Here is a 46640-nt window from a genome sequence, read left to right as displayed (position 1 = left end):
GCCTTGCGCGCGCCGTCGAGGCGCTGCCTGCGCACCTTGGCGTGCAGCGCGGCCACCCGCCAGGCGGCCTTACGCCGCCGCTTGCTGCCCCGCTTCGTGCGGGCGAGGCGGCGCTGAGCATCGGCCAGACGGCCGGCGGAGGCGATCAGGTGGCGCGGGTTGGCCAGGTGCTCGCCGTCGCCCGTGGTGACCAGCGACGCCACGCCCATGTCGATCCCGGCAACCGCTCCGGTCGCGGGCAGGGGCACGGCGGGGACGTCGTCGCACGACAACACGACGTACCAGCGGGAGCCTTCCCGCTTGACGCCGATCGTCTTCACCCGGCCCTTCACGGCCCGGTGCTGGTGCACCCGCACATGTCCGATGCCGAGCAGGTAAACCCATCGCACCGGTTCGTGCGGTTGGGAGTCCCACCTCGCGCCGTTCTTGGTCGCGGGCCACTCCACGATGTCGAACCGGCCCCGGCCTTTGAAGCGCGGGTACCCGGCCTTCTGCCCGGCCCTGACTCTGCGGAACGCCGCGAACGCCCTGTCGAGACGGCGCAGGGTCTGCTGCTGGGACCCCGCCGACCAGCGGCCCTGCCCGTCAGGGTCGGCTCTGCGGATCTCTTTCAACTCCGCCGACTGCTCGCCGTAGCGGACCGTGACACCGGCCTTGGCGTAGGCGGCGCGCCGGTGCTCCAGCGCGGCGTTGTACAGCTGCCGGTGATCCTCCAGGCACTGCGTGAGCGCGGCGGCCTGCTTGCTGGTGGGGCGCAGCAGGAACGTGACCGACCTGCGCACTCCCACCCCCCACGTTCGGTAACGAGACGACCACGGTATCGGCCGGCACCGACAAAACCAGGAAGGACAGCTGTGATGCGCGGACCAGGCAGGTCAGGGCACGCTCGGGCCTTGGCGGCCCTCCCGCTCCCGATTCCCCCGACGGCTGAAGCCGCCGGTCCTCTCGGGAGCATCTGATGGCAGCCGCCGGCGACAGATCCGACAGAGCGCTGAACCCCCGTGTCATCGAGGAGAGGCGCCATGCGAGAACGGGCCCGGCGAGCGACACGACGTCATGGTCGCTCGCCGGGCCCGCAGCCGAACGCGCCGGTCAGGCGACCTGGAAGCCCGCTTCCTCGACGGCCTGGCGGATCAGGTCATCGTCCAGCGTCGAGTGGCCCGTTACGTCCATCTTGCCCGTCGGCAGATCGACGAGGACATCCGTGACGCCGGCGATCTCGCCCACCGCCGTGGTGATCGAGTTCACGCAGTGCTCGCAGTTCATGCCCTGGACGACGTACGTGCTGGTGCTCATGTCACTCCTCATAGGTGTTCGGTGCAGTGAGTGGGTTGCGGTTGGGAGGTCCTTGCGGGGGCTCGTGAGGCGACGGCGATGTGCGGGCGTCCGGTGAGGGGGTGCGGTCCGACGTGGGCGCGTACGCCGAAGACGTCCTCGATGAAGGCCGGCGTCAGCACCTCCAGGGGCGGGCCGTGGCCGGCGACGTGGCCTTCGCGCAGGACGACGACCTGGTCGGCGTAGGCGGCGGCCTGGTCGAGGTCGTGCAGGGCGGCCAGCAGCGTGAGGCCCAGGGAGCGGATCAGGTCCAGCAGGAGGAGCTGGGAGCCGACGTCCAGGTGGTTGGTAGGTTCGTCGAGGACCAGCAGCGGCGCCTGTTGGGCCAGGGCGCGGGCGAGCAGGACGCGTTGCCGCTCGCCGCCCGACAGAGTGGTCAGCAGCCGGTCGGCGGCCCACTCCATGCCGACCCGTTCCAGGGCAGTGACGACCACCGCGCGGTCGGCCGCGCTGTCCCGGTCGAGCAGCCGTTTGTGGCTGTGGCGGCCGGTGGCGACGACCTCGGCGACGGACAGCTGGTCGGCGACCTGGTTGTGCTGGGGGAGCACGGCGCGGTGGCGGGCGGCCTGGCGCGGCCCCATCCGCCACAGGTCCTGCCCGTCCAGCCGGACCACGCCGCCGGACGGGCGCAGCGACCGGTAGACGGTACGCAGCAGCGTGGACTTGCCGCTGCCGTTGGGGCCGACGAGCGCGACGAACTCGCCGGGCCCCGCGGTCAGGGTCACGTCGTTGACGATGGGACGGGCGTCGATGTGGGCGCTGACGCCGGCCAGGTCAAGTCGCATGAGTGCCTCCGGTCGATCGGCGGCGCAGCAGCCAGAGGAAGAACGGCACGCCGAGCCCGGTGGTGAAGATGCCGACCGGCAGCTCGTTGGGCCGGTCGGCGATGCGGGCGGCCAGGTCCACCAGCACCAGGAAGAGCGCCCCGGTCAGCAGGGAGACCGGCAGCAGGCGGCGGTGGTCGGCGCCGACGACGAATCGGATCGCGTGCGGGATCATCAGCCCGATGAAGCCGATGCCGCCGACGACGCTGACCACGGTGGCCGTGAGCAGCGACCCGGCCACCAGCAGCCCGATCCTGAGCGTCGCGACCGGCACGCCGATGGCGACGGCGGCTTCCTCGCCGGCCAGCAGCGCGTTCAGCGCGCGGCCCTGCAGGAGCAGCCAGAGCAGGCAGCCGGCGATGAGCAGGGCGGGCACGGTCAGGTCGGTCCAGGAGGCGCCGGCGACGCTGCCCATGAGCCAGAACATCATGCCCTGCAGCTCTGTGGGGTTGAGCTGGAGCTGCACGAACGTGGTGGCCGCGGTGCAGAGGTAGCCGACGGCGACGCCGGTCAGCACCAGCCAGGAGTCCAGCAGCCGTCCCGCGCGCTGGGCCAGGACGTACACCAGCAGGGCCGACAGCATGGCGGCGGCGAAGGCGGCGCCCGTGACGCCGAGCGCCCCGGCCAGCGCGGTGCTGCCGAGCGCGGGGACCAGCACGGCCCCGAGGGAGGCCGCCGAGGAGACGCCCAGCACGTACGGGTCGGCGAGCGGGTTGCGTACCAGGGACTGCAGCGCGACCCCGGCCACCGACAGGCCGGCCCCGGCGAGCGCGGCCAGCAGCGCGCGCGGGGCGCGGATCTCCCAGACGACCTGGCTGAGCAGCGGGTCCGCCTGCGCGCCCCTACCGGACAGATGCGCCCAGACCACACCCCAGACCTGGCCGAGCGGGAGGTTGACCGAACCGATGGAGATGCCCACCACCAGCGCCGCGACCAGGCCGGCGGCCAGGGCGGCCAGCAACAGCCCGGTCGCCGGCCCGGAGACGAGATGCGGGCGCCGGGACGTCAGGGTGTCACTCACCGGGGTGGACCACCTTGGAGATCTTCTCCACGGCCCAGGCGTTGAGCGGGCCGAGGTACACGCCGTCGGAGACCACCGTGTACGTCTTGGACCTGGACGCGGCCCACTGCGGGTAGGCGGCGAACAGCCTGGCCGCCTCCTGGTCGCCGTTCTCGTCCGGGGTGAACAGCCCGACCACGAGCACGTCGACCTGGGCGGTGGCGAGCTGCTCCTTGTTGAGGGTGCGGGTCATGTCCGCGGTCTGCCCGGCGAACGCGTTGACGGCGCCGGCGGCCTTGATGACGTCGTCGTAGATGCCGCCGGTCATCACGGCGGGCAGTCCGTTGGCGTTCATCATGGACATGCCGGGATAGGCGATGAGCACCTTTCTGGGCGGCATGCCGGCGACGCGGGTGCGTACGGCCTCGACGCGGGCGCGGAGCTTGCCGATCAGGTCGAGCGCGCGGTCCTGGACGTCGAAGATCCGGCCCAGCAGGGCGATGAACTCCAGCGAGGAGTTGATCGACTGGTTGCGGTAGGCGCGCCGCTCCTCCTCGGTGGCCTCGGGCTTGCCCATCGCGCAGTTGACCGGGTTGACCAGCGAGGTGATCCCGGCGGCGGCGAGCTGCTCACGGGTGGCGAACCCGTTCTTGGCGTCGAACCCGCCGGACCAGGTGGACACCACCAGGTCGGGCTTGAGCTTGAGCACCTGCTCGGCGGGGACGTCGAAGTTCTTGTTCATCGTCAGCCCGCCGGTCGGCAGCGCCTTGATCTTGCCGATCATGGACGGGTCGTCGGAGACGCCGTAGCTCTGGGCGTTGGCGAGGACGGCCTTGTCGAGGCCGAGCATGATGAAGCTCTCCACCTCGCCCACGCTGGTCCCGTTCAGGATCAGTACGCGCTGCGGCGGCCGTTGGAAGGTGACCCGCGTTCCGCAGTTGTCGAAGCTCAGGGGATAGCCGGTCCGTCCGGCGGCGGACGTGGTGGAGAGCTCTATGGAGCCGCGGTCGGAGCCGCCGGGGGCACCGCAGGCGGCGGCGGTCAGGGCCACGAGCGCGGCCAGGACGATGACAGATTTCATGCGTGTGCGCTTTCTGGGGGTCGGGTCTGGAGAAGCGCACGCCGCGGCAGGCCACGGAGGTGGCCGGCGCGGCGGCGCCCGGCTGGTGGCCGGAAGACCCACAGATGGCGGAACGAGATCGCACGGCCAGGGCAGGCGTCTGCTCAACGGCGCGCTGAAACCCAGGTGCGGCACTCAGCGGCGCGACCTGTTACGGCACGCTGGATTGGCGCAGCCTGACGAGCCGGCTGGGACAGCCGGCACACGATCTCCGGATCACATGACCACTGCGGGTCCGGCCGGCCCTCCGGGCGGCCCCCGCAGCACGAGGACATGCTTCAGGAACAGCCGGATACGCGCGCCCTCGTCCTCGCGCGCCCGCGGGACCGCCCGCGGCCGGGTGGAGCTCCATCCGGCCGCCATGAGGAACAGGACCAGCAGCGGGCGCAGCACCCATCCGGCCAGCTGCCGGACCAGGGCGCACAGGCCCGCCTCCAGCCAGCGCAGCCAGACGGAGGTGAGCACCACGCTGGCCGCGTGCACGAGCAGCATCCCGAAGCTGGGGAAGCCCGTGGCCTCCGTGTGGTGCATCCCGCTCATCCCGGCCATGTCCGCACAGTGGGCCGCCGCGGCCTGCCGGCTGGAGCTCTGGCTGAGCAGGATGTGCAGGACGACCTGCGACGCGGCCGTCGCGGGGAGGATGGAGGCCAGCGTGCGTTCGCGTCCGGTCAGGGCCAGCGCGGGCAGCAGGAGGAGCAGGAAGCCGCTCGCCGCCGCCGCCGGGTCGAAGGACCCTCCGCCGGCCAGGTGTCCGAGCGTGGCGAGAGCGGCGCACGTGACGGCGAAGCTCGCCGCGCGCACCCACCTCACCACAGAGAACGGACCCATCGTGGCCAGATCCTCCCACACTCTCGCCCAGGTCTGGAGATCAGACGACCCTCGCCGCCGCCGGGTCAGGACGGCGGGCCGCGAAGAGGGATACGCGGCCCGCCCTCGCCCGGTTCGGCCGCGGCGGCAGATCAGGAACTTCTCGTGGTGGTGCCACACTGGTGGGGTGAGTGACGACGGTCGCCCTGCCCCGCCAGTGACCAGCGTCTCCATCGTGGTGCTGACGATGGCCAGGCGCATCGAGAACGAGCTCGGCTCCGCTCTCGCGCCGCTGGGCCTGACGGTCAGCCGGCTGGGGCTGCTGGGGCACATCGCCGGTGTGCCCGGCGCGTCGTACAGCGATCTGGCCCGCATGTCGGGCATCACGGTGCAGAGCGTGCACGCCGCGGTGAAGGCGCTGGTGGCGGCGGGGCTGGTGCGCGACCACACCGTACGCGCGGGCTCGGCCTCCGTGATCGAGCTGACGCCGGACGGCTCCCGCCTGCTCCGGGCCGCCACGGACGCGGTGGGCGAGGTCGACGAGCGGCTGTTCGGCCCAGCGGCCGACCCCATCCAGCGCCGGATCGGCCAGGCGGTCCTCGCCGCCTTCAGGGGCGAATCGGCCGGCTGAGGGGCTCTCGAGCAAGCCAACCTTCAGGGCGGCTGAAGCATGCCCTAAGCTTCAGGCAGCCTGAAGGTTGGAGGAAGAAATGTTGCTGGAACATGTCCTGCTCTCCGTGCACGTGCTGGGCAGCATCGTGTTCGTCGGGGGCTCGGCCGTGGCGACGAGCCTGTTCCCCCGCTACGCGCCCGCGGCGGGCGGAGAGGGGCGCAGCAGGGACGTCGCCGTCGCCCTGCACCGCATCACCGGCGGTTATGCCGCGTTCGGCCTCATCGTGCCGCTGGTCGGAATGGTCATGGCAGGCGTCCAGGGGCGGATGGGCGAGATCTGGATCATCGTCTCCATGGCCCTCACCGCTGCCGCGGCCCTGCTGCTCGCCACGCAGATCTACCCGCGCCAGCGTCAGGCGCTCGCCGACCCCGGCGACGGCGACCCCGCACGGCTGCGGCGGCTGAGCATGCTCGCCGGCTTCTACAACCTGACGTGGGCGATCGTCGTGGTCCTGATGATCGCACGGCCCGGCTCCGGCGCGGGCGCGTGAGGCCCATGCGCCTGCTGCGGATCGCCGCCGCCGCCGAGCTGAGCACGCTGCTCGTCCTGCTCGCGAACCTGCTCACCGTGCACGCCAAGGCCATCACCACCCTCTGCGGCCCGCTGCACGGCGTCTCCTACGTGGCCGTCATCGCGGCCACCTCCCTCGCCTCCTCCACGGCGCCGAACGGCGCCCTGTGGCGGGCCTTCATCCCCGGAATCGGCGGCCTGCTCGCCCAGCGCGCCCTGGGCGTACGGCGAGGCTGACATGACGGACCGCTGACGACGGCCTACGTGGCCAGGCGCCGCCTCGTCCTGCCCGAGCGCGGCGCTTCAGGTCCGAAGCACCCGCCGGTGCCGGCCTGGTGAATCCTTTTGCGGGGTGGGGGCCTCTTATGGGGTGATGACCACGCTGACAAGGAGATGGGGTATGGACGTGGCTGACCGCTCGTGGGCGAGCGCGCAGCTCATCGAGGCCGCGCAGGCCGGTGATCGCGAGTCGATCACCGCGGTGATCCACGGTGCCCATGTGCACGTGCGGCGCTTCGCGGAGCATCTCTGTGCGTCCCCGCAGGACGCCGAGGACGCCGCGCAGGAAGCGTTGATCATCCTCTACCGGAAGATCGGCTCTCTGCGCGCCACGGGGGCGCTGGCATCGTGGATGTTCAGAATCGTCCGGAACGAGTGCCTGCGCCGCGCGCGACTGCTGTTCGACCGCGATGCGGAGGCCGGCGCCGATCTGGCCACCTCGGCCGAGGACGAGGCCATCCGGCGGCTGGAAGCCGAACTCGTCGCGCAGGCGATCAGGGAGCTCCCCGATGTGCAGCGCAGAGTGCTGATCATGCGGGACGTACTGGGCTACCCGGGCCGGAGGGTCGCGGAGGTGCTCGGCCTGAGCAACGCCGCCATGAAGTCCCAGCTGCACCGGGCTCGCACCCGGCTGCGGCTCAGCCTGGGCGACCTGACCGGCCCCGCCGGGGGACCGCATGACCCCGAAGCCGCCGGCGCCTGACCTGAGCCGAGCCGCATTTCCACAGTCCCGAGCTTGAAGAGGGAGTTCCGCCATGCTTGAAACCGGATCGCCTGCGCCCGACGTGGTGCTGGAGGACACCGACGGCCAGGCCGTGCGCCTGTCCGGCCATCGGGGCGGTCATGCCTCGCTGATCTATTTCATGCGCTCGACGTCGTGCCCGGTCTGCAACAGGCACGTCCAAGACCTCATCCGGCGCCGCGACGAGCTCGCGGCCCACGACGTCCAGGTGTTCGTCGCGGTTCCTGAGGACCGTAAGGAAGCGGCCGCGTGGAAGGCCGAGCGCCAGGTGCCGTTCCCCGTCCTCGTAGGGCGCCGGGGGACCCCGCACGAGATGATCGGCCTGAGCAGGAAGGTCTTCGGCTCACTGCAGCAGTCAGGCAGCGTCCTCATCGACTCCCAGGGCGTCATCCGCCACGCCCACGGCGCCACCCTGCCCACCGGCGGCTACGACAAGAAAGGGATCCTTGCCGCGGTGGAGGGTCTTCGCGCCGGCGGAGGCCGCTGACGGCGAACCGGGCGGGAGCCCGCCGCCGGCGGCCTGTTCCCGCTGTATCAGCCTGGCGCGTAAGGTGCCCGAATGATCGAGATACCCGAGGCGTTCGCCCAGAGCACCGTCGAGCGTGAAGGAGAGCCCGGAGCGGCGTGGCTCGCCGAGTTGCCGGCGATCGTGGAGGAGCTGCTGGAGCGCTGGGGAGGCGTGCCGGACGGTGCGGTCATGCACGGGGGCGTCGGGGTCATCGTCCCGGTGCGCCGGCGGGGCGGCGCGGGAGCCGCCGTGCTGAAGGTGTCGTTTCCGCATCCCGGCAACGTCCATGAGCCGGACGCCTTCGCGGCGTGGGAGGGGCGCGGGGCCGTGCTGCTGCACGAGCGCGACGACGAGCGGTTCGCCATGCTGCTCGAGCGGGCACGGACGTCGACGCTGGCGGAGGTCGAAGACGGCGACGAGGTGGTGACGGTCGCAGGGCGGATCAACCGCCGGCTGGCCGTCCCCGCGCCGCCCGGCCTGCTTCGGCTGCGGGAGCAGGCGGACACCTGGGAGCAGGGGCTACGCCGGGATGCCGAGGAACTGGCGCACACGCTGCCGCCGTACGCGGTGGACGCCGCCGTGGCGACCGTCCGCGAGCTGGGCCACGTCCAGCCGGACACCCTCGTCCACGGCGACCTCCATCCCAGGAACATCCTGCGCGCCGACCGTGAGCCATGGCTGGCCGTCGACCCCAAGGGGTACGTCGGAGACCCCGCTTACGACGGCGGCACCCTGCTCAAGTCGCGCGCGTTGACGCTCCTCGAGGCGGATGACCCGCACAAGGCCCTCCGTCGCACGCTGGACGTCTTCGCCGAGGCGGCGGAGCTCGATCGGGAACGCGTCCAGCGCTGGGCCCAGTTCCATGCCGTGCAGGCCGCGTTCTGGGGCCGCCGGCACGGATTCCGCATAGCCCGGGGCGGGCCCCGCTTGGACTGGCTCACCGAACTCGCGGACCGCCTGGCGGAGTCGCTCACGGACGGCTCGGCCGGCCGCAAGGTCTAGAAAGGACAAAGAGCAAGTAGTCAATCTTCTATATTGCGGGTGTTTCGCGCGAATATTCGCCGGTGCTGCTTGCAGCTATATATGCCATTCGAATACTTTCGTGCTACTTAGGCGTATCTGCGGCAGGACCAGACGCCGCACGGCGCCTTCCCGCATTGCCCAGACCGCGCTTCACCTGCGCGAACGACTTCGCGTAGCGGTCGCGCGGCCGCCGAATCCGCGAGCTCGCGGAACCGGGGACCCACCGTTTCTCTGGGGTGAATCGGCGCGCCTCCGCACGAGGCGCCCATAGGGCACTTCCACGCCCGAACCCGTCAGCTAACCCGGTAGGCGGCATGGAAGCAAGGAGCAATACGCCCTATGGTGAAGAACATCTTCACGGGTGCCCTGCAGACCGGAAACCTTTCCCGCCTCGCCCTGTGCATGAGCGTCGCTGTGGGCGCGGTCCTCGCCGGTACGCCGGCCTTCGCGGTCCATCGCCGGCCCGAGACGCGATCGTCGCAATGGGGCACCGTCCAGAAGGCTCCCGGCCAGGTGAGCGCGGAGGAAGTGATCAGAATCGCCGAGTCCCAGATCGGCGTGACGGAGAACGCCGCAGGCGGCGGAACCCCGTTCCAGAGCTGGTACATGTCCTCGCCCCGGGCGGCGGAGACGGCGGCCCGCGACGGCAGCACGCTGCAGTCCTACGCCAACGCCCCATGGTGTGCCATGTTCGTTGCCTGGGTCGGTGAGAAGGCCGGCGCCCGGCCGACCATTGGCTGGGACTCCTACACCGTCACCTGGGCCAGATGGTTCGTGGCCAACAGGCGCTGGGGCACCGTACCCAGGCCCGGTGCCGTGGTCTTCTTCGCCTGGCACACGAGGAGCATCAGCGGCATCGACCACATGGGCCTGGTCAAGCAGGACAACCGGAACGGCACGATCACCACGATCGAGGGCAACACGGACGACGGCCGGGTGGAGGAGCGGATCCGGCCCACGTCCCAGGTGGTCGGCTACGGCTATCCGCAGTACAAGCCCTGACGAGCCCGCCTGCGGTTGACTTCATGTCGACCTTAAGTCGCATGCTGTCCGGCATGTCGCACAACATTGCCGCAGAAGCGGACGTCGCCGCCATGATCGCGTTGCTGGACGCCACCGAAACCCTTCCCGGCGCCGCGGAGCTGCGTACGCGCTCCTACGAGCTGCTGGCTCTCCCGCCGGGCGCCGGCGTCGTCGACGTCGGATGCGGAGCCGGTCGGGCGGTGGCCGAACTGGCCGAACGCGGGGCGCGGGCGGTCGGCGTGGACGTCGTCGACCGGACGGTGGCGCTGGCCGCGCAGCGGTGGCCCGGGCGCGATTTCCGTACGGGGGACGCCTACAGCCTGCCCTTCGAGGACGGTGAGCTCGCGGGCTACCGCGCGGACAAGGTCTATCACGAGATCGACGACCCGGCCCGCGCGCTGCGGGAGGCCAGGCGGGTGCTGGCCGACGGCGGGCACATCGTCCTGCTGGGCCAGGACTGGGACACGGTCGTCATCGACTCCGGCCATCCGGCTCTCACCAGGAGGATCGTGCACGCTCGCGCCGACCTCACCCCGGCGCCGCGAGCCGCCCGCGGCTATCGCAACCTCCTGCTGGACGCCGGCTTCGAGGACGTCACCGTGGAGGTGCACACCGCCGTGTTCACCCACGCGCTGACGCTGTCCATGCTGTCGGGGTTCGCCGAGGCGGTGCGGGGGGCGGGCGCCATCACCGAAGAGGAGGCGGCGGTCTGGCTCGCCGATCAGGAGGAGCGGTCGCGCTCCGGGCGCGGCTTCGTCGCCCTGCCCGTCTTCGTCTCTTCCGGGCGGCGGGTGTGACCCCGCCGTCGGCCTGCTACGGGCGGACCGCGCCGAGGAGGCGGGTACGCCAGTAGTCGTCGAGGTCGACGACCTTGATGACGTCTCCGGTCTGGGGCGCGTGGACCATCTTGCCGTTGCCGGCGTACATGCCCATGTGCCCCAGCCCTTTGCTGAAGAGCAGGTCTCCGGGCTGCAGCCGGTCGAGCGGGACGCGGCGGTCGCTTCCCCAGCCCCACTGCGTCCAGGTGGTGCGGGGCAGCTCGACGCCCGCGCGTCGCCAGGCGGCCTGGGTCAGGCCGGAGCAGTCGTACGAGCCCGGCCCGGTGCCGCCGTACCGGTACGGCTTGCCCACCTGGGCGAAGGCGAACTGCAGGGCTAAGCGGGCGTTGCCGGAGGCCGGGCCGGTGTACTCGATGCCGGGGCTGTTGGGGTCGCCGGTCTTGAAGGCGCCCAGCCTGCGCAGGAGCTTGGTCTGCTCCTTGACCAGCTTGTCGACCTTCGCCTTCTCGTCGCCCACCTTGTCGCGGGCGGTGTCGGCCTCCGCCAGGAGGCGCTTGGCCTCGTTGCGGCGATCGCGCAGCTCCTTGGTGGCCGCGTCGTAGGCCTGGATCTTCGCCGCCCTGGCCTCGGCGATCTGCTGGAGGGAGGCCATGTTGCCCAGCAGCGCCTCCGGGTCGCCCTGGCCGACGAGCCGGCTCCAGAGCGGGTACGGGCCCGACTGGTAGTCGTTGACCGCCGCCGTGACGAGGTCCCGCCGGAGGGCGTCGGCCCGGGCGTCCTTGAGGCCCAGCTCGGCGTTGAGGGCGCCGTACTTCTTCTTGGCGCTCGTGTACGTCTCCGTGGCCTGGTTGTACTTCTCGACCAGCTGGTCGGCCTGCTCGTTCAGCTTCACCAGCTTGGCCCTGGCCCTGGCGGGCGACGGCTCGGCGAGGGCGGCGCCCGGGGCGGCGATCGATGCGGCCAGTGTCAAGGCTGCGGCTGGTGCTGTCCGCCAGAGCCATATCGGCACGGCCACTACGATGCCTCCTCGTAAATCATCGAACCTGAGGCGCCATAGTACAGAAGGTTGACCGGCTCATCGGCCTGTTCGCGGCAGACGGGCGGCACGGTGGCCATGGGCGATGGCACCGGCATGAAGTGGCCGCAAGCCCCATTAAGCTACTACGGGATTACGTAGAACCCGGTGACGATCGGCGCCGTCACGATCTGCGCCCGTTCGGCGGGTACACCTGGAGCGCCGCCTCCAGAGCGCTCGCCTCCTCGGGGGTGAGCCGCTCGAGGAAGTGCACCAGCGTGGCCGCCCGGTTGCCGCTCCTGGCGAGGGAGTCGCGCATCACGTCGGCGGTGTAGGCCTCCTTGGACGACACCGCTTCGTAGATGTACGCCCGCCCGACCGGCTTCCGCTTGAGCAGGCCCTTGGTGTGGAGCTTGTCCATCACGGTCATCACCGTGGTGTAGGCCAGGGGGCGCTCCTTCCGGAGATGCTCCAGGACGTCCCTGACGGAGGCGGGCTCCTTGATGGCCCACATGCGATCCATGATCGTGGACTCGAGCTCTCCCAGGCCACGCACCATCCGACGCCCCCTCCACCTGCGGTCGACGCAATGCTACCGCCGATCGTAGATGCGGCCGGGGTAGAAATCAGTCATGACGTCCGACGAGCGCACCGACCGCCTACGCCGCTACTGGGACAAGCACGCGCACTCGTACGACCAGCAGATGAGCTTCTTCGACCGGCACTTCTTCGGCGACACCCGCGCCTGGATCTGCTCCCAGGCAACCGGCGACGCCCTCGAAGTGGCCGTCGGCACCGGGCTCAACCTCCCGCACTACCCGCAGGGCGTACGGCTGACCGGGATCGAGTGGAGCCCGGCCATGCTCGACCGCGCCCGGCAGCGGGCCGCCGGCCTCGGGCTGAAGGCCGACCTGCGCGAGGGCGACGCTCAGACGCTCGACTTCGCCGACGGCGCCTTCGACACCGTCGTGTGCACCTTCTCCCTGTGCTCCATCCCGGACCACCGCCGGGCGGTCACCGAGATGGTCCGCGTGCTGCGGCCCGGCGGGCTCCTCCTGCTCGCCGACCACGTCGCCGCCTCGTCCTGGCCCGCCCGCGCCGTGCAGCGCCTGCTCGAGCTCATCACCGTTCCCCTGGGCGGCGAGCACTTCCTGCGCCGCCAGTTCGACCAGGTGCGCGAGCACGGCCTCACCGTCGAGCGCCATGACCGATTCAAGATCGACATGGTGGAGCGCTTCGCGGCCCGCAAGCCCGTCAGGGACGCCCCGACCCCGTCATAGACCGCGGCCCGGGGATGGCGGGGCGGCTTATCGTACGGGGACGCCGAGCTCGCGGCCCCGGTAGAAGCCCTCGCGTTCCTCGAGGACGTAAGGGGCCATGGCCTCACGCCGGCGCGTCTCGGCCTCGGAGCCCCGCCAGGAGTCGCAGGACTCCCTGGAGTCCCAGAACGACACCCCGGTGATCTCGCCCCCGTCCTCGGACCAGTAGGCGTACGCATGGCGCAGCCCCTCCGGGTACGGGTCCGGGCGCCATGCCCTCTCGAATTCCTCCAACGCGCCCGGCTTGATGCGGCGCGTCGTCACCCAGACGAAGTGCTCCCTCATCGCAGCCTCCTCTGCACCGCCGATTCGGCTTGATGGCGCTCTCTCCCTCCACCATAGGCTCCGCGACGGGGGAGCCTGGTGCCGGGTCACGCGCGCTCCCCAAGCCGTGGGCGACCGTCGGCTAGAAGAGGGTCAACGGGTCCATCGGCTCGGGCTCGGGCAGGGGAGCCAGCTCCGGCAGGCGGGTGCGTACCGCCTCGTGGAAGGCGCGGGCCAGCTGCGGCGCGTCGGCGTTGTCGGGCGTGTGCAGGAAGAACGTGGGGGAGCGGCCCTCCCGCAGCCACTCCGTGACCGTCTCCAGCCACGCCTGCCAGCCCTCGACCGTACGGGACTCCGCGTCCCGCCCCAGGTAGCGGACGATCGGGTGGGCCGTGAGGGCGCGCGTGCGGCGGGGGACGCGGGGTTTCTTGGTCCAGGCGTCGCGTTCGGCGTCGCTGGTCGGCGGGCTCTGGAAGAGGGTCGTGGTGTCGAAGGGGACCCACTCGGCGTCCACGGCCGCAAGGACGCGTTCGAGGAGCCGTTCCGACCGCTCGTCCTCGAAGAACGCGCGGTGGCGCACCTCGACGGCGTACCGGTGGGAGCGGGGGAGGCGGCGGAGGAAGGCGGCCAGGACGCCGAGGTCGGCCGGCGCGAACGAGCCGGGAAGCTGCACCCAGAGGGCGTGGGCTCTGGGCCCCAGCGGCTCGATCGCGTCCAGGAAGAAGTGCAGGTCCTCCTCGATGCCGGTGAGGCGGCGCTCGTGCGTGATGGTCTTGGGCAGCTTGACGACGAAGCGGAAGTCCGGCGCGGTCTGGCGGGCCCAGGACTCGACCGTGCTCCTCGTCGGGGTCGCGTAGAAGGTCGTGTTGCCCTCCACGGCGTCGCACCAGGTCGCGTAGGAGCGCAGGCGCTCACCGGCAGGGAGCTGCTCGGGGAGGAAACGACCTGGCCAGCGCGCGTGCGTCCACATCGCGCATCCCACATGAAGCCGCATGGCTCGACGGTATCGGAGATCCACCCGGGCAAGTTGTCATACGAGTGACAGCTTCGTATGATGACTGACGACATCCCGCCCGCCGACCCGCTTGGACCCGCCATGGCCGCCGATCGCATCCGTCACGTCTCGCTCTCCACCGTCACGCTTCCGCTGGACGTCCCCATCAGCGACGCCAAGGTGCTCACCGGCCGGCAGAAGCCGATGACCGAGATCGCCTTCCTCTTCGCCGAGATCACGACAGAGGAGGGGCGTCAGGGCACCGGCTTCAGCTACTCCAAGAGGGCAGGCGGTCCGGCGCAGTACGCCCACGCCAAGGAGGTCGGGGCGAATCTCCTCGGCCAGGACCCCTCCGACATCGGCAAGGTCTACGACGTGCTGCTCTGGGCGGGCGCGTCGGTGGGCCGTTCCGGGGTGGCCACGCAGGCGCTGGCCGCGATCGACATCGCGCTCTGGGACCTGAAGGCCAAGCGTGCCGGGCTGCCGCTGGCGAAGCTGCTGGGGGCCTATCGCGACTCGGTCAGGACGTACAACACCTCGGGTGGCTTCCTGCACGCGCCGATCGAGGAGGTCAAGGCGCGTGCGAGCCAGTCGCTCGCGGACGGCATCGGCGGGATCAAGATCAAGGTGGGGCAGCCGGACACGAAGGAGGACCTGCGGCGGCTGGCGGCGGTCAGGGAGCACATCGGGGACGATGTGCCGCTGATGGTCGATGCCAATCAGCAGTGGGATCGGGCGACGGCGTTGCGGTTCGGGCGGGCGGTGGAGGAGTTCGGGCTCGTGTGGATCGAGGAGCCGCTGGACGCCTATGACGCCGAGGGGCACGCGCAGCTGGCCGCCGCCCTGGACACGCCGATCGCCACCGGTGAGATGCTCTCCAGCGTCGCCGAGCACGTCCGCCTCATCGAGGCGCGCGCGGCCGACATCATCCAGCCGGACGCCCCGCGCGTCGGCGGCATCACGCCCTTCCTCCGTCTGGCCGCCCTCGCCGACCACGCGGGGCTGCAGCTGGCGCCCCACTTCGCCATGGAGATCCATCTCCACCTGGCCGCCGCCTACCCGCGCGAGCCCTGGGTCGAGCACTTCGAATGGCTCAACCCGCTCTTCAACGAGCGGCTCGAGACCCGTGACGGCCGGATGATCGTTCCGGACCGGCCCGGGCTCGGCTTCACGCTCAGCGAGCAGTGCCGGAAGTGGACCGTTGACAGCGTCGAGTTCAGAGCCGGCGCCCGGTAGGTTGTGAGCCGTGCCGCCAGATCAGAGGCTCGATCGCGACAGCGGGCGCGGGCTCGCGCATGAGCTCGTCGAACGACTCAAGGCGCGCATCCTCGCCGGCGAGATCCCGCCCGGCCAGAAGCTGCCGACCGAGTCCTCGCTCGTCGAGGAGTTCGGCGTGAGCCGTACGGTGGTCCGCGAGGCCATCTCGCGGCTCCAGGCGGCGGGCCTCGTCGAGACCTTCCAGGGGCGTGGCTCGTTCGTGCTGGCCGTGCCCGCCTCCACGGCCTTCTCCGTGGCGGCCTCGGAGATCCGCACGCACCGCGACGTGCTCGACATGATCGATTTCCGGATCGGCGTCGAGTCGGAGTCGGCGGGCCTGGCCGCGGAGCGCCGTACCGACCTGCAGCTCAAGGCCATCGAACGGGCCCTGGTCGACCTAGGGCGCTCCGGCGAGCAGCCCAGCAGCGCCGTCGAGGCCGACTTCCAGTTCCACCTGAAGATCGCGCTCGCCTCGGGCAACCGGTTCTACTCCGACCTGCTGGCGTCGTTCGGGCCGATGGTGATCATGCTGCCGCGCACGCGGCTGGAGCCCCCGTACACGGTGTCGAACGCCACCCACCTCACCCGGGTGACGCTGGAGCACGAGAACATCTACCGGGCCATCGCCGACCAGGACGCGGCGGCGGCCCGCGCCGCGATGCGGCTCCACCTGTCCAACTCCCGGGCCCGCCTCCAAGCCCCCTAGTCAGCCGGCGGTCACCAGCGGGAGGTGTTGGGGGTGAAGTCCGGGACCACCGTGCGCATGTAGGCCGTGTCCTCGCGCCCGCGCTGCCCGCACCGTACGTACTGCTCGTGCAGCACCTCCAGCGCGTCCTCGTCCAGCTCCACCCCCAGGCCGGGACCGGTCGGCACGGCCACGCTCCCGCCGCGGAACTCCAGCGCCCCCGGCTTGACGACCTCCTCCGTCTTCCACGGATAGTGCGTGTCGCAGGCGTAGGTGAGATTGGGGGTGGCGGCCGCCAGGTGGGTCATGGCGGCGAGGCTCACGCCGAGGTGGGAGTTGGAGTGCATCGACAGCCCCATGCCGAACGTCTCGCAGATGCCGCCCAGCAGCGCCGAGCGGCGCAGCCCGCCCCACAGGTGGTGGTCCGACAGCACGACCTGTACGGCGTCGGCGGCGACGGCGGGCTTGAGGTGCTCGAAGGCGATGACGCACATGTTGGTGGCCAGCGGGATGTCGGTGTGCCGGGCAACCGCCGCCATGCCGTCGATGCCGGGCGTCGGGTCCTCGAGGTACTCCAGGACGCCGGCCAGCCGCTTGGCCACCTTGATGGAGGTGTCCACGGTCCAGGCGCCGTTGGGGTCGATGCGCAGGGCGTGGCCGGGGAAGGCCGCGGCCAGCGCCTCGACGGTCTCGACCTCGTGCTCGGGCTCGAAGACGCCGCCCTTGAGCTTGATGGCGGTGAACCCGTACTCGTCGACCATCCGCCGGGCCTGGGCCACCATCTGCTCGGGTGTGACGCCCCGCCCCCACGAGTCCTCGTCCTGGCCGGGGTGCCCCTCCCACTTGTAGAACAGGTACGCCGAGAACGGCACCCGATCGCGTACGGCGCCGCCGAGCAGGTCGCTCACCGGGCGGCCGAGCACCTTGCCCTGCAGGTCCAGCAGCGCCACCTCGAACGGCGCGGCCACGGTGTCGACGGCGCTGGAGACCTCCAGCATGCCGCCGAAGCTCGCGCCCGCGCCCCCGGTGGACGCGCCGAGCGTCTCCACGACGACGCGCCGGAGCCCGTGCGCGTCGAACGCGTCCAGGCCGGGCAGAGCGGCGGCGACGGCGTCGAGACGCTCGAGGTGGGCCTGGTCGGCGTACGTCTCGCCGAGTCCCACCAGCCCGGAGTCGGTGTGCGCCTGGACGATCGCGCGCAGCACGAACGGCTGGTGGACGCCGACGACGTTCAGCAGGGGAGGGTCGTGGAAGGCGACGGGGGTGACGGTCACCCTGCTGATGCGTCCGGCGTCGCGCGCGCTCACTGGGGCGCCTTCACCGTCAGGACGGGGACGCTGGCCTCCATGAGGATGCGCTGCGCCTCACTCCCCAGGATGAACTTGCCCACCAGTGACCGGTGCCGCAGCCCGATCACGATGAGCGTGCCGCCGGTCTCCTTGACGAGCGCCTCGAACGTCTCGGGCAGGTCGTCGTCGTGGAGCGGCTGGCGTACCTCCGCGTCCACGCCGGCGGCCCGCGCGCGGTCGAGCAGCGCGCTCGAGGCGCTGTCGTCGATCTTGTGCTCGTCGACGGGCGCGCCGCGGCGCGGGGAGTTCACGATGATCACGCGCTCGGAGCGCAGGGCGCCCTCGCGCAGGCCCGCGTCGACCGCGGCCTCGCCCTCGGGCGTGGGCAGGTAACCGACGAGGATCGTCATGACGTCTTCTCCTCAACTGGAGGGTCAACTGGGGGGTCGACTGGGTCGGAGGTCTTGCGGCGCACGGCTTTCCGGATCAGCGGCAGGAACGCGACGACCAGGACCAGGGCGAGCACCGTTCCGGAGATGGGGCGGGTGAAGAAGCCGGTCGGGTCGCCGCCGAAGATCAGCAGCGCCTGCCGCGAGGAGTTCTCGATCATCGAGCCCAGCACGAACGCCAGCACCAGCGGTCCCGGCTCGAAGCCGAACTTCTTCATCAGATAGCCGAGCAGGCCGAAGGCGATGACCAGGAAGACGTCGTAGACCTGGTTGTTCACGGTGTACGCGCCGAGCAGCGTGATGAGTACCGTGATCGGGGCCAGGATCGCGGGGCGCACCCGCAGGATCTTCACGAAGACGCCGACCATCGGGATGCTCATGATGAGCAGCAGGATGTTGCCGATGTACATCGAGTTGATGACGCCCCAGAAGACGTCGGGGTGCTCGGTGACGAGCTGCGGCCCCGGCTGGATGCCCTGGATGAGCAGCGCCCCGAACATCAGGGCCATGGTCGCGTTCGCCGGGATGCCGAGGGTCAGCAGCGGGATGAACGACGAGGTGGCGGCGGCGTTGTTGGCCGTCTCCGGCGCGGCCACGCCCTCGACGGCGCCCTTCCCGAAGCGCTCCGGCTGCTTGGCGCGCCGCTTCTCGAACGCGTACGCCGCCAGGGACGACAGCACGGCGCCGCCGCCGGGCAGGACGCCCAGGATGAAGCCGATGAGCGAGCCGCGCCCGATCGCGCCCCCGGACTGGCGGAGGTCCTGGCGTGACGGCCACACGTTGCCGACCTTGGCCGGCGCGTGCACCTTGTTGTGCCGCTCCTCGAGGTTGTAGAGGATCTCGCTCAGGCCGAACAGGCCCATGGCGATCGGGATGAAGTCGATGCCCTCGGCCAGGTTCAGGCTGTCGAAGGTGAAGCGCTCGGCGCCCGTGAAGGTGTCGCGGCCCACGGTCGCGATGAGCAGGCCGACGCAGGCCGCGATGATCGCCTTGAGCTTGTTGCCGTTGCCCACCGAGGAGATCAGCAGCACGCCGAGCACGCCCAGGGCCGCGTACTCGGGCGGCCCGAAGTCGAGCGCGAAACCGGCCACGACCGGGGCCAGCACCGTCAGGCCGACGATCGAGACGGTCCCGCCGATGAAGGAGCCGATGGCGGCGATGCCCAGCGCGGTGCCCGCCTTGCCCTGTCTGGCCAGCGCGAACCCGTCGAAGACGGTCACGACGGAGGACGCCTCGCCGGGGAGGCGGAGCAGGACCGAGGTGATGGTGCCGCCGTACTGGGCGCCGTAGAAGATGCCCGCCAGCATGATGATCGCCGAGACCGGCCCGATGCCGTACGTGATCGGCAGCAGGATGGCGATCGTCGCGCCGGGCCCGAGGCCGGGCAGCACGCCGATGAGCATGCCGATGATGACGCCGATGAGGCAGTAGAGCAGATTGCTCGGCTCCAGGACGACGCCGAAGCCGTTGAGGATGGGGGAGATGTCCATGTGGCTTTCTCAGATGAGGCGTGGGAGCGGGACCTGGAGCAGCACGACGAAGAGCAGGTAGAACGCGGCCACGGTCAGGACGCTGACGACGATGGAGGAGCGCCACGACTCCTTGCCCAGCCAGCGCAGCCAGACGAACACCAGCAGCAGCGACGGGATCTCGAAGCCGATCAGCGGCAGCAGCACCGCGAGCAGCACGAGCGTCACCAGGCCCACCGCGGTGAGCAGGCTCGCCTTCGAGAACCGCTCGGTGTCCTCGAGCCGGCGGCCGGTCACGACGAGCGTCGCCGACAGCACGACGATGACGACGCTGATGGCGAACGGCCACAGGCCGGGGCCCGGCTGGGTCAGGCGCCCGAGCCCGAGCGCGAAGGAGCCGATCGCGCCGGCGACGCCGACGGCCAGCGCCACGAGGGCGGCGGCCACCTGTGAGAGGGGACCGGCGTGCGGGGGCCGGGTCTCCTCGGCGACCTCTTCTTCGACCTGTTCTTCAACAGGGTCGGTCATGGACATGCTCGCTCCTTGGAACTTATCCGGCCAGGCTGATGCCGTACTTGCTGAGCTGCTCCTTGTACGTGGTGGTGTCCTTCTGCAGGGAGTCGAGCACCTCCTGCGGGGAGACCTCCATCGGAGTGAGCGAGTTCTCCTCGTTGAACTTCTTGTACTCCGGCGTGGCGAACGTCTTCTTGGCGGCCTCCAGCAGGCGGGCCTTGACCTCCTCGGGCGTGCCCTTGGGCGCGGTCAGGAAGCGGTACTGCGTGACCAGCACGTCGAAGCCCTGCTCCTTGGCCGTCTTGACGTCCGGCAGGTAGGGGATGCGCTTGTCGGAGAAGACCGCGAGCGGGACGAGCTTGCCGGCCTTGATGTTCTCGACGGCCTCGCCGATCTGCATGGTGGAGACGTCGACCTGGTTGCCGAGCAGGGCGGTCAGGGCCGGGGCGCCGCCGTCGAAGGGCACGGCCGTCGCCTCGATGCCGGCCGTCTTGAACGTCAGCGCGGAGGCGAGCTGGGCGCCCGTGCCGACGCCGGTGGTGCCGTAGCGGATGGTCTTGCCCGCCTTCTTCATGTCCTCGATGGACTTGAAGCCGGACTGGGAGTTGGTGGCCATGACGTAGTCGTCACGGGAGACGCCGGTGATGACGTCGAACGAGTCGATCTTCGTGGCCTCGGCGGGCGACACCGTGAGCGGCGTGATGGTGAAGAGTGAGGCGTTCTGGACAGCGATCTTGTAACCGTCGGGCTTGGCGGACTGGAGCTCCTTGGCGTTGAGCGCGCCGTTGGCGCCGGGCTTGTTGAGCACCGGCGTGGAGACGCCGAGCTCCTTGCCCATGCCCTGGGCCAGCGCCCGGGTGATGAGGTCGGTCGAGCCGCCCGCGGACGCGCCGACGCTGAACTCGATGTTGCCCGTCGGATATTTGCCGTCGCCGCCACCGGAGGACGTCGTCTTGACACCGCCGCACGCGGTCAGCGCGAGCGCCGCGGCGGCGCCGATGACTCCCGTGAGAAGGCGGCGGCGGGTCGTCCGGGATGTCGGCATGGGGCTTACTCCTTCTGACGAGCGGCTGTATGGAGGTTACGTGGTGGTTTCCGCTTCGTAGTCTCCGGAGACTAGGTACCAGCCTCGATGCCTGTCCAGGCTCAATTCGGTATCAGGTGATACTCTGTCGGCATCATGCTTACCCTCGATCAAATCCGAGCATTTGTGGCGGTCGCCGAGGAGCTTCACTTCGGCCGGGCCGCCGATCGACTCCGCATGACGCAGCCCCCGCTGAGCCGCCACATCCAGAAGCTCGAGCGCGCGATCGGCGTGACCCTCCTCGAACGCGACAACCGTCGCGTGGTGCTCACCGACGCCGGGCGCGGCTTCCTGGAGGACGCACGGCGCATGCTCACGCTCGTCGACACCGCGGGCGACCGCGCGCGCCGCATCGCGAAGGGCGCCACGGGCACCGTACGGCTCGGGTTCACCGCGGTCTCGGCCATCAGCATGCTCGGCGTGCTCCTGCGCCGGCTGGCGGAGGAGCTCCCGGAGATCGACGTCATCCTCCACGAACGGGTGACCGCCGGGCAGGTCGACGGCATCCTGCGCGGCGAGCTCGACATGGGCCTCGCGCGACCGCCCTTCGACATCGCCACGCTCCACTCCCGGGTCGTCTTCCGCGAGCCGCTGTGCGCCGTGGTCCCCGTCGGTCATCCGCTCGCCGGCCTCGACCGGCCGCTCGCCCCCGACGACTTCGACGGCCTGCCGGTCATCAGCTACAACCCCGTGCAGTCGCGTTACTTCCACGAGCTGACCGTCCGGTTCTTCACCAACGCCCACCCGAGGATCGAGCAGCAGGTGCATCAGATCCTCACCGCCGTGCTGCTCGTGGCGGCCGGGCGAGGCGTGGCGCTGGTGCCCGCCAGCGCTCGTTCGCTCGGCATCGAGGGCATCGTCATCCGCGATCTGGTGCGGGGCGGCGGCGACCCGCCGGACAACGGCGACGGCGTCGCGGGCAAGCCGGTCGAGCTGCACGTCATCTGGGACCAGGCCTCGACCAACCCGGCACTGTGGCGGGTGCTCGAGCTGCTCTCCGACCCCCGGCCATGATGCCCTGTCGGTATCGTCGGATACAGAATCGCACTTGGACAGGAATCCACCCTCCTTCTTAGCCTGATCGGCGTCAGCCCTAACCGGCGGCGCGGGGGGATCCCACGGCCGCGTGTCAACCAGAGGACGGTCATGCCGAATTTCTCGCCGCAGGAGCTCGCCACTCAGCTCAAGAGCGGCCTGCTCTCGTTCCCCGTGACCCATTTCACCGAGGACCTGCAGTTCGACGAGGCGGGCTACCGTGACCACCTGGCCTGGCTGAGCTCGTACCCGGTGGCCGGGCTGTTCGCCGCGGGGGGCACCGGCGAGGGCTTCTCGCTGACCGCCGCCGAGATCGACCGGGTGGTGCGGGTGGCGGTCGGCGAGGTCGACGGCAGGGTCCCGGTCGTGGCCCCGGCCACGGGCGGCACCGCGAGCGCCGTGGCGCAGGCCCAGGCCGCCGAGGCCGCCGGCGCCGACGGGCTGCTGCTCATGCCCCCGTACCTCACCGAGGCCGGGCAGGACGGCCTGGTCGAGCACGTCTCCGCGGTCTGCCGCGCCACGAACCTCGGCGTCATCGTCTACAGCCGGGCCAACGCGATCCTGCACGACCGCGCCGTCGCGGCCCTGGCCGACCGGAACGCGAACCTCGTCGGGTTCAAGGACGGCGTCGGCAGCATCGAGCACCTCACGCGCATCTACGCCTCCGTCGGCGACCGCCTGGCCTACATCGGCGGCCTGCCCACGGCCGAGACGTTCGCGCTGCCGCTGCTCCAGCTCGGCATGAGCACGTACTCCTCGGCGATCTTCAACTTCGTGCCGCAGTACGCGCTCGACTTCTACGCCGACGTCCGGGCCCAGGACCGCGACGCGGTCTACCGGCGCATCAAGGAGTTCCTGATCCCGTACCTGGACATCCGCGACCGCCAGAAGGGGTACGCCGTGTCGATCATCAAGGCGGGCCTGGCCGCCGTGGGACGCCCGGCCGGACCGGTGCGCCCGCCGCTGCAGAACCTCACCGACGGCGAGCTCGCCGAGCTGACCGCCCTCATCAACAAGATCAGCTAGCTGATGGCTCCCACGATCCAGCGCGTCGAGGTCGTCCCGGTGGCCGGGTACGACAGCATGCTGCTCAACCTCAGCGGCGCCCACGGCCCGTTCTTCACCCGCAACGTCGTCATCACCACCGACTCCGACGGACGCACCGGTCTCGGCGAGGTGCCCGGCGGCGAGGCGATCCGCCGGACCATCGAGGAGGCCGCCGACCTGCTGGTCGGGCAGCCCGTGGCGGGCTACCGCAGCCTGCTGCGGTCGGTGGCGGCGCGCTTCGCCGACCGGGACGCCGGCGGGCGCGGCGCCCAGACCTTCGACCTGCGCACCACCGTCCACGCGGTCACCGGCCTGGAGTCCACCCTGCTCGACCTGCACGGCCAGTACCTCGGGCTGCCCGTGGCCGAGCTGCTGGGCGAAGGCCGTCAGCGCGACCGGGTGCCGATGCTGGGCTACCTCTTCTACGTCGGCGATCCGGGCAGGACCGACCTCCCCTACCTGGTGGACGACGCGGGCGACGACTTGTGGTCCCGGCTGCGGCGCAAGGAGGCGCTCACGCCCGACGCGGTGGTCGCGCTGGCCGAGGCCGCCCAGGAGCGCTACGGCTTCACCGACTTCAAGCTCAAGGGCGGGGTGCTGGCCGGCGAGGAGGAGGTCGAGGCCGTCAAGGCGCTGGCCCGCCGCTTCCCCGACGCGCGCGTCACCCTCGACCCCAACGGCGGCTGGCTGCTCGCCGACGCGGTCCGGCTCTGCCGCGGGCTGGGCGGTGTCCTCGCCTACGCCGAGGACCCGTGCGGCGCCGAGGGCCGCTTCTCGAGCCGGGAGACCATGGCGGAGTTCAGGCGGGCCACGGGCCTGCCCACCGCGACCAACATGATCGCCACGGACTGGCGGGAGATGGCCCACGCCGTACGCGCCGGCGCGGTGGACATCCCGCTCGCCGACCCGCACTTCTGGACCATGGCCGGCTCGGTCCGCGTCGCCCAGCTCTGCCACGACTTCGGGCTGACCTGGGGGTCGCACTCCAACAACCACTTCGACATCTCGCTGGCCATGTTCACGCACGTCGGAGCGGCCGCCCCCGGGGAGATCACGGCGCTCGACACGCACTGGATCTGGCAGGACGGGCAGGCCCTCACGACCCGGCCGTTCCAGATCACCGACGGCGCGATCGACGTGCCGGACACCCCCGGGCTCGGCGTCGAGCTCGACCGCGCGGCGCTGGCCGAGGCCCACGAGCTCTACCTCCGCCACGGACTCGGCGCCCGCGACGACGCCGTGGCCATGCAGTACCTGGTGAAGGGGTGGACGTTCGACCCGAAACGCCCCTGCCTCCTCCGCTGACCCCCGGGCGCCGGGCGGGGCTCCTCGAGTCCCGCCCGCTCGCACACTTCGCCTAATGTTGGCCTCATGGGCATGGTCGGGACGGTCGGGCTGGTGCTGCACCCTCAGCGCGACTCCAAGAAGGCGATAGACACCATCCTGCGCTGGGCCGGCGAGAAGGGTGTCACGGTGCTCGGCCTGCCCGAGGAGGTCGGGCGCATCGACTGCACCGCCGTGCCCGTCGAGGCCGACGCCCTCGTCGAGCGGGCTGACCTGCTGGTCGGGCTCGGGGGCGACGGGACGATGCTGCGGACCATGCGGCTGCTGGCCGGGCGGCCCACCCCCATCCTCGGGGTCAATCTCGGCAAGCTCGGGTTCCTGGCCGAGATCGACGTGGACGAGCTCGCCGACACGCTCTCCGCCATCGACGGCCACCGCTACACGGTCGAGTCGCGCATGGCGATCAGGAGCCGGATCAACGGCAAGGACGTGACCGCCTTCAACGACATCGCGCTCGTCCGGATCCCGGGGGAGGGGCTGGCGGCGATCTCCGTCACCCCGGCCGGCAGCGACTTCGTGCGCTACGCCTCCGACGCGGTGATCGTGGCCACCTCCACCGGCTCGACCGCCTACAGCTTCTCCGCCGGCGGGCCCATCGTCTCGCCCCGGGTGGAGGCGGTGCTCGTGGTGCCGGCCGCCGCGCACTCGGCGTTCAACCGGGCGCTGGTGCTGCCCGCCGACGAGGACGTGACGCTGGAGGTGCTGCCCACCAGCGGGCGGCTGGCCGTGGAGGTCGACGGGGCCGTGGTGGCGCATCTGTGCCCCGGCGACACGGTCACGGTGGCCGCGTGGCCGGGGGCGGCGAAGGTCGTCCGGCTGGGCACCACGTTCTACGAGCGGGCCCGCCGCAAGCTGCGCGTGGACGGCAGCATCGAGGCCTACTGACCGTCAGGTGCGGGCCCTCCTGCGGTGCCGGGCAGAGCGCCCCGGCGGAGCGGAAGCGTCCTGGCGCGGCGTGAAGAGGTCCTGGCGCTCCTCATGCGGCGCGAAGAAGCCGTCGTGGGCCTCCTCGGCGGGCTCCTCCTCCGGGTGGTGGCGGGAGGCCGTCAGGGCCGCCAGCGCCGTGGTGATCGGGACGGCGGCGATGAGGCCCAGCGTGCCGACGATGCTGCGGACGATCTCCTGCGCGATGACCGGCGTCGTCAGCACCTCGCCCAACGGCTGCTGCCCGATGCTGAACAGCAGCAGCAGCGGCAGCGACGCCCCGGCGTACGCCAGGATGATCGTGTTGATGACCGACGCGATGTGCGCCCGCCCGATGCGGCCGGCCGCCCGGTAGAGGCGGGCGAAGCCGTACGAGGGGTTGGCGTGGGCCAGCTCGGCCACCGTCACCGCCTGCGTGACCGTGACGTCGTCGAGCACCCCCAGCGCGCCGATGATGATGCTCGCCAGCAGCAGCCCCTGCGTGTCGATCTTCAGGCTCATGTCGAGCATGAGCGCGCTGTCGTCGGTGATGCCGTTGAGCCGGGCGAACCCCAGCGCCCCGTACGACAGCAGGCCGGTGAGCGTCAGGCTGGCCAGCGTCCCCAGCACGGCCATGGACGTGGCCAGCGAGAAGCCGTGCGTGAGGTAGAGCACGGTCAGCATGATCGCCGCCGCCCCGACGATGGCGACCAGCAGGGGCGGCTCGCCCTCCAGGATGCCGGGGATGACGAACGTCAGCAGCAGCACGAACGTGACCGCCAGCCCGACCAGCGCCGTCACCCCGCGCCAGCGGCCGAAGGCGATAACCGCCAGCGCGAACGCCGCCCCGAACATCCACAGCGGCGCCGTCCGGTCGTGGTCGGAGATCTGGTACTCGCCGTCCGCGTCGCGCAGCAGGATCACGTCGTCGCCCGCGGCGAAGCGCTGCGCGCCGGGCCCGCTGGGCAGCCGGAGCGTCACGACCTCGCCGCCGTCGGCCCGGACGACGGCGTTGCCGCAGGTGGCGGGGTCGGGCTGCGGCGCGCCTTCCGAGGCGGCGGGGCAGCGCCCGAGCTGCACGCCGGTGATCGTCCCGGTGACGCGCTGCACGCCGGACGGCGCGGCGGCGGTCTCGGCCTCCCTGCCGTCCGGCCAGAGCCAGAGCAGGGCCGCCAGTGTGATGACCGCCAGCGGCACCAGCACGGCCAGACCGGCCACGACCGTCCGCCGGGAGCTGGGGGGAAGATGCGCGTGATCGGCGCCCAAGTCAACGTCCTCCTCGGGGGGCTCCTCCGGGGACTCCTCGGGGGCTCCTCCCGGGACTCCTCGGGGGACGACAGTACTGCACGCCGTCCCCTTGGGTAGGCGTCAGGCATGTCGTGGCTGGTGGGCACCTCGGGATGGCAGTACAGGCACTGGCGCGGGCTGTTCTATCCGGAGGGCGTGCCGCAGCGGCTCTGGCTGGAGATGTACGCCGAGGAGTTCCCGACCGTCGAGAGCAACAACGCGTTCTACCGGCTGCCGAGCCCCGAGACGTTCGCGGCGTGGCGGGAGCGCACGCCCGACGGGTTCGTGATGGCGGTCAAGGCCAGCAGGTTCCTCACCCACATCAAGCGGCTGGCCGATCCCGAGGAGCCGGTGGAGCGGCTGATGAGCCGCGCGGCGGAGCTCAAGGACAAGCTCGGGCCCATCCTGCTGCAGCTCCCGCCGACGCTGAAGGCCGACCCGAGCAAGCTCGACCGGTGCCTGCGCTGCTTCCCCGCGGGCGTGCGGGTGGCCGTCGAGCCGCGGCACGAGTCCTGGTGGACGGAGGAGATCCGCGAGATCCTCCTCGCGCACCAGGCCGCCCTGTGCTGGGCGGACCGGCTGGGCAAGCCGCAGAACCCGCTGTGGCGCACCGCCGACTGGGGCTACGTGCGCCTGCACGAGGGGCCGGCCCACTGGTCGTACGGCGACACCGCGCTGAAGACCTGGGCGAGACGCCTGCACGAGGCGGACTGGCGGGACGCGTACGTCTACTTCAACAACGATCCTGAGGGGGCGGCGGTGCGGGACGCGCGAAGGTTTGCCAGACTTTCCTAGGTGCACACGCGTCTGTACAGGAACGGCGTCCTCGAGAAGGAAGGGTTCCCGGTCGGGGAGGTCTCCGACTACGTGGGCGACCCCCACAACACCGTCTGGTTCGACCTGTGCGGCCCGTCGCCCGCCGACCTCGGCGTGATCGGCGAGGAGCTGGGCCTGCACGAGCTGGCGCTTGAGGACGTGCTTACCGACCATCAGCGGCCAAAGGTCGATATTTACGACAACCATTTGTTCATCACGGTCTACGGTGTGCACTTCGCCCACGACCGGCTCGAACCGGTCGAGGTCAACGTCTTCGTCACCGCCAACGCCCTGGTGACCGTCCGCGAGAACGAGCACTTCGACATCGGCGAGGTGGTCAGGCGCTGGGACGCCGCCGCCCGCCTGGCCGGGCACGGCGTGTCGTTCCTCCTGCACGGCCTGCTCGACTACGTGGTGGACAGCCAGTTCGACCTGGTGCAGGACCTGGACTCGCAGGCGGAGGCACTGGAGGAGTCGCTGTTCGCGGAGGACGGCGTGCGCGACGCCAGGGCGCTGCAGCGCAGGATGTACGAGCTGCGCAAGGACACCGCCCGGCTGCGCAAGGTCTCGATGCCGATGCGCGAGGTGATCGGCTCCCTGCTCCGCCGCGACCAGGACCTCATCGCCGACCCCGTGATGGCCCCGTACTACGAGGACGTCTACGACCACGTCCTGCGCACGGCCGAATGGGTGGAGTCCATCCGCGACATGCTGGCCAACATCCGCGAGACCCGCCTCTCCCAGCAGGGCTTCCGGCTGAACGAGATCATGAAGCGGCTCACGGGCTGGGCCGCGATCATCGCCGTGCCCACCGCGATCACCGGTTTCTACGGGCAGAACGTCCCCTACCCGGGCGAGGGCCAGCAGTGGGGCTTCTGGGTCTCGCTGATCCTGACCGCCGCCGTGTCCGTATGGCTGTACACGGTCTTCAAGAAGAAGGACTGGCTGTAGGAAGGCCCGCACGGCTCGCTCCTGACGTCCAGCCGCGCTTCCACGGTCAGCCGCACCCGGGCCGCACCGGAGGCGGGATAGAGGGGCAGGCAGCGGCCGCCCGAGGCGAGGGTCCTGCGGCCGATCGAGGTGGTGAGCAGCGACAGCTCCTCGTACGTGGCGGGCTCGGCGAGACGCAGCACCCACGCGCCGTCCGGGGTGCGCGTGCGCGTCCCGTCCAGCTCGTAGTAGTCGAGGACGCTCTCGTTTGCCGACACGACCGCCCGCATGGTGAAACGACGCCCCTCCACGGTGAACACCTCCGCGGAGGGCGCCTTGTAGATCGAATGCACGTACAGGATCGAGAAGGCGCCCGACACGACGGGCAGGCCGTTCACCGTGGGGCGCCCGGCACCGGCGCCGGAGCAGACGCCGGAGCAGAGCGCCGCCACCGCCGCGAGCGCCATCAGCGGCTTCGTCAGCCCTTTTCCTTGTAGTAGCGGGCCGCGCCGGGGTGCAGCTGGACCGGCGCGACCTCCTGGGCCAGCTTGACGTCGAGCTTCTTGGCCTCCGGGTGCACGGCCGACAGTTCGGCCTTCTTCTCGAACAGGGTCCTGGTGATGTCGTAGGCGAGCTGGTCGCTCATCTCGGAGGGCACCAGGAGCACGTTCGGGATGACGACGGTCTTGATCGTGCCGCGCAGCTTGTAGACGGACGACAGGTCCACGTCGTGCCCGGAGTACTGCTGGCCGTACGTGGACTGCATCTTCGCCAGCACGTCGCCCGTGTCGAGGATCTTGATGTCCGGCTTGCTGGTGGCCAGGTCGGTGATGCCCGCCGTGGGCAGGCCGCCGACCCAGAAGAACGCGTCGATGGTGCCGTCCTTGACGGCCTGCACCGCCTCGGTGATCGACAGCTGCTGCTTGGTGATGTCGGTGTCCGGGTTGATCCCCGCCGATAGCAGGACGCGCCTGGCCACGACCTGGGTCCCGGAGTTGGCCGGGCCGAGCGAGACGCGCTTGCCCTTCAGGTCGGCCACCTTGGTCGCGCCGACGCCGGGCGCGACCACGACGTGCGCGTAGTTGTCGTAGAGGCGGGCGATGGCCTTGACCGGCTGCTTGGAGGTGAACGTGTCCTTGCCGTTGACCGCGTCGGCCGCGGTGTCGGCCTGCGCGAAGCCGATGTCGGCCTTGCCGGAGGCGAGCAGCTTGATGTTCTCGACGGAGGCGGACGTGACCGACGCGGTGGCCTGGGTGTTGGCGATGTTGGCCGACAACTGCTTGGCCAGGCCCCCGCCGTACACGTAGTAGACGCCCGTCGTGCCGCCCGTGGCGATCGACAGCCGGTTGCCCGAACCGCCCGCGCCACCACCGCCGCAGCCCGCCGCGGCCAGCACGGTCGCTGCGAGTATCGCGAAGATCCGCTTCACGCTGGGTCCTTCCTTTTTCTTCTGACGAGGTGCACGGCCGCGGCCACGGCCAGGACGGCCAGGCCCGCGATGATGGGGACGGGCTCGAGGAACAGCAGCAGGACGGCGGCCACCGCCGCGAGCACCCGCTCCGGCCAGCCGGTGAGGCCGCCGGTGGCCAGGGCGAGGGCCGCCACGGCGATCGCCGAGACGGCGGTCATCAGCAGCACGGTGCCGATCGGCCCCTGGCCGAGCAGCGCCTGCCCGTTCGGCGTCAGCACGAAGGCGAACGGCACCAGGAACGCGGGCAGCGTGTACCGCCAGGTCATCATCATCGTCCGGTACGTGTTGCCGCCGGTGATCGCGGCCGCCGCCACCGCGGACAGCGCCGTGGGCGGGCTCACCTCCGACAGCACCGCGTAATAGAAGACGAACATGTAGGCCTCGGCCTTCGTGACGCCGAGGGCCAAGAGCGCGGGACCGATGATCACCGCGGCGATGATGAAGCTGGCGGTGACCGGCACGGCCAGGCCCAGCAGCATGACCGCGACGCCGGACAGGACCGTCGTCAGGATCAGGTTGCCCGCGGCGAGGTCCACGATGATGTCGGCGAGGTTCAGCCCGAGGCCGGTCTGCGTGATGATGCCGACGATGATCCCGGCCGCCGCGCACACCGCGGTCACCGGCAGCACTTCGAGGGCGCCCTTGGCCAGCGCCTGCGCGACGCGCTTGGGCCCCATCCGGTGCTCCGGGTCGAGGAACGACAGCGCGAAGGCGATGCCGGTGGCGATGACCACCGCCTGGAACGCCGACCTGTCCAGCGCCATCAGCACGATGATGAGGATGAGCGAGCTGAAGTGGTAGCCGAAGCGCAGCAGCAGGCGGCCCGCCCTGGGGGCGTCCACCTCCACGGCGTGCGTGCTGAAGCGGCGCGAGTCGATCTCGATGGCCAGGAAGATGCCGAGGTAGTAGAGGATCGTGGGGATCGTCGCGTACAGGAGCACCTGCAGGTAGCTGACCTGGAGGTATTCGGCGATGATGAACGCCGCCGCGCCCAGCGTGGGCGGCGACAGGATGGCGCCGATGCCACCGGCCGCGAGGATGCCGCCCGCCGGCTCCTTCGGGTAGCCCGCCCGGCGCAGCACCGGCCAGGCGACGCTGCCCAGGCTGACCGTGGTGGCCACGCCCGACCCTGACACGGTGCCGAGCAGGAATCCGGCCGTGGTGACGGTACGGCCGGGGGCGGCGCGGGACTTGCGGAAGGCGGCGAAGCTCAGGTCGATGAAGAACCGGCTCGCGCCCGAGAAGTCGAGCACGGCCCCATAAATCGTGAAAAGGATGATGTAACTGGCGGCGACCTGCATGGGGACGCCGAAGAAGCCCTCGGTGCCGGTGTAGAGCTGCGACACGATCTGCTCGAGGTCGAATCCTCGGTGGCCGATCGTCCAGTTAATCGGCAAATATGAGCCGTAATAGGCATAAATCAGGAAAATGACGCAGATGATGGTCAGAGACCAGCCGACGGTGCGCCGTACCGCCTCCAGGAGCAGCACCGTCAGCGCGAGGCCGGCCGCGATGTCCACGCCCGTGAGCGCCGCGCCGGAGCCCCGCACACGGAACGCCTCGAAGTCGAAGAGCGGGTAGACCAGCACGGCCAGCGCGACGGCGGCCAGCACCCAGTCGGCCACGGTCGGCCGCTCGCCCACGGCCGGCGGCTCGCCCCCGGTCGGCCGCTCGCCCCCGGCCGGCGGCTCGCCCCCGGTCGGCCGCTCGGCCACAGCGCCGGTGTCGCCGCCGGTGTCGCCGCTGGTGCCGGCGCCGGTGTCGCGCCTGAGCAGGCGCCGCGCCAGCGGCGGCACGCCCGACCGGTAGCAGAGGAAGACCAGCGGCAGCGCCGCCGCCAGGAACGTCATCCGGTGCTCGATCGCCTCGATCGGCCAGAACACCACCACCAGCGAATAGGCCGACAGCAGTCCGCCCACGATCCACACGCCGCGCCGAAGACCTCCGCTGAGCTCCCGTGCCGGGCGTTCCTGTTCGTGAGCGGAAACAAGCTCGGCCTCGCGGTCGCTCAGCTCGGTCAAATCGTCCTCCCCGACAAGGCGTTGCAGCGGACTTTACGAGCCGCCCAGACGCTGGGGGAAGACTCCGTTACCTTTTCGATTTCCCGAGCCTCGGAACCGAGTCCTGGAACCGAGTCCTGGAACCGAGTCCTGGAACCCGGTCCTGGAACGCAGTCCTGGAACGCAGTCCTAGAACAAAGGCCGCGATTCCTCCGCGAGCCGCTCCACGGGGACCTCACCCGCCTGGCTGCCGTCGCGGAGCCGTACCGACGCGCCGCCGCTCGCCGCCTCGCGCGGCCCCACCACCAACTGGTACGGCACCAGCCGGTGCGCCCTGATCCTGGCCCCGAGGCTGCCCCGGTCGGCGGGCGCCAGCTCCGCCCGCAGCCCGGCGGCCACGCAGCGGCGCAGCAGGTCCTCGGCGGCCGGCGCCTCGGCGTCCGACAGCGGCAGCACCACGGCCTGCACGGGCGCCAGCCAGGCGGGGAACGCGCCCCCGTGGACCTCGATGAGGTGTGCGAGCAGGCGCTCGATGCTGCCGACGACGCTGCGGTGCACCATGACGGGGCGCCCGCCCCCGGCGTGGCGCAGGTCGAAGCGCTCCGGTTGGAAGAAGTCCACCTGGACGGTCGACAGGCTGCTCTCGCGGCCCGCCGGGTCCACGATCTGGATGTCGATCTTGGGGCCGTAGAAGGCGCCCTCGCCGCGCTCCTCGTCGAAGTCGCGGCCGCGCTCGTTCAGCACGTCGCGCAGGATCGCCTCGGAGCGCGCCCACAGGCCCGGGTCGTCCACGTACTTGTCGCCGTCGCCGCGCAGCGACAGCCGGTAGCGGGCGGCGCGGATGCCGAGCTGGGCGTGCGCGGCCTCGACCAGGTCGAGGGCGCCCGCCACCTCGGCGGCGGCCTGCTCGGGCGCGCAGAACACGTGGCCGTCGTTGAGCTGGATGGCCCGCACCCTGGTCAGGCCGCCCAGCACGCCGGAGAGCTCGGAGCGGTACTGCCCGCCCAGCTCGGCCAGGCGCAGGGGCAGCTCGCGGCGGCTGCGCCCGCGCGAGCGGTAGATGAGCGCGTGGTGCGGGCACAGGCTGGGGCGCAGCACGAACTCCTCGCCGCCCACGCTCATGGGCGGGAACATGTCGTCGGCGTAGTGCGCCCAGTGGCCCGATCTCTCGTACAGCTCGCGTTTGCCGAGCACGGGCGAGTTGACGTGCTGGTAGCCGTTGCGGCGTTCGAGCTCGTGGACGTAGTCCTCGATGGCCTTGCGCACGGCCGCGCCCGCGGGGAGGTAGTAGGGGAGGCCGGAGCCGATCAGCGGGTCGGTGTCGAAGAGGGCCAGCTCGCGGCCGAGTCTGCGGTGGTCGTTCATGATCGTCCTTCTCGTGGAAAGGGCGAACGACCAGACTCCCGGGCGTCCGCCCGGGAAGCATGGATTCAGCGCGCCGGGACGGTGTCCGGCGTCGTCGTGACGAAGGCGCGCTGCATGGATCTCACCGTAACATCCGGGTGCGCCCGTGAGCTCATGAAAAAAAGCTTCAAGAAGCCCTCAAGGAGTGGCAAATGGTATAACAGCCTGGTGGCCGAGATCACCCTGGACGTCTGCCAGCTGCAGGCGTTCGCCGAGGTGGGCTATCAGGTCGCGGGCGGTGGCGGCGCGCACGGGGCGATGGCGGCGCTGCGCCGGGTGGTCCCCGTCGACGCGTACGAGTTCGTCGCCTTCGATCCGGCCACGGGCCGCCACCACAGCGTCGTCTCCGACGGCCACCGGCGCATCGACCGCGACGCGGCCGAGGAGTACGCCGGTCTCGACGCGTGCCGCAGGGCCCGCGTCACCCGCGCCCCGGTGCGCATGCCCGAGCCGGACACCGAGCGCTATTTCCGCCGCCACCTCGCCCCCTACGGGTGGCGGGCCGGGCTGACGGCGCCGCTGTTCCTGAGCGAGGGTCGCTACACGGGGCTGCTCCACCTGGCCACGAAGGACGCCGTCTTCCCGCGGATCACGGGGGAGCTGCTCGCGGCGGTGAGCCCGATGCTGGCGCACGTCACCGACCTGACCAGATGCGTGATCGACCCGGTGGGGCTGCCGCCCGACTTCCGGGCGGTCGCGTTCGACCGGGCGGGGACCCGGCGCGAGGTTCCCGGGCACGAGACGTCGGCCGTGCTGTGGGACGACCCCGCGATGGCCGCGTTCGCCCGGGCGTTCATCGACTCGCGGGAGCTGAACAGGCACGGGCTCTGGCCCGACCGTGCCGGGCGCTGGCACGAGTTACGGCTGATCAGGGCCGGTGTCGGGTTCCAGGGGGCGCTGCAGGGCGCCATCGTGGCCGAGCGGCCCTGCCTGCTGCCGTACGACCTCACGGGCCGGGAGGTGGACGTGCTCACCCGGGTGGCGGCCGGCGACTCCAACCCGCAGATCGCCGCCGCGCTCGTGCTCAGCGTCCGCACGGTGACGACCCACCTGGAGCACATCTTCGCCAAGCTCGGCTGCGACAGCCGCACCCGCCTCACCACCAAGGCCCTCGCCGAGGGCCTGTGCCGCCTCGACGTCTAGCCTCCGGCAGGCCGGGGTCGCCTCGAGGTCCAGCGACCGGCAGGTCGGGGTCGCCTCGACGTCCAGCCTCCGCCAGGCCGGGGTCGCCTAGACGGCCACGCCGGCCGGGACGCGGGTGTGCAGCAGCTCGAACCAGACCGTCGTCGTGCCGTCCTCGCGCGTGAAGCCCCAGCGGTGGCTGAGCGCCTCGATCAGCGGCAGGCCCCGCCCGCTGGTGGAGTGCGTGCTCGTACGGCACACGCACGGCGGCCCGTCCGACCCCGCGTCCGACACGAGCACCCGCACCGCCGTCTCCGACCTGGTCATGGTGACCGTGAACGAGCCGCCCGACCCCGACCTGGTGTGCAGGACCGCGTTCGTGGCCAGCTCGCTGGTGAGCAGCGCCACGTCGTCGTACAGGGGGTGGTCGCGGCCGAGCGCGGCGGTCACGAGCCCCCTGGCCCTGGAGACCTGGGAGGGGACGCCCGGCAGCCTCGCCACCAGATCCCCGCAGCCCTCCCCGTCGAGGCGATGAAAGTCCGGCGGTGCCACGGCGACCTCCCCCAAATCCGGTGACTTTGTGAGACGCCCCGGCGGTGCGCCGGAGATTACCGCGAAAAGGTAGGAATGGGCTTGCCGAAGGTCTCCTGCGCGGCAGGGGACGCCGACCGAGTACGCTGCGATCGACGAGTCGTCCAGACCGTGGGGGAGAGCGTGGGAGGTCGCGTGAGCAGCCTCGAGGCCGTCTGGGTCCAACCGTACGATCGGCCGGGGGCCGCGGTCGTGACCGGCGTCTTCGACATCCTGCACGTCGGCCACGTGCGCTACCTGCGGGCCGTGGCCGAACGCGGGCTGCCGCTCGTCGTCGGCGTCGAGGACGATCCCCGGGTGCGGGCGTGGAAGGGGCCGAGCCGCCCGCTCAACCCCGCGGAGGAGCGGGCGGAGGTGCTGGCCGCGCTCCGGTTCGTGGAGGGCGTGTTCATCGTGACGGGGCCGCCCGAGGCGCACGGGCCCGAGGACTACATCGACCTGCTGGTGCCCATGCGTCCTGGGGCGCTCGCCCACACGGCGGGAGACCCGCACGCGGGCGCCCGTGCCGCCGCGGCCGCCATCCTGGGGAGCGAGTGCTGGGAGATGGCCTCCATCCCCGGCCGCTCCACGACGCGGATCGTGAACGCGGCGAGCAAGGGCTAGGAATCGGCCTCGGCCCTGGCGGGAGTCGGTGAGCGGACGGAAGGCCATGATCGCGTAATCTCTCCTGACATGACGGCCGATCTGGTGGCGAGACGCGTGACGAACTTCCTGGCGCCGCAGGTGCTGGTGATCGTCATGCCTCCGGTCGTCGGCCTCATCGCCCAAGGGTGGGGCGGGGCCGCGTGGGGCCTGCTGGCCTCCGCGTTCTGCGGCGGCGTGCCGGCGGCGGTGATCGCGCTGGGCGTGCGGTCGGGCCGCCTCGACTCGCACCACATCGTCGACCGGGCCCGCCGCACCGGCCCGCTGCTCGCCGCGGTGGCGGCCGTCCTGGCGGCGCTGGCGCTGCTGGTCGTGATGGGCGCGCCGACGCTGCTCGTCGCCACCGTCACCGCGATGCTGGCCGCCCTCGCCGTGACCGTCCCCGTCACGCTGCGCTGGAAGATCTCCTTCCACGCCGCCGTCTCCGCGGGCACGGTCGTGGTGCTCGCCCACGTGCTGCCCGCCTGGCCGACCGCGCTGGCCGGGGCCGCCGTCGTGGCGCTGGTGTGCTGGGCGAGGGTACGCCTCACGCACCACACCTGGCCTCAGGTGGTCGTGGGGGCGGCGGCCGGGACGCTGACGACCTGGGGGACGCTGGCCGCGTTCGGCGTGGGCTGATCCGTGCTCCCGGCCGACTGGAATAGTGGCGGCGCTCCCGGGGTTGCCGCGAACATGGACGTCACGAACCGCGGCCGGGTGCGCGTCGAGCGCACGGCCAAGCGTGTGAGGGCTTATCTCGGCGGCCGGGTGGTGGCCGACACCACCTCCGCTCTCCTGGTGTGGGAGGTCCCGTACTACCCCACCTACTATTTCCCGCTGGCAGACGTGGACGAGTCCGCGCTCAAGGCCACCGGCGCCACCGGTCACTCCCCGAGCAGGGGCGACGGCCTGGTGCACACCGTCACCTCGGGCACGGCCGAGGCGGCGGACGCGGCGCTGGTCTACCGCGACTCGCCGCTGGAGCAGATCCGCGACCACGTCCGGTTCGAGTGGGACGCCATGGACGCCTGGTTCGAGGAGGACGAGGAGGTCTACGTCCACCCGCGCGACCCGTACACCAGGGTCGACATCCTGGCGAGCTCGCGGCACGTGCGGGTGGAGGTGGACGGCGTCACCGTGGCCGACTCCCGCAGCCCCCGCATCCTCTTCGAGACGGGCCTGCCCGCCCGCTACTACCTGCCGAAGACGGACGTACGGCTCGACCTGCTGGAGCACACGGACACGGTGACGCACTGCCCGTACAAGGGCACGGCGGAATACTGGACGGTCAACGGCAAGAAGGACCTGGCCTGGTCGTATCGGACGCCGCTGCCGGAGAGCGAGAAGGTCGCCGGGCTGATCGCGTTCTACAACGAGAAGCTCGACATCTACCTGGACGGCGAGCTCCAGGAGCGCCCGCAGTCCAAGTTCTCCTGAGCTCAGGAGGAGGGGGTCCAGCCGGGGTCGCGGCCGAGGTAGCGCAGGAGCGTCGCCACGTCGTCGTCGCCCGCCTCAGGCTCCAGCGCGGCGGCGTACGCGCCCCAGGCGCGCAGCGGCTCGACGATCTCCTGCGCCACCTTCAGCAGCGGCCGGGCCAGCTCGGGCGTCAGCGGCGACGGCCGGCCCGTGGCGACCGCGATGTCCCAGGCGTGCACGGCCGCGTCGAGCGCGCACGCCGCCGAGCCGGACCACGGCGACATCTTGTGCGGCGGCACCGGCGTCGGCACCTCGGCAGCGTCCCGGTCGACGCCGGCCCACGCCCTGGCCGCGCGTGCCATCGCGTCCTCCGCGAACGCCGCGGGGTCGCCCGCCAGCTCGCCCGAGGGCTCGAACGGGTTGAACGCGGGGCCGGGCTCACCGGTGAGCGCGGCGGCGAAGCCGATCTGGTCTCCTGCCGCGTGCTGGAGCACCTGCGTGACGTCCCAGGCCGAGCAGGGCGTCGGGAGGTGCCAGGCGGTGGCCGGAACGGCGCCGACGACCCGGCGCAGCGCCTCGTGCGAGGCGTCCAGTACGTCCCAGCCGCTGGTGGTGTAGTCGCTCATCGGTGAGCCCCCTTTCGTTATGTCTCCACTCTAGCAGAACGGAATGATTTGTTCCACTACTTTGCCCGGGCGCTTGAGACCCCGCGGTACTGCAGGTCCTGCACGTAAGGCGTCGAGGTGACCTCGTACGGCGAGGTCGCCGTCGCCACGACGGCGCCGCTCCGCGAGGCGGACGCCGAGACCGACCCCGTCTTCAGCGGGAACGTCTTGACCGACACGCCCGCCGGCGCCGCGTACGTGTGCGTCTGGCCGCCGATCGTCGCCGTCACCGTGCCCGCCGCCGTCAGCATGCTGAGCACCTCGACCGTGTCACGCGGCTGCGTGCCCGCCGGGCTCGTGCGCAGCTCCATGAGCTTGGTCTGCGGGTACGTCGGCTTCGCGGCGTACGGCTGGACCCGGTGCGACACGTACAGCACGTCCTTGGTGATCTGCGGGCAGCCGAGCTTCATGCAGGTCAGGTAGTACGTGGAGAGGTCCAGCCAGGTCCAGCCCGCGTTCGCCGAGGGCGCGAACTGCGTGCCCTCGGAGTAGTCGTTCCAGGTCACGAGCTGCACCCACTCGGCCTTGCCGTCGATCGCGCCCTTCCAGGACAGCCGGAGGTTGTCGGTGTTGCCGGCCTCCTCGTAGATGCCCTGGTTGGGGCGGGAGTCCTGGATGGCGATGGGCTGCATCCAGATCTTGCCCATGCTGTGCGCCTTGTCGATGCCGGCGACCAGGCCGGAGTTCGCGGTGGCGTTGTGGTGGCCGAAGTTGGCGAAGCCGTAGCTGATCGAGCTGAACGAGTCCCGGTACCTGGCGAAGTCCAGGAAGCACGGCACGAAGGCGACCTCGATGCCGTACTGGGTCTTCATGGTCTTCATCCACTCCGACCACCAGGCGGGGGTGCGGGCCTCGGCCTTGAACGGCGAGACGACGAGCCGGTTGTCGGCGAGCCGGTAGACCGACTTCGACGCGGCCACCTTCGCCAGCGCGGCGGCCAGGGCGGCGCTGTCCACGCTCGCCAGGCCGTTCATGTCGGGCATGAGCACGATCTTGAAGCCGGGGTCGACCGCCTCGGCGGCCTTGATCAGGTTCTCGACGCGGGTCCAGTTGCGGCTGGTCACGGAGAGGATGTCGACCGTGAACCCGTCCAGGCCCGCCGCGACGGCCTGGCTCACCTCCGTCTTGAGGTCCGCGAGCTCGAAGTCGCCCGTCAGGGGCGAGCGCGTCAGCGGGCGGTCGCGCAGGAAGCCGCCGTACGCCTTGTGCTTGCCGCTCTCGCCCTCCGGCTTGAGCCAGTTCCTGGCGTAGTAGTCGCTCGCCGGCGCCTGGTTGTCGATCGAGACGGGGAACGGCGGGAAGTAGTGCGCGAACACCTTCTTCGACGAGGCACGCAGCTGCGCGGTGCTCGGCTTCGTGAACGCCAGAGGGCCGTCCGAGGCGGCGCTCTCGGTGTAGGTGACGGTGAGGCGCGGCTTGGCGCCGGCCGTGCCCTCCAGGGAGTTGAAGACGGCCTGCGGGCCCGCGGTGGCGGTGATGGCGAAGGAGTACGTCCCGTCGCCCGGGACGGCGCCGGTGAAGGCGCCCGTGACGTCGAGCTCGACGTCCTCGCCGCTGGTGAGGCCCTTCGCGGTGCCGAGCGTGGCGCCGAGCGCGGGGCGGGAGGGCCAGGTGACCGTGTCGGACCAGGTGGCCGTCACCTTGCGCGCGGCGATCGAGGTCTCCGTGGTCCGCGCGGCGGTCAGTTTCAGCGTGGCCGTGATGCCGGTCGCGTTCGCGGGCAGGCCCTTCACCGGGAACCGGACGAGCGCCTGCCGCTCCGCGGCCGCCTGGGCGTCGCACGTGCTCGGACAGGCCGACAGCCAGGTGTGGGAGCCGTGCGTCTGGGTGGGGCTGGCCTGGCTGAGGTAGGTGTCCTGGTCGGCGGTGATGGTCACGGACTTGGGCGCCGCGGCGGCGCCCGCCGGGACGGCGGCGTACGTTCCCGCTCCGGCGAGCGTCACCACGGCCACGAGTAACGCTCGGAGACGGTTGTGCATGGGTCCTCCACGAATCGGGCTACGGCCGCGCTCCGGGCGGCCGCCTTTCACCGATCCAGGGTGGGCCAAGATCAATCCAGCTGTCGGGCGTTTGGGAAAAAACGGGCGGAAGGTGCGGAAGCCTCCCGCCCGCTCACCGTACGGTCAGGTGAAGAGGCGGGCGAGGACCCGGGTCCCGAACTCCAGGCCCTCCACCGGCACCCGCTCGTCCTTGCCGTGGAACATCCCGAAGTAGTCCAGGTCCGGCCGGAGCATCAGGGGCGCGAAACCGTACCCCTTGATGCCGATCCTGGCGAAGGACTTCGCGTCGGTGCCGCCGGCCATCACGTACGGCACCGGCCGGGCGAGCGGGTCCTCGGCCACCAGCGCGCCCGCCAGCGTGTCGAAGAACTCCGAGGGGTACGGCGCGTCGGGCGCGTCCTCCAGGTTGACGAACTCGCGGGTGATCTTCGGGCCGAGCAGCGTGTCGATCGTCTCCAGGAACTCCTCCTGCGTCCCCGGCATGTAGCGCCCGTCCACGTGCGCCTCGGCCGTCGAGGGCACCACGTTCACCTTGTAGCCGGCGTCCAGCATCGTCGGGTTCGCCGAGTTGCGGATCTGGCTCTTGAACAGGCTGCCCAGCGGTCCCAGCCGGGCCGCCTCCTCGTCCAGGCGGTCGAGGTCGATCGGCCGGCCGGTGATCTCGGACAGGCTCTGGATGAGCGCCGCGACCGACGGCGTCAGGCGTACCGGCCACTCGTGGGAGGCCAGCCGCGACAGCGCGTGCACCAGCGTGGCGACCGGGTTGTCCACCGGAGGTCGGGAGCCGTGGCCCGCCACGCCGTGCGCGGTGAGCTTCATCCAGGCGGTGCCGCGCTCGCCGACCGCGATCGGATAGACCCGGTGCCCGCCGGAGGCCACGCTGAAGCCGCCCGACTCGCTGATCGCCTCCGTGACGCCGTCGAACAGCTCCCGGTGCGCGGTGACCGCGTGCCGCGAGCCGTAGTCGCCCGTCGCCTCCTCGTCCGCCAGGAACGCCAGCACCAGGTCGCGCTTCGGGCGCACGCCGCGGGCCGCCAGGTCGAGCGCGGTCGCGAGCGTCATCGCGCACGAGCCCTTCATGTCGACGGCGCCCCGCCCGTACACGCAGCCGTCGGTGATCTCGCCGGAGAACGGGTGCATCCGCCACTCGGCCGGGTCGGCGGGCACCACGTCCAGGTGGCCGTGGACCAGCAGCGCGTCGGGGGAGTCGCCGTCGATCCTGGCCACGACGGTGGTCCGCCCCGGCGCCGACTCGAACACCACCGGTTCGATGCCCGCGTCCGCCAGCAGCGTGGCCACGTACTCGGCGGCCGGGCGCTCGCCCGAGCCCGGATTGGTGGTGTCGAACCTGATCAGATCCGAGCAGATCTCGGCGACGCTCTTCACGCTCTCCCCTTCAGTGTCAGCGGCGGCACCTCGGGCGTCTCCATGCCGAAGATCAGCCCGTAGAAGGCCAGCTCGGCCTCCAGCACCGCGACGATAGTCTCCTCCCTGCGCCAGCCGTGCTGCTCGCCAGGGTAGGTGAGCAGGGCCCACTCCTTGCCGTGCCTGTCCAGCTCGGCGGTGAACCGCTCGGCCTGGCTCACGTCCACGATCGCGTCCTCCAGGCCGTGCAGCATGAGGCACGGGCCCGAGGTGCGGTAGGCGTTCAGCAGCGGCGAGCGCTCGGTGTAGCGCTCCCGCGTCTGGGGCAGCGGGCCCACCAGACCGTCCAGGTACCGCGACTCGAAGTCGTGCGTCTCGGCGGCCCAGCTCTCCGGGTCGGTGATCGCGTAGTGCGCGACCCCGCCCGCGAACACGTCACTGTGCACGAGGGCCGCCACCGTGGTCCAGCCCCCGGCGCTGCCGCCGCGGATCGCGAGCTTGGCGGCGTCGGCGCGGCCCAGCTCGACCAGGCCCCTGGCCACCTTGGCGCAGTCCTGCACGTCCACGACGCCCCACTGGTGACGCAGGCGTTCGCGGTAGGCCCGGCCGTACCCCGTCGAGCCGCCGTAGTTGACCACGGCCACGCCGATGCCCCTGCTGGTGAAGTAGGCGATCTCCAGGTCGAGGACGATCGGGTGGCTGCCGGTGGGGCCGCCGTGCACGAAGATCACGTACGGGCCGGGGGCCTGGGCGCCGGCCGGCGGGTAGATGTGCGCGTGCACGCCCTCGATCGTCACGGCCTCGGGAGTGGGGAGCAGATCCCGCTCCGGGAGCGGCTTGCGGGCCGACACGATCTCCCGCGCGCCGCCCTCCTCGAGATCGACGAGGGTCACTTCCAGCGGCGTGTACGGGCTCGCCCCCACGCCCGCCACCTTGCCGCCCGCGACCGACACGGTGGACGACCAGTAGGTGGCCGGGCCGCCGATCTCCCGCAGGCCGCCGGTCTCCGGGTCCAGCACGCCCAGGCGGCGGTGGTCCGGGGTGCCGTACACGACGGCCAGCTCACCGGTGTCCGCGACGGCCAGGTACGTCATGCCGGGTTTCCACGCCGCCGAGCCGAACTCCAGCTCCATCGGGGTGAGGTTCCGGCCGGGGGAGCCGTCGAGGTGGACGAGGTGGACGTTCCACCAGCCGGTGGGGTCGGTCACCGCGTACAGGCTGGCGCCGTCGCGCCACTCGGCCTGCGCGACCGACTCCTCGGGGCCTCCGGCGACCACCCGGTACTCACCCGCCGTGCCGTCCTCCCGCAGGGGGGCCACGCAGAGCTCGGTGCCGTCCCACGGCATGTTCGGGTGGTCCCACCCGATCCAGGCGACGTGGCGGCCGTCGGGGGAGAGGCGGGGGTTCATGAGGAAGTGCTGGGCTGCGACGATCATCCTGACGGGGCCGCCGTCGAGGGGCACCGCCACCAGGTCGCGCACGTCGTCGCTCTCGCGCACGGCCCAGACCTCGTCGCGGCCGGGCGGGAGGTACAGGTCCGCGTAGCGCGCCGGTCCCTCCGGGGTGATGGGCACCGGAACCCCGGACTTCTGCGCGGCCGGGGCGTCGAGGCGGTAGAGGCGCTGGTCCGCCCAGTTGGTGAAGACCAGCCCGCCGCCCGGCAGCGGCCGCCAGGAGCGGCCGCCGTACTCGATCACCCGGTTGCGCGCGTTCCAGCCCGGCGGCAGCGCGTCCGTGCGGGTGCCGTCGGGGAGGCGGCGCACCACGCAGCGCCGCCCGCCCTCGTGCGGGCGGGGCTCGTCCCACCAGACCTCCACACCGGAGGGCGTGGCCACCGCCTCCACCCACAGCGGGCCGCCGTCGGTACGGGCCACGTCGATCGGTCGAATGCTCATCAACTCACCAATTGCCGTCGGTACAAGGAGGAAGGGGATGCTCGGGTGGGTGGAGGATGTACGCGATGCCCCCGCTGCCCGAACTCCGCAACCACACGTTCTCGAACGCTGCCCGCGGATAGACCCTCCGAACCGAGGCATCGTCGGGCGCGGCGGGGTCGTTCACGATGACGTCGCCCTCGGCCGTGAAGCCGGTGACGACCAGGATGTGGCCGTCGGTGGAGTAGCAGGAGCCGGGCAGCTCGTGCGCCTTGAACGACTGCGAGGTGATCACCGGGATCCCGGAGCGTACGAACGCCTCCAGCTCCACCGCCGACCGCAGCCGCGTCACGAACCCGGCCAGCCCGTACCGCCCCGCGTACGCCACGTTGAACGGCCAGTTGCCGGTGCCCAGGTAGCTCGTGTCGTACGTGCCCATGGCCGCGTGGTCCACCATGGGCGCCGGGTCGCCGTCCCCCACCCAGGCCAGCTCGGCGGCGCCGGGGCCGCGGCCCCAGTAGCCGAGCACCATGGCCACCGAGGTTGGGCCGCACCAGTTGACGCCCCCGCCGTCCCACCGCAGATGGTGCCCGGCGTGCGCGTGCTGGGAGTGCCGGGGCACCGCCAGCTCCACCGGCCCCGCCGCGCCGGGCGCGCTGGGCGCCACAGGACGTCGCGGCACGGCCGAGGCCATCACGCCCAGCCCCGTCACGCGCGCGCCCGCGCCGTGCGAGGCCACCCGCACCTGGTACGACAGCACCGGCCGCCGGGCCACGAACGTGTCCACCGCCACGTCGCCGTCCTCGTCGCCCTGGCCGGGAACGGACGTGCGCGGATCGCCGTGCTCGGACCAGCGGCCCATGACGTACCACTTGGTGAGATCGCCCCGCTCGGTCCTGGCCCGCAGCGCCACCTCGATCCAGGAGCCCGGCGGGGTGCGCGCGGTCCACGAGGCCACGAGCTGGGTGGCGGGGAACCCGATCCGGCGCTCATCACTGCTCCACGAGTCGCCCGCGGGTACGGCGAAGCGGGCGAAGGCCACGCGGGCCAGATCGACGGTGAGCACCAGCCACATTCTGGTTTCGCACCCCGTGTCACACATCGGATGGTTTACGTACCAGCCCGATTGTGCCGGTGATGATCTCTACGGTCCGGGTCATGACTCACGCGCTCGCCCCGCTACCACCCGCCCGGGCCCGGCTGGACCCGCGACCCGGTGGTGACCTGCGACGGCGGGCGGCTGCGGTTCGAGTCGTTCTCGGTGTGGCAGGCGGCCTGCGCCCAGACGGGCATCGGATACCCACTACTCGCACCTGGTGTGACCGCTTCAATCGATGATCGCGGTGACTTCGGCCTCGATGAGGATGCCGGGCTCGAACAGCATGTCCACCCCGATCAGCGCGGCCGGCGGCGTGGCGAGGTCGAACTCGCGGGCCGCCTGTTCGATGCCCGCGTTGCGAAACAGCCACGAGATCTCCTGATCGGTTATGTGATCGAGGCGCTCGGTGAACGCACCCTCCGCTTCAGCGAACTGCGTGACGAGGTCGAGGGCATCAGCCACAAGATGCTCACCCAGAACCTGCGCATGCTGGAGCGCAACGGCCTGGCCGAGCGGAAGGTGCATCCCACTGTGCCGCCGCGGGTCGAGTACACCCTCACCGAGCCGGGTCAGGCCCTGCGCGCGACGGTTGATCTCATCTGCGGCTGGACCCATCAGTACTTCGGCCACATCGAGACCGCCCGCCGGCGTTTCGACGCCTGACGGCTCAGTCCGAGTCGGCGGGACGAAGGATGCAGCCGCTGGCCGGCCAGCGCACCCTGGTGACGGGCCCGCACCTGGGCGCCGCGGACACCGACATGATGGCCTGGTACGACGGCGACAAGACCGCCCCCGAGGTGATCGTCGCAGCGGCCCTCGACGGCATCGAGGCGCACTGGCCGGAGCTGCTCGCCGACGCCTGGAGCCGCCAGGTGAAAGCGTGGCTGTCCGAGGACCCGGGCGTCATCTACCGGGAAACAGAGGCCGTTCTCACGGCCTGACCCCCGCCGAATGTCGTAGGGATGATCAAGAATGGCGTGCCATGGGATGGATCGGGATCGTGACGGGCCATGAGCTCACCGTCGAGGGGACGCGGCGGCCGGTGCTCGCCTGCCGGACGGCCGCGGGCCACGTGCTGGCCAAGGTGCCCGCCGACGTCAGGAAGGACCCGACCGCGGTACGGCTCGCCGCCCTCTGCGACCGGCTCGGCGAGCATGCGCGGGCGGTGCACGACCGGGTCGAGTCCTGGATGGTGCGGTCGCTGCCCGTCCCGGCTGCGGTGTTCGCGGCGGTGTGGGACGACCCGGTGTGGCGCGAGACGCTCACCGACCTGGTCATCGCCCCGATCGTCGGCGGCGCGCCCGACCTCGGCCGCTGCGCGCTCCTGCGCGAGGGCGCGTGGACGGACGCGGACGCCTTCGCGGTCCCACACCCGCTGCTGCTCGGCGACGAGCTGCCCACCTGGCGGGGACGGAACCTCACGCAGGTTGTCGAGCAGGTACGCCGCGAGGTGTGGACTCGTCCCGCGGGCATGGACCGTACGTTCGGCGTGGTCGACATCTTCGGATACCTGGACGCCCGGTACGAGAGCGGCGCCGCGTTCGAGCGCCGCGTGCACGAGCTGGGCGGGCGCATCAAGGGGGGCAGAGCGCGGTTCACCGTGCACGCGCCCGAGCCGCTCGGCATCGAGATCGACCTGGACTGGAGCGGGCCGATGAGCCCGGCCTACATGGAAGGGCTGAGCTTCACCGCGGGCGGCCGGGAGATCGGCGACATCGCCTGGTCCGAGGGCGTCCGCATGCTCATGGCTCTGTACGCTGACCGCACCGTGGACGAGACGGAGCCGATGATGGAGGCGGCCGAGGCGTACTCCCGCTACTGCGACGCCCGCCAAGGCGAGCCCGGCACTGTGGCGCCCTCCGGCTTCACCGGCCCGACGCGCGACGTCCAGCTGCGCGCCGGGGCGGTACTGCCGGGCACGCCCGCCGGCTCCGACGAGGACACGTGCGTCGCCGTCCGCTACGAGCACGCCGTCCTGGACGAGCCGGTCGTCGAACTCGTCCGGCGCGCGGCCGCCGACGGCGACAAGGCCGAGAAGTCGCTGTACGACCTGGGCCCGGTGGCGGAGACCGGCGTCGGCACCGTGCACGCGGGCCCGCTCGGCTTCCTCGCCTCCGCCCTGCACCGGTACCCGGCGCACCGCGCCCGGATCCTGGCCGTGCACACCGACCTGCGGGCCGCCCGCGGCCTGGCCGCCCGCAAGCCCGGCCTCGCGCGCACCGCGCTCACCCGTACCGGCGACGATCTGGAGACGCACGCGCCCGCGCTGCTACCGCCGTTCTACGAGGAGTGCGCGCGGATCCTGGCTGACGCGGGCAGCGCCCGCTTCGCCGCCGCCTTCTTCGAGAAGGCCCGCGCCGCCGAGGACGCGCACGCGCTGCCGGTCGACGAGGCCGCGCTCGTCGCGGCGCACCTCGCCGCGGGACCGGACGCCGGAACGGCCACGCTCAAGAAGCACGGCAAGCGGCTCGCCGCCCGCCATCCCGCCCCCGGCGCGTACCGCTGGCACCGCAGCCTGCTCACCGAGTGGTGCGAGGAAGTCCCGGACGGCGCGGACGGCGCGCTGGCCCTGGCCGACGGCTGGGCGGCGCTGGCGAAGGCCGCCGGGCACGCGCTCGGCGGGCCCGAGGACGAACGCGCCGTACGGGCCTTGCTGGAGAGCGGCTGCATGGAGTCGGCACCGCAGGCC

At 71.3% G+C, this 46640-nt stretch carries 51 protein-coding genes and 1 riboswitch (1 of these 52 only partly in view); of the genes, 24 read left to right on the top strand and 27 right to left on the bottom strand.

Features of this window, described 5'->3' with window-relative positions; all coding sequences use genetic code 11:
* The 6 genes from AB0H84_RS18615 to AB0H84_RS18590 all read right to left on the bottom strand — a co-directional run.
* Positions 1-782: transposase (locus AB0H84_RS18615; protein WP_357605027.1), on the bottom strand; the 782-nt coding region annotated here is incomplete at its 3' end.
* Positions 783-1092: 310 nt separating this feature from the next.
* Positions 1093-1296: a heavy metal-associated domain-containing protein gene (locus AB0H84_RS18610; protein ID WP_357605024.1), complete on the bottom strand. Its 204-nt coding sequence runs from the start codon at positions 1294-1296 to the stop codon at positions 1093-1095.
* 8 nt (positions 1297-1304) lie between these two features.
* Positions 1305-2120, bottom strand: coding sequence for an ABC transporter ATP-binding protein (locus tag AB0H84_RS18605; protein ID WP_357605021.1), 816 nt, complete (start codon positions 2118-2120; stop codon positions 1305-1307).
* Complete coding sequence (locus AB0H84_RS18600; RefSeq protein WP_357605018.1) at positions 2110-3180, bottom strand: iron ABC transporter permease; 1071 nt, start codon at positions 3178-3180, stop codon at positions 2110-2112. Before AB0H84_RS18600 ends, AB0H84_RS18605 begins: the two co-directional genes overlap by 11 nt.
* On the bottom strand, positions 3173-4240 hold the full coding sequence (locus tag AB0H84_RS18595) for an ABC transporter substrate-binding protein (RefSeq protein WP_357605016.1): 1068 nt from the start codon (positions 4238-4240) through the stop codon (positions 3173-3175). Before AB0H84_RS18595 ends, AB0H84_RS18600 begins: the two co-directional genes overlap by 8 nt.
* A gap of 255 nt (positions 4241-4495) precedes the next feature.
* Complete coding sequence (locus AB0H84_RS18590; RefSeq protein WP_357605013.1) at positions 4496-5107, bottom strand: hypothetical protein; 612 nt, start codon at positions 5105-5107, stop codon at positions 4496-4498.
* A 226-nt stretch (positions 5108-5333) separates the two neighbouring features.
* Between AB0H84_RS18590 and AB0H84_RS18585 the strand changes: the two genes are divergently transcribed.
* The 8 genes from AB0H84_RS18585 to AB0H84_RS18550 all read left to right on the top strand — a co-directional run bounded on the left by AB0H84_RS18585 (position 5334) and on the right by AB0H84_RS18550 (position 10641).
* Positions 5334-5717 (top strand): MarR family winged helix-turn-helix transcriptional regulator, encoded by a 384-nt coding sequence (locus AB0H84_RS18585; RefSeq protein WP_357605072.1) that lies wholly within the window; start codon positions 5334-5336, stop codon positions 5715-5717.
* Positions 5718-5802: 85 nt separating this feature from the next.
* Complete coding sequence (locus tag AB0H84_RS18580; RefSeq protein WP_357605070.1) at positions 5803-6249, top strand: hypothetical protein; 447 nt, start codon at positions 5803-5805, stop codon at positions 6247-6249.
* 5 nt (positions 6250-6254) lie between these two features.
* Positions 6255-6506 (top strand): hypothetical protein, encoded by a 252-nt coding sequence (locus AB0H84_RS18575; RefSeq protein ID WP_357605010.1) that lies wholly within the window; start codon positions 6255-6257, stop codon positions 6504-6506.
* A gap of 163 nt (positions 6507-6669) precedes the next feature.
* Entirely contained in the window at positions 6670-7251 is a 582-nt protein-coding gene (locus tag AB0H84_RS18570) for an RNA polymerase sigma factor (protein ID WP_357605007.1), read from the top strand.
* 52 nt (positions 7252-7303) lie between these two features.
* Entirely contained in the window at positions 7304-7777 is a 474-nt protein-coding gene (locus AB0H84_RS18565) for a peroxiredoxin family protein (protein ID WP_357605004.1), read from the top strand.
* A gap of 72 nt (positions 7778-7849) precedes the next feature.
* Complete coding sequence (locus AB0H84_RS18560) at positions 7850-8800, top strand: aminoglycoside phosphotransferase family protein (protein ID WP_357605001.1); 951 nt, start codon at positions 7850-7852, stop codon at positions 8798-8800.
* Positions 8801-8999: 199 nt separating this feature from the next.
* Positions 9000-9148: riboswitch (cyclic di-AMP (ydaO/yuaA leader) on the top strand.
* A 12-nt stretch (positions 9149-9160) separates the two neighbouring features.
* Positions 9161-9823 (top strand): CHAP domain-containing protein, encoded by a 663-nt coding sequence (locus tag AB0H84_RS18555; protein WP_357604998.1) that lies wholly within the window; start codon positions 9161-9163, stop codon positions 9821-9823.
* Positions 9824-9876: 53 nt separating this feature from the next.
* Positions 9877-10641: a methyltransferase domain-containing protein gene (locus AB0H84_RS18550; protein WP_357604995.1), complete on the top strand. Its 765-nt coding sequence runs from the start codon at positions 9877-9879 to the stop codon at positions 10639-10641.
* A 16-nt stretch (positions 10642-10657) separates the two neighbouring features.
* On the opposite strand, the gene AB0H84_RS18545 is transcribed toward AB0H84_RS18550, so the two are convergent.
* Positions 10658-11593, bottom strand: coding sequence for an NlpC/P60 family protein (locus AB0H84_RS18545; protein ID WP_357604992.1), 936 nt, complete (start codon positions 11591-11593; stop codon positions 10658-10660).
* 229 nt (positions 11594-11822) lie between these two features.
* Positions 11823-12197: a BlaI/MecI/CopY family transcriptional regulator gene (locus tag AB0H84_RS18540; protein WP_357604989.1), complete on the bottom strand. Its 375-nt coding sequence runs from the start codon at positions 12195-12197 to the stop codon at positions 11823-11825.
* A gap of 73 nt (positions 12198-12270) precedes the next feature.
* Here AB0H84_RS18540 and AB0H84_RS18535 point away from each other — a divergent pair, with 73 nt between their 5' ends.
* Positions 12271-12918: a class I SAM-dependent methyltransferase gene (locus AB0H84_RS18535; RefSeq protein WP_357604986.1), complete on the top strand. Its 648-nt coding sequence runs from the start codon at positions 12271-12273 to the stop codon at positions 12916-12918.
* Between the two features lie 27 nt (positions 12919-12945).
* Here the strand turns inward: AB0H84_RS18535 and AB0H84_RS18530 are convergent, their stop codons facing one another.
* On the bottom strand, positions 12946-13242 hold the full coding sequence (locus tag AB0H84_RS18530) for an antibiotic biosynthesis monooxygenase (protein ID WP_357604983.1): 297 nt from the start codon (positions 13240-13242) through the stop codon (positions 12946-12948).
* 121 nt (positions 13243-13363) lie between these two features.
* Positions 13364-14215, bottom strand: a complete 852-nt coding sequence (locus AB0H84_RS18525) for a DUF72 domain-containing protein (RefSeq protein ID WP_357604980.1) — start codon at positions 14213-14215, stop codon at positions 13364-13366.
* Positions 14216-14317: 102 nt separating this feature from the next.
* Between AB0H84_RS18525 and AB0H84_RS18520 the strand changes: the two genes are divergently transcribed.
* Both AB0H84_RS18520 and AB0H84_RS18515 read left to right on the top strand, forming a co-directional pair.
* On the top strand, positions 14318-15451 hold the full coding sequence (locus AB0H84_RS18520) for a mandelate racemase/muconate lactonizing enzyme family protein (protein ID WP_357605067.1): 1134 nt from the start codon (positions 14318-14320) through the stop codon (positions 15449-15451).
* A 10-nt stretch (positions 15452-15461) separates the two neighbouring features.
* Entirely contained in the window at positions 15462-16178 is a 717-nt protein-coding gene (locus AB0H84_RS18515) for a FadR/GntR family transcriptional regulator (protein ID WP_357604977.1), read from the top strand.
* An 11-nt stretch (positions 16179-16189) separates the two neighbouring features.
* Here the strand turns inward: AB0H84_RS18515 and AB0H84_RS18510 are convergent, their stop codons facing one another.
* The 5 genes from AB0H84_RS18510 to AB0H84_RS18490 are packed head-to-tail and all read right to left on the bottom strand — an operon-like array spanning position 16190 to position 20922.
* A complete protein-coding gene (locus AB0H84_RS18510) occupies positions 16190-17464 on the bottom strand; it encodes a glucarate dehydratase family protein (protein WP_357604975.1) in 1275 nt (424 codons plus the stop codon).
* Positions 17461-17856, bottom strand: a complete 396-nt coding sequence (locus AB0H84_RS18505) for a universal stress protein (protein ID WP_357604972.1) — start codon at positions 17854-17856, stop codon at positions 17461-17463. The genes AB0H84_RS18510 and AB0H84_RS18505 overlap by 4 nt, the downstream gene beginning before the upstream one ends.
* On the bottom strand, positions 17853-19385 hold the full coding sequence (locus tag AB0H84_RS18500; RefSeq protein ID WP_357604969.1) for a tripartite tricarboxylate transporter permease: 1533 nt from the start codon (positions 19383-19385) through the stop codon (positions 17853-17855). The genes AB0H84_RS18505 and AB0H84_RS18500 overlap by 4 nt, the downstream gene beginning before the upstream one ends.
* A 9-nt stretch (positions 19386-19394) precedes the next feature.
* On the bottom strand, positions 19395-19898 hold the full coding sequence (locus tag AB0H84_RS18495; protein WP_357604966.1) for a tripartite tricarboxylate transporter TctB family protein: 504 nt from the start codon (positions 19896-19898) through the stop codon (positions 19395-19397).
* A gap of 16 nt (positions 19899-19914) precedes the next feature.
* Positions 19915-20922, bottom strand: a complete 1008-nt coding sequence (locus AB0H84_RS18490; RefSeq protein WP_357604963.1) for a tripartite tricarboxylate transporter substrate binding protein — start codon at positions 20920-20922, stop codon at positions 19915-19917.
* Between the two features lie 135 nt (positions 20923-21057).
* Between AB0H84_RS18490 and AB0H84_RS18485 the strand changes: the two genes are divergently transcribed.
* The 4 genes from AB0H84_RS18485 (at position 21058) to AB0H84_RS18470 (ending at position 25272) form a co-directional block, all read left to right on the top strand.
* A complete protein-coding gene (locus tag AB0H84_RS18485; protein WP_357604960.1) occupies positions 21058-21975 on the top strand; it encodes a LysR family transcriptional regulator in 918 nt (305 codons plus the stop codon).
* Positions 21976-22107: 132 nt separating this feature from the next.
* The gene (gene kdgD, locus AB0H84_RS18480) at positions 22108-23022 is read left to right on the top strand and encodes a 5-dehydro-4-deoxyglucarate dehydratase (protein WP_357604957.1); all 915 of its coding nucleotides are present in this window, start codon (positions 22108-22110) and stop codon (positions 23020-23022) included.
* 3 nt (positions 23023-23025) lie between these two features.
* The gene (locus AB0H84_RS18475) at positions 23026-24348 is read left to right on the top strand and encodes an enolase C-terminal domain-like protein (RefSeq protein ID WP_357604954.1); all 1323 of its coding nucleotides are present in this window, start codon (positions 23026-23028) and stop codon (positions 24346-24348) included.
* A 66-nt stretch (positions 24349-24414) separates the two neighbouring features.
* A complete protein-coding gene (locus AB0H84_RS18470) occupies positions 24415-25272 on the top strand; it encodes an NAD(+)/NADH kinase (RefSeq protein ID WP_357604951.1) in 858 nt (285 codons plus the stop codon).
* Positions 25273-25275: 3 nt separating this feature from the next.
* Here the strand turns inward: AB0H84_RS18470 and AB0H84_RS18465 are convergent, their stop codons facing one another.
* Complete coding sequence (locus tag AB0H84_RS18465; protein ID WP_357604948.1) at positions 25276-26556, bottom strand: YibE/F family protein; 1281 nt, start codon at positions 26554-26556, stop codon at positions 25276-25278.
* A gap of 108 nt (positions 26557-26664) precedes the next feature.
* Between AB0H84_RS18465 and AB0H84_RS18460 the strand changes: the two genes are divergently transcribed.
* Together AB0H84_RS18460 and AB0H84_RS18455 are read left to right on the top strand one after the other, a co-directional pair.
* Positions 26665-27372, top strand: coding sequence for a DUF72 domain-containing protein (locus AB0H84_RS18460; RefSeq protein ID WP_357604945.1), 708 nt, complete (start codon positions 26665-26667; stop codon positions 27370-27372).
* The gene (locus tag AB0H84_RS18455; RefSeq protein WP_357604943.1) at positions 27373-28344 is read left to right on the top strand and encodes a magnesium transporter CorA family protein; all 972 of its coding nucleotides are present in this window, start codon (positions 27373-27375) and stop codon (positions 28342-28344) included.
* Here AB0H84_RS18455 and AB0H84_RS18450 read toward each other — a convergent pair.
* The 4 genes from AB0H84_RS18450 to thrS all read right to left on the bottom strand — a co-directional run bounded on the left by AB0H84_RS18450 (position 28239) and on the right by thrS (position 33228).
* Positions 28239-28790, bottom strand: a complete 552-nt coding sequence (locus AB0H84_RS18450; protein WP_357604940.1) for a DUF1850 domain-containing protein — start codon at positions 28788-28790, stop codon at positions 28239-28241. The genes AB0H84_RS18455 and AB0H84_RS18450 overlap by 106 nt on opposite strands.
* 11 nt (positions 28791-28801) lie before the next feature.
* A complete protein-coding gene (locus AB0H84_RS18445) occupies positions 28802-29752 on the bottom strand; it encodes a TAXI family TRAP transporter solute-binding subunit (protein WP_357604937.1) in 951 nt (316 codons plus the stop codon).
* Complete coding sequence (locus AB0H84_RS18440; protein WP_357604934.1) at positions 29749-31815, bottom strand: TRAP transporter fused permease subunit; 2067 nt, start codon at positions 31813-31815, stop codon at positions 29749-29751. Before AB0H84_RS18440 ends, AB0H84_RS18445 begins: the two co-directional genes overlap by 4 nt.
* Positions 31816-31983: 168 nt before the next feature.
* Positions 31984-33228, bottom strand: coding sequence for a threonine--tRNA ligase (gene thrS / locus AB0H84_RS18435; protein ID WP_357605064.1), 1245 nt, complete (start codon positions 33226-33228; stop codon positions 31984-31986).
* A gap of 138 nt (positions 33229-33366) precedes the next feature.
* Here thrS and AB0H84_RS18430 point away from each other — a divergent pair, with 138 nt between their 5' ends.
* The gene (locus AB0H84_RS18430) at positions 33367-34341 is read left to right on the top strand and encodes a LuxR C-terminal-related transcriptional regulator (RefSeq protein WP_357604932.1); all 975 of its coding nucleotides are present in this window, start codon (positions 33367-33369) and stop codon (positions 34339-34341) included.
* Positions 34342-34428: 87 nt separating this feature from the next.
* Here AB0H84_RS18430 and AB0H84_RS18425 read toward each other — a convergent pair whose 3' ends face one another.
* Positions 34429-34872, bottom strand: a complete 444-nt coding sequence (locus tag AB0H84_RS18425; RefSeq protein ID WP_357604929.1) for an ATP-binding protein — start codon at positions 34870-34872, stop codon at positions 34429-34431.
* A 174-nt stretch (positions 34873-35046) separates the two neighbouring features.
* Here AB0H84_RS18425 and AB0H84_RS18420 point away from each other — a divergent pair, with 174 nt between their 5' ends.
* The 3 genes from AB0H84_RS18420 (at position 35047) to AB0H84_RS18410 (ending at position 36969) form a co-directional block, all read left to right on the top strand.
* The gene (locus AB0H84_RS18420) at positions 35047-35514 is read left to right on the top strand and encodes an adenylyltransferase/cytidyltransferase family protein (RefSeq protein WP_357604927.1); all 468 of its coding nucleotides are present in this window, start codon (positions 35047-35049) and stop codon (positions 35512-35514) included.
* 69 nt (positions 35515-35583) lie between these two features.
* Entirely contained in the window at positions 35584-36171 is a 588-nt protein-coding gene (locus AB0H84_RS18415) for a hypothetical protein (protein WP_357604924.1), read from the top strand.
* Between the two features lie 54 nt (positions 36172-36225).
* Entirely contained in the window at positions 36226-36969 is a 744-nt protein-coding gene (locus tag AB0H84_RS18410) for a DUF427 domain-containing protein (RefSeq protein ID WP_357604920.1), read from the top strand.
* 2 nt (positions 36970-36971) lie between these two features.
* On the opposite strand, the gene AB0H84_RS18405 is transcribed toward AB0H84_RS18410, so the two are convergent.
* The 6 genes from AB0H84_RS18405 to AB0H84_RS18380 all read right to left on the bottom strand — a co-directional run bounded on the left by AB0H84_RS18405 (position 36972) and on the right by AB0H84_RS18380 (position 44413).
* Complete coding sequence (locus AB0H84_RS18405; protein WP_357604918.1) at positions 36972-37574, bottom strand: TIGR03086 family metal-binding protein; 603 nt, start codon at positions 37572-37574, stop codon at positions 36972-36974.
* Positions 37575-37630: 56 nt separating this feature from the next.
* Positions 37631-39592, bottom strand: coding sequence for an endo-1,3-alpha-glucanase family glycosylhydrolase (locus AB0H84_RS18400; protein WP_357604915.1), 1962 nt, complete (start codon positions 39590-39592; stop codon positions 37631-37633).
* A 144-nt stretch (positions 39593-39736) separates the two neighbouring features.
* Complete coding sequence (locus AB0H84_RS18395; RefSeq protein ID WP_357604913.1) at positions 39737-40999, bottom strand: M20/M25/M40 family metallo-hydrolase; 1263 nt, start codon at positions 40997-40999, stop codon at positions 39737-39739.
* The gene (locus AB0H84_RS18390; protein ID WP_357604910.1) at positions 40996-42873 is read right to left on the bottom strand and encodes a prolyl oligopeptidase family serine peptidase; all 1878 of its coding nucleotides are present in this window, start codon (positions 42871-42873) and stop codon (positions 40996-40998) included. Before AB0H84_RS18390 ends, AB0H84_RS18395 begins: the two co-directional genes overlap by 4 nt.
* Positions 42874-42877: 4 nt before the next feature.
* On the bottom strand, positions 42878-43927 hold the full coding sequence (locus tag AB0H84_RS18385) for a C39 family peptidase (RefSeq protein ID WP_357604907.1): 1050 nt from the start codon (positions 43925-43927) through the stop codon (positions 42878-42880).
* A 252-nt stretch (positions 43928-44179) separates the two neighbouring features.
* A complete protein-coding gene (locus AB0H84_RS18380) occupies positions 44180-44413 on the bottom strand; it encodes a hypothetical protein (RefSeq protein WP_357605078.1) in 234 nt (77 codons plus the stop codon).
* On the opposite strand from AB0H84_RS18380, the gene AB0H84_RS18375 reads away from it, so the two are divergent.
* The 3 genes in view from AB0H84_RS18375 to AB0H84_RS18365 are tightly spaced (at most 59 nt apart) and all read left to right on the top strand, a layout consistent with a single transcriptional unit that may run on beyond the window.
* On the top strand, positions 44342-44614 hold the full coding sequence (locus AB0H84_RS18375) for a helix-turn-helix domain-containing protein (RefSeq protein WP_357605061.1): 273 nt from the start codon (positions 44342-44344) through the stop codon (positions 44612-44614). The genes AB0H84_RS18380 and AB0H84_RS18375 overlap by 72 nt on opposite strands.
* Before the next feature lie 29 nt (positions 44615-44643).
* Positions 44644-44892: a hypothetical protein gene (locus AB0H84_RS18370; RefSeq protein ID WP_357604904.1), complete on the top strand. Its 249-nt coding sequence runs from the start codon at positions 44644-44646 to the stop codon at positions 44890-44892.
* Between the two features lie 59 nt (positions 44893-44951).
* Positions 44952-46640, top strand: partial view of a DUF4132 domain-containing protein gene (locus tag AB0H84_RS18365; RefSeq protein WP_357604901.1) — the start only. 3147 nt of this gene lie beyond the right edge of the window; the window shows 1689 of its 4836 coding nt (coding positions 1-1689); the start codon lies at positions 44952-44954; its stop codon lies beyond the right edge, outside the window.

Origin of the sequence: Nonomuraea sp. NPDC050786 (assembly GCF_040654115.1) — a bacterium.
Lineage (GTDB): Bacteria > Actinomycetota > Actinomycetes > Streptosporangiales > Streptosporangiaceae > Nonomuraea.
Note: the sequence above shows the minus strand (reverse complement) of the source record. Positions and strands in the feature narration are given on the sequence as shown.

Bases quoted from the DNA above. Each gene is read 5' to 3' on its own strand.
- AB0H84_RS18550 (WP_357604995.1), top strand. From the start codon at position 9,877: ATGTCGCACAACATTGCCGCAGAAGCGGACGTCGCCGCCATGATCGCG.
- AB0H84_RS18370 (WP_357604904.1), top strand. From the start codon at position 44,644: ATGCAGCCGCTGGCCGGCCAGCGCACCCTGGTGACGGGCCCGCACCTG.
- AB0H84_RS18500 (WP_357604969.1), bottom strand. From the start codon at position 19,385: ATGGACATCTCCCCCATCCTCAACGGCTTCGGCGTCGTCCTGGAGCCG.
- AB0H84_RS18540 (WP_357604989.1), bottom strand. From the start codon at position 12,197: ATGGTGCGTGGCCTGGGAGAGCTCGAGTCCACGATCATGGATCGCATG.
- AB0H84_RS18415 (WP_357604924.1), top strand. From the start codon at position 35,584: ATGACGGCCGATCTGGTGGCGAGACGCGTGACGAACTTCCTGGCGCCG.
- AB0H84_RS18570 (WP_357605007.1), top strand. From the start codon at position 6,670: ATGGACGTGGCTGACCGCTCGTGGGCGAGCGCGCAGCTCATCGAGGCC.
- AB0H84_RS18390 (WP_357604910.1), bottom strand. From the start codon at position 42,873: ATGAGCATTCGACCGATCGACGTGGCCCGTACCGACGGCGGCCCGCTG.
- AB0H84_RS18565 (WP_357605004.1), top strand. From the start codon at position 7,304: ATGCTTGAAACCGGATCGCCTGCGCCCGACGTGGTGCTGGAGGACACC.
- AB0H84_RS18590 (WP_357605013.1), bottom strand. From the start codon at position 5,107: ATGGGTCCGTTCTCTGTGGTGAGGTGGGTGCGCGCGGCGAGCTTCGCC.
- AB0H84_RS18585 (WP_357605072.1), top strand. From the start codon at position 5,334: ATGGCCAGGCGCATCGAGAACGAGCTCGGCTCCGCTCTCGCGCCGCTG.
- AB0H84_RS18505 (WP_357604972.1), bottom strand. From the start codon at position 17,856: ATGACGATCCTCGTCGGTTACCTGCCCACGCCCGAGGGCGAGGCCGCG.
- AB0H84_RS18470 (WP_357604951.1), top strand. From the start codon at position 24,415: ATGGGCATGGTCGGGACGGTCGGGCTGGTGCTGCACCCTCAGCGCGAC.
- kdgD (WP_357604957.1), top strand. From the start codon at position 22,108: ATGCCGAATTTCTCGCCGCAGGAGCTCGCCACTCAGCTCAAGAGCGGC.
- AB0H84_RS18400 (WP_357604915.1), bottom strand. From the start codon at position 39,592: ATGCACAACCGTCTCCGAGCGTTACTCGTGGCCGTGGTGACGCTCGCC.
- AB0H84_RS18525 (WP_357604980.1), bottom strand. From the start codon at position 14,215: ATGCGGCTTCATGTGGGATGCGCGATGTGGACGCACGCGCGCTGGCCA.
- AB0H84_RS18530 (WP_357604983.1), bottom strand. From the start codon at position 13,242: ATGAGGGAGCACTTCGTCTGGGTGACGACGCGCCGCATCAAGCCGGGC.
- AB0H84_RS18605 (WP_357605021.1), bottom strand. From the start codon at position 2,120: ATGCGACTTGACCTGGCCGGCGTCAGCGCCCACATCGACGCCCGTCCC.
- AB0H84_RS18535 (WP_357604986.1), top strand. From the start codon at position 12,271: ATGACGTCCGACGAGCGCACCGACCGCCTACGCCGCTACTGGGACAAG.
- AB0H84_RS18560 (WP_357605001.1), top strand. From the start codon at position 7,850: ATGATCGAGATACCCGAGGCGTTCGCCCAGAGCACCGTCGAGCGTGAA.
- AB0H84_RS18610 (WP_357605024.1), bottom strand. From the start codon at position 1,296: ATGAGCACCAGCACGTACGTCGTCCAGGGCATGAACTGCGAGCACTGC.
- AB0H84_RS18520 (WP_357605067.1), top strand. From the start codon at position 14,318: ATGGCCGCCGATCGCATCCGTCACGTCTCGCTCTCCACCGTCACGCTT.
- AB0H84_RS18485 (WP_357604960.1), top strand. From the start codon at position 21,058: ATGCTTACCCTCGATCAAATCCGAGCATTTGTGGCGGTCGCCGAGGAG.
- AB0H84_RS18405 (WP_357604918.1), bottom strand. From the start codon at position 37,574: ATGAGCGACTACACCACCAGCGGCTGGGACGTACTGGACGCCTCGCAC.
- AB0H84_RS18450 (WP_357604940.1), bottom strand. From the start codon at position 28,790: ATGGCGCTCGCGGCGGTGGCGGCGCTCTGCTCCGGCGTCTGCTCCGGC.
- AB0H84_RS18385 (WP_357604907.1), bottom strand. From the start codon at position 43,927: ATGTGGCTGGTGCTCACCGTCGATCTGGCCCGCGTGGCCTTCGCCCGC.
- AB0H84_RS18460 (WP_357604945.1), top strand. From the start codon at position 26,665: ATGTCGTGGCTGGTGGGCACCTCGGGATGGCAGTACAGGCACTGGCGC.
- AB0H84_RS18410 (WP_357604920.1), top strand. From the start codon at position 36,226: ATGGACGTCACGAACCGCGGCCGGGTGCGCGTCGAGCGCACGGCCAAG.
- AB0H84_RS18495 (WP_357604966.1), bottom strand. From the start codon at position 19,898: ATGTCCATGACCGACCCTGTTGAAGAACAGGTCGAAGAAGAGGTCGCC.
- AB0H84_RS18595 (WP_357605016.1), bottom strand. From the start codon at position 4,240: ATGAAATCTGTCATCGTCCTGGCCGCGCTCGTGGCCCTGACCGCCGCC.
- AB0H84_RS18475 (WP_357604954.1), top strand. From the start codon at position 23,026: ATGGCTCCCACGATCCAGCGCGTCGAGGTCGTCCCGGTGGCCGGGTAC.
- AB0H84_RS18490 (WP_357604963.1), bottom strand. From the start codon at position 20,922: ATGCCGACATCCCGGACGACCCGCCGCCGCCTTCTCACGGGAGTCATC.
- AB0H84_RS18575 (WP_357605010.1), top strand. From the start codon at position 6,255: ATGCGCCTGCTGCGGATCGCCGCCGCCGCCGAGCTGAGCACGCTGCTC.
- AB0H84_RS18555 (WP_357604998.1), top strand. From the start codon at position 9,161: ATGGTGAAGAACATCTTCACGGGTGCCCTGCAGACCGGAAACCTTTCC.